Source organism: Anaerosinus sp., assembly GCF_965318445.1.
This window is the reverse complement of sequence record NZ_CBDNNH010000018.1, coordinates 1-57,671: the sequence shown is the minus strand read 5'-3', so window position 1 is coordinate 57,671 and position 57,671 is coordinate 1. Positions and strand designations below refer to the sequence as shown.

52 protein-coding genes, 4 tRNA genes, 1 rRNA gene, 1 pseudogene and 3 riboswitches are annotated in these 57,671 nt (G+C 35.3%); of the genes and pseudogenes, 47 read left to right on the top strand and 11 right to left on the bottom strand.

All coding sequences use genetic code 11. The features are described from left to right. The first annotated feature begins 209 nt into the window (after window positions 1-209). The 10 genes from ACWZFG_RS08510 (at window position 210) to ACWZFG_RS08465 (ending at window position 10,101) form a co-directional block, all read left to right on the top strand. Window positions 210-2,267: a methyl-accepting chemotaxis protein gene (locus ACWZFG_RS08510; protein ID WP_455577412.1), complete on the top strand. Its 2,058-nt coding sequence runs from the start codon at window positions 210-212 to the stop codon at window positions 2,265-2,267. A 173-nt stretch (window positions 2,268-2,440) separates the two neighbouring features. Next, complete coding sequence (gene ade, locus ACWZFG_RS08505; RefSeq protein WP_455577411.1) at window positions 2,441-4,156, top strand: adenine deaminase; 1,716 nt, start codon at window positions 2,441-2,443, stop codon at window positions 4,154-4,156. A 156-nt stretch (window positions 4,157-4,312) separates the two neighbouring features. Then, window positions 4,313-5,119: a magnesium transporter MgtE N-terminal domain-containing protein gene (locus tag ACWZFG_RS08500; protein ID WP_147666646.1), complete on the top strand. Its 807-nt coding sequence runs from the start codon at window positions 4,313-4,315 to the stop codon at window positions 5,117-5,119. A gap of 13 nt (window positions 5,120-5,132) precedes the next feature. Next, a complete protein-coding gene (locus ACWZFG_RS08495) occupies window positions 5,133-6,368 on the top strand; it encodes an Nramp family divalent metal transporter (protein ID WP_177505691.1) in 1,236 nt (411 codons plus the stop codon). A 43-nt stretch (window positions 6,369-6,411) separates the two neighbouring features. Further along, on the top strand, window positions 6,412-7,236 hold the full coding sequence (gene thiM, locus ACWZFG_RS08490) for a hydroxyethylthiazole kinase (protein ID WP_177505692.1): 825 nt from the start codon (window positions 6,412-6,414) through the stop codon (window positions 7,234-7,236). Window positions 7,237-7,254: 18 nt separating this feature from the next. Next, entirely contained in the window at window positions 7,255-7,752 is a 498-nt protein-coding gene (gene thiW / locus ACWZFG_RS08485; protein ID WP_177505693.1) for an energy coupling factor transporter S component ThiW, read from the top strand. A gap of 12 nt (window positions 7,753-7,764) precedes the next feature. After that, the gene (locus ACWZFG_RS08480) at window positions 7,765-8,499 is read left to right on the top strand and encodes an MBL fold metallo-hydrolase (protein ID WP_177505694.1); all 735 of its coding nucleotides are present in this window, start codon (window positions 7,765-7,767) and stop codon (window positions 8,497-8,499) included. After that, the gene (locus ACWZFG_RS08475; protein ID WP_177505695.1) at window positions 8,481-9,146 is read left to right on the top strand and encodes a peptidylprolyl isomerase; all 666 of its coding nucleotides are present in this window, start codon (window positions 8,481-8,483) and stop codon (window positions 9,144-9,146) included. Before ACWZFG_RS08480 ends, ACWZFG_RS08475 begins: the two co-directional genes overlap by 19 nt. Window position 9,147: 1 nt before the next feature. Then, entirely contained in the window at window positions 9,148-9,408 is a 261-nt protein-coding gene (locus ACWZFG_RS08470; protein ID WP_177505696.1) for a GIY-YIG nuclease family protein, read from the top strand. A gap of 33 nt (window positions 9,409-9,441) precedes the next feature. After that, entirely contained in the window at window positions 9,442-10,101 is a 660-nt protein-coding gene (locus tag ACWZFG_RS08465; RefSeq protein ID WP_455577410.1) for a 3D domain-containing protein, read from the top strand. A 208-nt stretch (window positions 10,102-10,309) separates the two neighbouring features. On the opposite strand, the gene ACWZFG_RS08460 is transcribed toward ACWZFG_RS08465, so the two are convergent. From ACWZFG_RS08460 to lysA, 6 genes are all read right to left on the bottom strand, one after another. Then, window positions 10,310-10,372 carry a histidine kinase dimerization/phospho-acceptor domain-containing protein gene (locus ACWZFG_RS08460; RefSeq protein WP_418627044.1) on the bottom strand — a complete coding sequence of 21 codons (63 nt, stop codon included), beginning with the start codon at window positions 10,370-10,372 and terminating at the stop codon, window positions 10,310-10,312. Window positions 10,373-10,847: 475 nt separating this feature from the next. After that, complete coding sequence (locus ACWZFG_RS08455; RefSeq protein WP_177505698.1) at window positions 10,848-11,621, bottom strand: ABC transporter permease; 774 nt, start codon at window positions 11,619-11,621, stop codon at window positions 10,848-10,850. Window positions 11,622-11,624: 3 nt separating this feature from the next. Continuing rightward, window positions 11,625-12,248 (bottom strand): ABC transporter ATP-binding protein, encoded by a 624-nt coding sequence (locus ACWZFG_RS08450; RefSeq protein ID WP_177505699.1) that lies wholly within the window; start codon window positions 12,246-12,248, stop codon window positions 11,625-11,627. A 75-nt stretch (window positions 12,249-12,323) separates the two neighbouring features. Then, on the bottom strand, window positions 12,324-12,707 hold the full coding sequence (crcB, locus tag ACWZFG_RS08445; RefSeq protein WP_177505700.1) for a fluoride efflux transporter CrcB: 384 nt from the start codon (window positions 12,705-12,707) through the stop codon (window positions 12,324-12,326). Between the two features lie 20 nt (window positions 12,708-12,727). Beyond that, a riboswitch (Fluoride riboswitch) is annotated at window positions 12,728-12,790 on the bottom strand. Between the two features lie 90 nt (window positions 12,791-12,880). Then, a complete protein-coding gene (locus ACWZFG_RS08440) occupies window positions 12,881-13,411 on the bottom strand; it encodes a ferritin family protein (RefSeq protein ID WP_177505701.1) in 531 nt (176 codons plus the stop codon). Window positions 13,412-13,477: 66 nt separating this feature from the next. Then, complete coding sequence (gene lysA, locus ACWZFG_RS08435) at window positions 13,478-14,722, bottom strand: diaminopimelate decarboxylase (protein WP_177505702.1); 1,245 nt, start codon at window positions 14,720-14,722, stop codon at window positions 13,478-13,480. 76 nt (window positions 14,723-14,798) lie between these two features. Beyond that, a riboswitch (Lysine riboswitch) is annotated at window positions 14,799-14,971 on the bottom strand. A 188-nt stretch (window positions 14,972-15,159) separates the two neighbouring features. Here lysA and ACWZFG_RS08430 point away from each other — a divergent pair. Together ACWZFG_RS08430 and ACWZFG_RS08425 are read left to right on the top strand one after the other, a co-directional pair. Then, window positions 15,160-15,834: a hypothetical protein gene (locus ACWZFG_RS08430; protein ID WP_177505703.1), complete on the top strand. Its 675-nt coding sequence runs from the start codon at window positions 15,160-15,162 to the stop codon at window positions 15,832-15,834. Window positions 15,835-16,016: 182 nt separating this feature from the next. Beyond that, a complete protein-coding gene (locus tag ACWZFG_RS08425; RefSeq protein WP_418627037.1) occupies window positions 16,017-16,598 on the top strand; it encodes a lipid-binding SYLF domain-containing protein in 582 nt (193 codons plus the stop codon). A gap of 128 nt (window positions 16,599-16,726) precedes the next feature. On the opposite strand, the gene ACWZFG_RS08420 is transcribed toward ACWZFG_RS08425, so the two are convergent. Both ACWZFG_RS08420 and ACWZFG_RS08415 read right to left on the bottom strand, forming a co-directional pair. After that, complete coding sequence (locus ACWZFG_RS08420; protein ID WP_455577409.1) at window positions 16,727-17,674, bottom strand: SufB/SufD family protein; 948 nt, start codon at window positions 17,672-17,674, stop codon at window positions 16,727-16,729. Continuing rightward, window positions 17,644-18,366, bottom strand: a complete 723-nt coding sequence (locus ACWZFG_RS08415) for an ABC transporter ATP-binding protein (RefSeq protein ID WP_177505704.1) — start codon at window positions 18,364-18,366, stop codon at window positions 17,644-17,646. The genes ACWZFG_RS08420 and ACWZFG_RS08415 overlap by 31 nt, the downstream gene beginning before the upstream one ends. A gap of 392 nt (window positions 18,367-18,758) precedes the next feature. Here ACWZFG_RS08415 and ACWZFG_RS08410 point away from each other — a divergent pair, with 392 nt between their 5' ends. From ACWZFG_RS08410 to ACWZFG_RS08380, 7 genes are all read left to right on the top strand, one after another. Continuing rightward, the gene (locus ACWZFG_RS08410; protein ID WP_418627036.1) at window positions 18,759-19,241 is read left to right on the top strand and encodes a hypothetical protein; all 483 of its coding nucleotides are present in this window, start codon (window positions 18,759-18,761) and stop codon (window positions 19,239-19,241) included. 31 nt (window positions 19,242-19,272) lie between these two features. Beyond that, window positions 19,273-20,571 (top strand): FAD-dependent oxidoreductase, encoded by a 1,299-nt coding sequence (locus ACWZFG_RS08405; RefSeq protein WP_455577408.1) that lies wholly within the window; start codon window positions 19,273-19,275, stop codon window positions 20,569-20,571. A gap of 83 nt (window positions 20,572-20,654) precedes the next feature. After that, on the top strand, window positions 20,655-22,313 hold the full coding sequence (gene hcp / locus ACWZFG_RS08400; RefSeq protein ID WP_455577407.1) for a hydroxylamine reductase: 1,659 nt from the start codon (window positions 20,655-20,657) through the stop codon (window positions 22,311-22,313). Between the two features lie 315 nt (window positions 22,314-22,628). Further along, window positions 22,629-23,015 carry a DUF1232 domain-containing protein gene (locus ACWZFG_RS08395; protein ID WP_177505707.1) on the top strand — a complete coding sequence of 129 codons (387 nt, stop codon included), beginning with the start codon at window positions 22,629-22,631 and terminating at the stop codon, window positions 23,013-23,015. An 18-nt stretch (window positions 23,016-23,033) separates the two neighbouring features. Next, the gene (locus tag ACWZFG_RS08390; RefSeq protein ID WP_177505708.1) at window positions 23,034-25,163 is read left to right on the top strand and encodes a DNA topoisomerase 3; all 2,130 of its coding nucleotides are present in this window, start codon (window positions 23,034-23,036) and stop codon (window positions 25,161-25,163) included. A 10-nt stretch (window positions 25,164-25,173) separates the two neighbouring features. Beyond that, on the top strand, window positions 25,174-26,370 hold the full coding sequence (locus ACWZFG_RS08385; protein WP_177505709.1) for a DEAD/DEAH box helicase: 1,197 nt from the start codon (window positions 25,174-25,176) through the stop codon (window positions 26,368-26,370). Between the two features lie 57 nt (window positions 26,371-26,427). Then, window positions 26,428-27,798 carry a hemolysin family protein gene (locus tag ACWZFG_RS08380; protein WP_177505710.1) on the top strand — a complete coding sequence of 457 codons (1,371 nt, stop codon included), beginning with the start codon at window positions 26,428-26,430 and terminating at the stop codon, window positions 27,796-27,798. 178 nt (window positions 27,799-27,976) lie between these two features. Here ACWZFG_RS08380 and ACWZFG_RS08375 read toward each other — a convergent pair whose 3' ends face one another. Then, window positions 27,977-28,186: a hypothetical protein gene (locus ACWZFG_RS08375; RefSeq protein ID WP_147666602.1), complete on the bottom strand. Its 210-nt coding sequence runs from the start codon at window positions 28,184-28,186 to the stop codon at window positions 27,977-27,979. A gap of 170 nt (window positions 28,187-28,356) precedes the next feature. Between ACWZFG_RS08375 and ACWZFG_RS08370 the strand changes: the two genes are divergently transcribed. The 18 genes from ACWZFG_RS08370 (at window position 28,357) to ACWZFG_RS08285 (ending at window position 51,271) form a co-directional block, all read left to right on the top strand. Next, entirely contained in the window at window positions 28,357-29,889 is a 1,533-nt protein-coding gene (locus tag ACWZFG_RS08370) for a [FeFe] hydrogenase, group A (RefSeq protein ID WP_177505711.1), read from the top strand. A 65-nt stretch (window positions 29,890-29,954) separates the two neighbouring features. Then, the gene (locus ACWZFG_RS08365) at window positions 29,955-30,746 is read left to right on the top strand and encodes a 4Fe-4S dicluster domain-containing protein (protein WP_177505712.1); all 792 of its coding nucleotides are present in this window, start codon (window positions 29,955-29,957) and stop codon (window positions 30,744-30,746) included. Next, entirely contained in the window at window positions 30,739-31,932 is a 1,194-nt protein-coding gene (nrfD, locus tag ACWZFG_RS08360; protein ID WP_418627031.1) for an NrfD/PsrC family molybdoenzyme membrane anchor subunit, read from the top strand. Before ACWZFG_RS08365 ends, nrfD (ACWZFG_RS08360) begins: the two co-directional genes overlap by 8 nt. A 349-nt stretch (window positions 31,933-32,281) precedes the next feature. Continuing rightward, window positions 32,282-33,499, top strand: a complete 1,218-nt coding sequence (nrfD, locus tag ACWZFG_RS08355; RefSeq protein WP_418627030.1) for an NrfD/PsrC family molybdoenzyme membrane anchor subunit — start codon at window positions 32,282-32,284, stop codon at window positions 33,497-33,499. Between the two features lie 362 nt (window positions 33,500-33,861). Then, on the top strand, window positions 33,862-35,385 hold the full coding sequence (locus ACWZFG_RS08350) for a [FeFe] hydrogenase, group A (protein WP_418627029.1): 1,524 nt from the start codon (window positions 33,862-33,864) through the stop codon (window positions 35,383-35,385). Between the two features lie 19 nt (window positions 35,386-35,404). Further along, entirely contained in the window at window positions 35,405-36,199 is a 795-nt protein-coding gene (locus ACWZFG_RS08345; RefSeq protein ID WP_177505715.1) for a 4Fe-4S dicluster domain-containing protein, read from the top strand. Window positions 36,200-36,211: 12 nt separating this feature from the next. Continuing rightward, on the top strand, window positions 36,212-37,465 hold the full coding sequence (gene nrfD / locus ACWZFG_RS08340) for an NrfD/PsrC family molybdoenzyme membrane anchor subunit (RefSeq protein ID WP_455577406.1): 1,254 nt from the start codon (window positions 36,212-36,214) through the stop codon (window positions 37,463-37,465). Between the two features lie 80 nt (window positions 37,466-37,545). Further along, entirely contained in the window at window positions 37,546-39,729 is a 2,184-nt protein-coding gene (locus tag ACWZFG_RS08335; RefSeq protein ID WP_455577405.1) for an EAL domain-containing protein, read from the top strand. A 346-nt stretch (window positions 39,730-40,075) separates the two neighbouring features. Next, window positions 40,076-40,158: riboswitch (cyclic di-GMP riboswitch) on the top strand. Between the two features lie 110 nt (window positions 40,159-40,268). Beyond that, window positions 40,269-40,820 (top strand): PH domain-containing protein, encoded by a 552-nt coding sequence (locus tag ACWZFG_RS08330; protein ID WP_455577404.1) that lies wholly within the window; start codon window positions 40,269-40,271, stop codon window positions 40,818-40,820. A 36-nt stretch (window positions 40,821-40,856) separates the two neighbouring features. Next, entirely contained in the window at window positions 40,857-41,417 is a 561-nt protein-coding gene (locus ACWZFG_RS08325; protein WP_455577403.1) for a PH domain-containing protein, read from the top strand. Between the two features lie 126 nt (window positions 41,418-41,543). After that, window positions 41,544-42,284, top strand: a complete 741-nt coding sequence (locus tag ACWZFG_RS08320; protein WP_177505720.1) for a transposase — start codon at window positions 41,544-41,546, stop codon at window positions 42,282-42,284. Between the two features lie 169 nt (window positions 42,285-42,453). Further along, on the top strand, window positions 42,454-44,349 hold the full coding sequence (locus ACWZFG_RS08315; RefSeq protein ID WP_455577402.1) for an ABC-F family ATP-binding cassette domain-containing protein: 1,896 nt from the start codon (window positions 42,454-42,456) through the stop codon (window positions 44,347-44,349). A 64-nt stretch (window positions 44,350-44,413) separates the two neighbouring features. Continuing rightward, complete coding sequence (locus ACWZFG_RS08310) at window positions 44,414-44,785, top strand: VOC family protein (RefSeq protein WP_147666580.1); 372 nt, start codon at window positions 44,414-44,416, stop codon at window positions 44,783-44,785. A 29-nt stretch (window positions 44,786-44,814) separates the two neighbouring features. Further along, the gene (locus tag ACWZFG_RS08305) at window positions 44,815-45,096 is read left to right on the top strand and encodes a hypothetical protein (protein ID WP_177505722.1); all 282 of its coding nucleotides are present in this window, start codon (window positions 44,815-44,817) and stop codon (window positions 45,094-45,096) included. A 308-nt stretch (window positions 45,097-45,404) separates the two neighbouring features. After that, the gene (locus ACWZFG_RS08300) at window positions 45,405-46,718 is read left to right on the top strand and encodes a hexokinase family protein (RefSeq protein ID WP_177505723.1); all 1,314 of its coding nucleotides are present in this window, start codon (window positions 45,405-45,407) and stop codon (window positions 46,716-46,718) included. Between the two features lie 40 nt (window positions 46,719-46,758). After that, on the top strand, window positions 46,759-48,117 hold the full coding sequence (rpoN, locus tag ACWZFG_RS08295; RefSeq protein WP_177505724.1) for an RNA polymerase factor sigma-54: 1,359 nt from the start codon (window positions 46,759-46,761) through the stop codon (window positions 48,115-48,117). Window positions 48,118-48,679: 562 nt separating this feature from the next. Continuing rightward, a complete protein-coding gene (locus ACWZFG_RS08290; RefSeq protein WP_177505725.1) occupies window positions 48,680-49,936 on the top strand; it encodes an NAD(P)/FAD-dependent oxidoreductase in 1,257 nt (418 codons plus the stop codon). A 78-nt stretch (window positions 49,937-50,014) separates the two neighbouring features. Then, window positions 50,015-51,271, top strand: coding sequence for an SGNH/GDSL hydrolase family protein (locus tag ACWZFG_RS08285; protein WP_455577401.1), 1,257 nt, complete (start codon window positions 50,015-50,017; stop codon window positions 51,269-51,271). A gap of 24 nt (window positions 51,272-51,295) precedes the next feature. Here ACWZFG_RS08285 and ACWZFG_RS08280 read toward each other — a convergent pair whose 3' ends face one another. Next, window positions 51,296-51,727: a C-GCAxxG-C-C family (seleno)protein gene (locus ACWZFG_RS08280; RefSeq protein ID WP_177505727.1), complete on the bottom strand. Its 432-nt coding sequence runs from the start codon at window positions 51,725-51,727 to the stop codon at window positions 51,296-51,298. Between the two features lie 159 nt (window positions 51,728-51,886). Here ACWZFG_RS08280 and ACWZFG_RS08275 point away from each other — a divergent pair, with 159 nt between their 5' ends. Further along, window positions 51,887-52,288, top strand: a complete 402-nt coding sequence (locus tag ACWZFG_RS08275; RefSeq protein WP_177505728.1) for a VOC family protein — start codon at window positions 51,887-51,889, stop codon at window positions 52,286-52,288. Window positions 52,289-52,350: 62 nt separating this feature from the next. On the opposite strand, the gene ACWZFG_RS08270 is transcribed toward ACWZFG_RS08275, so the two are convergent. After that, complete coding sequence (locus ACWZFG_RS08270) at window positions 52,351-53,001, bottom strand: YigZ family protein (protein WP_177505729.1); 651 nt, start codon at window positions 52,999-53,001, stop codon at window positions 52,351-52,353. 234 nt (window positions 53,002-53,235) lie between these two features. On the opposite strand from ACWZFG_RS08270, the gene ACWZFG_RS08265 reads away from it, so the two are divergent. The 9 genes and pseudogenes from ACWZFG_RS08265 to ACWZFG_RS08225 form a co-directional block, all read left to right on the top strand. Beyond that, window positions 53,236-54,609, top strand: coding sequence for an amino acid permease (locus ACWZFG_RS08265; protein ID WP_455577400.1), 1,374 nt, complete (start codon window positions 53,236-53,238; stop codon window positions 54,607-54,609). 61 nt (window positions 54,610-54,670) lie between these two features. Continuing rightward, window positions 54,671-55,054: a multidrug resistance efflux transporter family protein gene (locus ACWZFG_RS08260; RefSeq protein ID WP_455577399.1), complete on the top strand. Its 384-nt coding sequence runs from the start codon at window positions 54,671-54,673 to the stop codon at window positions 55,052-55,054. Window positions 55,055-55,068: 14 nt separating this feature from the next. After that, window positions 55,069-55,614, top strand: a pseudogene (locus tag ACWZFG_RS08255) (multidrug resistance efflux transporter family protein); the annotation flags it as partial. Between the two features lie 67 nt (window positions 55,615-55,681). After that, window positions 55,682-55,756, top strand: a tRNA-Gly gene (locus ACWZFG_RS08250). Between the two features lie 3 nt (window positions 55,757-55,759). Next, window positions 55,760-55,834: transfer RNA gene (locus tag ACWZFG_RS08245), tRNA-Ile, on the top strand. Between the two features lie 10 nt (window positions 55,835-55,844). Beyond that, window positions 55,845-55,922: transfer RNA gene (locus ACWZFG_RS08240), tRNA-Arg, on the top strand. A gap of 13 nt (window positions 55,923-55,935) precedes the next feature. Next, window positions 55,936-56,020, top strand: a tRNA-Tyr gene (locus ACWZFG_RS08235). Window positions 56,021-56,110: 90 nt separating this feature from the next. After that, the gene (locus ACWZFG_RS08230; RefSeq protein WP_177505094.1) at window positions 56,111-56,665 is read left to right on the top strand and encodes a biotin transporter BioY; all 555 of its coding nucleotides are present in this window, start codon (window positions 56,111-56,113) and stop codon (window positions 56,663-56,665) included. Window positions 56,666-57,176: 511 nt separating this feature from the next. After that, a 16S ribosomal RNA gene (locus ACWZFG_RS08225) occupies window positions 57,177-57,671 on the top strand; the annotation flags it as partial.

The following is a 57,671-nucleotide window of genomic DNA, read 5'->3' as shown; positions in this document are numbered from 1 at the left end:
AAACTGCACCTGAATCAAGCCTTGTTTTATCGTAACATAGACAGTAAAAAATGCAAAGCGTTAGATGAAGATGCTTTGAGATGAAAATCTTAATTTTTTGTTAATTAACATACGACTAAATAGTCTCTTGGTGGGTTTTGCTTAAAAGAATGATATAATAAGTATAATAAAATTTTGTTGAAAAATGTCTTATAAAAGAGGTGTTGGTAATGACTAGGTTAAGTAAGAGCATTAAATCAATTTTTGTTTTAAGTGTTATTGTGATTACTAGTGTATTGTTATGTATTCAGACCGGTTTTAATGTTCATTTTTTCAGAGAAGGAATGGAGCAAGAAGTCGAAGGAAAGTTACAAGCTAAATCTGGTGAAATCGTAAATGCGTTCAACTCTAGAATGTTACAGGTCGCTGAAAAAAATAAGGCTTTGACGGCAAATTTGGATGCAATGGAACAATATGATATGAACCTTGTATTTAAAACTATGGAAAAGCTAATTAAATCTGATAGTTTGGTTTATGGCAGTGGCTGTTGGTTTGAGCCGAATGCTTATCAGGCTGACTTAAAATATTATGGACCATATTTATATCGTGATACCGATGGATCGGTAAAGCTTACGATGGATTATAGTAATGAAGCGTATAACTATCCATCGTATGAATGGTATAAAAATGGTGTGCAAGGGAATGGTGAAGTGGCATGGAGTGAACCATTTTATGATGATGTAAGTAAGACGACGATGATAACGAGTGCTAGCGCAATCGAAAAAGATGGAAAGTTAGCGGGGGTACTTACAGTAGATATTGGATTAACGGAATTAGAAAATTATATTCGAGATATGAAAATTGGCGAAACTGGATACTCCTTCATCATTACAAAAGCAGGCTATTATGTTGCGTATCGTGATGCTGAGAAAAATATGCAAGAAAAGATTACGGAAGATAAAGATAGTAATATAAGCAATCTTGGTAAGCAAATTGTAGAGCAAAAGGGACAGGCGTTATTAGAAAGTAGTGCCTTTGGCAGTGATAGTTATATTATGGTTTCACCAATTGGAAATACTGGGTTGAAGTTAGTTTTAGTATATCCGAAGGCAGAGATTTATGCTGCAGTTAATCAATCTGTCTATGTAAGTGTTGCAATCTCTGTTATTGTCATTATTCTCCTCGTTTTAGCCTTGATCTACATCTTTAATCAAAAGGTGGATCGACCAATTCAAAAGTTAATTCTGGTAGCGGAAAAAATTGCAAAAGGTGATTTATCAGCGACGATTATTGTTGATAGTGAAGATGAGATGGGAAGGTTAGCGAATAGTTTAAAGATTATGTCTGATCAGTTAAAGACAATGATTACACAAGTGAATGGAATGGCTGAGCAGGTTGCAGCAGCGAGTGAAGAATTGTTTGCAAGTGCTGAACAATCTAGTTTTATGGCAGAAGAAGTTGCTGTGGCAATTGGAAAGGTAACAAAAGATAATGTAGAACAGGAGAGCCAAACTGGTTCAGCAGTGGGATTTGTAGAGAAAATCGCGCAGCGAATTGATAAAGTGGAAGGGAATACGCAGACGACATTAGAAAATGCACAAAATAGTGTAGCGGTAGCAAGAAAAGGGCGGGGCGCAATTGAAACAGCCGTTAATCAAATACAACAAGTTGATACGATGATAATGAAGACAAGCGATGTAATTACAAACTTGGGTGAGCGTTCGAAGGAAATTGGACAAATTGTACATACGATTTCAAGTATAGCTGCACAGACAAATCTTTTGGCATTAAATGCGGCAATCGAAGCTGCTAGAGCCGGTGAACAAGGCAGAGGTTTTGCGGTTGTAGCAGATGAAGTAAGAAAATTAGCAGAGCAATCACAAGAAGCAGCAAAACAAATAGATGCACTAATTAGTCATGTACAAGAAGAAACAAACGTTGCAGTAAGTGCAATGAATAATGGAACACAAGAAGTTAAAAAAGGGACGCAGATTGTTAATGAAGCAGGAGAGTCATTTAAAGAAATTGTTGATCATATTGAAAAAGTGAGAGAAAATGTTCAAGTAGTAGCAGATGAAGTTAAGCAAATTGTTACTGGAAATGCTGAGGTTGTAAATATTATGGCTCGCTTGCAGGATATTGGAGAAAATACGGTAGGCAATGTAAATAAGGTATCCTCTTCTACGCAGACGCAGTTGGCTTCACAGGAAGAAATTACTTCCGCAAGTAGAAATTTAGCAGAACTTGCACAAGATTTACAAAATACAATTAATAAGTTTAAGTTATAAATGAAAAAAGGCTCACTGGGATAAATTAAAGTCAGTGAGCCTTTTTTATTTATTGACAAGATTGAGAGTAAGTTGTTTTTGTAAATGGATATATATGTATTTGTTTTTTTTGTTTTATTTGATAAGATAAAGTATAATTCTTTTGATATTTTAAGTGATAGGTGGATATAGAGATGAAAAAAATGAAACGCTTGATTGCAGTTGCTAAGGGAGACGAGCAGGCGGATTTAGTATTAAAAAATGTAAGAGTATTTAATTCTTTTACTGGTGAGTTTATTGAAGGCGATATTGCGATTGTCGATGGAGTAATCGCCGGTGTCGGTGAATATATAGGACGAAGAGAATTAAATCTGGATGGGAAATATGTTACACCAGGATTTATTGATGGGCATGTGCATCTCGAAAGTTCGATGCTTAGCCCAATAGAATTTGCTAGAGCCGTTGTTCCCAGTGGTACGACAACTGTAATTGCGGATCCACATGAAATTGCGAATGTTTGCGGATTGAAGGGAATAAAGTATATTTTAGATAGTACGGAAGATTTACCTTTATCTGTCTATGTGATGTTGCCGTCTTGTGTTCCATCGAGTCACTTAGAAAATGCAGGGGCAACTTTATTAGCAGATGATTTAGCAAAATTTATTGATCATCCGCGTGTACTTGGTTTGGGTGAAATGATGAATTATCCAGGTGTTTTATTTGGGGATAAAACGGTTTTAGATAAATTAATGATTGCAAAGGACAAAAAAGTAGATGGACATGCACCGGGTTTGATGGGAAATGATATTATGGCGTATGCAGCTGCCGGTGTTAAATCTGATCATGAATGTGTAAATCCTGAAGAGGCAATGGATCGTTTACGAGCAGGTATGTATTTGATGATTCGTGAAGGTTCGGCTGCGCATAATTTGTTGCAGTTATTACCTGTTGTAAATCGCTTCACCTCACAATTTTGTTTCTTTGCCACAGATGATCGTCATCCAGCGGATTTGATTGGTACAGGACATATCAACAATATGGTACGGCTGGCGGTAGAAGCGGGATATGAGATTCCTGTAGTTTTACAAATGGCGACGATTAATGCAGCTACATATTTTGGGCTTGGCGATGTCGGTGCCATTGCTCCTGGATATAAAGCGGATTTGCTTGTATTTGATGAATTAATTACATGGAATCCAAGCCTTGTCTTTAAAAATGGAATAAAAGTTGCGGAGCATCACAAAGCTTTGTTTTGTGGAAGTGATTTTTCCGATGAGCATATTAAACAAACTGTGCATTTAACCTCTATTAATAGAGAAAAACTAAAGCTTTCGGCTAAATCTGATTTAGCGCGTGTAATTGAGCTTGTACCACATCAAATCGTAACAAAGGCACGAGAAATGAAAGTAAAAGTGGAAAATAGCGAATTTATAGCTGATGTAGAAGCTGATATTTTAAAATTAGTTGTATTCGAACGCCATCATGCTACGGGTAATGTTGGTGTTGGCTTGGCACACGGCTATGGATTGAAACGAGGGGCAATAGCATCGACGATTGCCCATGATTCACATAATCTCATTGTGATGGGAACAAATGATAGTGATATTTTATTGGCGGCAAAGGAAATTGAAAAGATGCAGGGTGGAATTGTTATTGTTGATAATGGTGAAGTTTTAAAAGCGTTACCATTGCCATTGGCTGGTCTTATGTCGAATGAAGGCGTGCACTATGTGGAAGCACAGCTAAATGCAATGAAAATTTTGGCTCATGATATGGGCGTCAAGTGCGAACATGATCCGTTTTTGACATTAGCATTCTTGAGTTTGCCAGTGATTCCTGAATTGAAATTAACTGATCTAGGATTAGTCGATGGAAGAACCTTTCAATTCGTAGATGTTGCTGTAGAGTAAAATAAAGGGTGCGGAAAATTAGCACTACAATTTAGAATTGCATATAGTAAGGTAAGAAGAATGTCTTTCTGTATAGAAAGTATGCTGTACTTACCTTTCGAAAAGACCTTCTATTAAGAAGGTCTTTTTTGATTATGATTGCAAGGAGGGATCATCATGGAAGGAAATGAAAAATTCTACTTTAGTCAATTTATGGGGAATAAAGTTTATAATAGCGGTGGAGATTTTATTGGTAAAGTGTTAGATGTTGCTTTTGAAATAAATAGCATCTACCCAAAGGTAGTAGGGCTTGTCTGTGGAAAACTGGATCATATTATTCCTATAGACTACATTGCTTTTTATAATAAGGGCATGATTGAGCTGAATTGCAAATTTTATCAAGTTATGCCAGAGGAAAATCAAGATAAAATGTTTTTGGTGGGCGATCGGATTTTAGATCGACAGATTATTGATTTAGAAGGTGCTAGGCTGGTCAGAGCGAATGATGTTATTTTGTCATTTGTAAGGAGACATAGTGAACCGCATTTGTTTATTACAGCGATCGATATTGGCATGAGAGGTTTTTTTCGAAGAATGAATCTCGAATTTCTCGTTAAGCGGATGCAAAATAAGTTTTTAGATTGGCAGTATATTAATTTAGTGGATGATTGTATTAAAGGATTGCAGGTCAATTATGAAAAGAACTTAAATCGATTAAAGCCAGAAGACCTTGCGCAGATTATTGAATCTTTGGATTATAAGCGACGATTTATCTTGATAAGACAATTAAATAAAAAGATTATGGGATTAACGATGACCATTTTAAAGCCGAATGTATGCATTGAATTGTTAAAGCAAATAGAACCTTTACATGCTATTTTCATCTTACGAGAAATGCCAAAAGAAAAAGTAGAATATATTCTGAGTGAATACACTGAGTTAAACCGATTTTTTTATGAAGTAAATCAAATTGGCGTAAAATGAAAGGACTTTCATCATGAGCGTAACGAAATATTATAAAAAAATGCTCCTATTTTTATCGGTAATGGGACCAGGCATCGTTACTGCTTTTGCTGATAACGATGCTGGAGGAATTGCAACTTATGCATCTGTAGGGGCACAGTATGGCTACCAACTACTATTTGTATTATTTATAAGCACAATTTCTTTGGGAATCTTTCAAGAGATATCAGCACGTACGGGAGCGGTAACGGGACGTGGTCTTGCTGCATTAATCAGGGAATATTATGGTGTACGCTGGACTTTTCTGGCGATTGTTATTTTGCTATTTGCCAATATTGCAACGACAGTCTCTGAATTCTCTGGAATTGCCAGCAGTTTTGAAGTATTTTCAATTAGTAAATATGTGATTGTACCATTCAGCGCTGTTTTAATTTGGTGGATTGTACTAAAGTACAATTATCGCAGTGTTGAAAAAGTATTTTTTTGTTTATGTTTCATGTTTATAAGCTATGTAATAACTGGTGTTATCGTTGAACCAGATTGGCAAGCGGCAGGCAGTGCACTTGTTATACCAGACTTTTCGAATAACTACGAATATATTTTATTAGCAGTTGGATTGGTTGGAACGACGATTACCCCCTGGGGACAATTTTATATTCAATCTTCAGTAGTAGATAAAGGAATTCGAGCAGAAAAATATCGGTATCTTCTAGTGGATGTATTGGTCGGAACTTTACTCACCGGGGTTATTGCTTTTTTTATTATTATTGTAACGGCGGCAGCACTGTATGGACAGCATTTTGTCATTGCGAATGTACATGATGTTGCAATTGCTCTTGAGCCTTTGGCAGGAAGTTATGCAAAGACTTTATTTGCGTTTGGTTTATTAGGCGCATCTATGTTAGCAGCTGTTGTTCTACCTTTAAGTACAGCGTATGCCATTTGTGAGGCTATGGGATTTGAACATGGTATTGATAAAACCTATCGTGAAGCACCGGCGTTTTTTATTTTATATACCTTCTTAATTGTGATTGGTGCAGGTCTTGTTTTGATGCCGGGAATATCTTTATATAAAGTCATGCTGGCTGCACAAGTCATCAACGGAGTGTTATTGCCACCAATTTTAATTTTTATGTTGCTATTAGTAAATAATAAAGAACTGATGGGCAAGTACAAAAATGGGCGAATTTATAACTATATTGCCTGGATGTTTACCGTGTTTTTGGTTTTATTAAATTTAATTCTTCTCATTGCAGGATTTATTGAATAATAAAGGGAAAATTTACGTTTGGAAAGGTTTTTGATATAATAAAATGAAATTTACTTTTGAGGTGGTTGAGTTGTTAGAAGAGATTAGTCAAAAATTATTGTGGATACGTCAAAACCGCCCGTTAATTCATCAGATTACCAACTATGTCAGTGCAAATGATTGTGCAAATGCAACTCTTGCTTTGGGAGCATCACCAGTTATGGCGCACGATATAAATGAAGTGGAAGAAATGACGAGTAAAGCGAGCGCGCTTGTTTTAAATATAGGGACATTGAGCGTAGCAAATATTCCCGCGTATTTAAAGGCAGGAATAACGGCAAAAGAAAGAGGGATTCCTGTTGTTTTTGATCCGGTTGGCGTTGGTGCGACAAAGCAAAGAACTGAAGTTGCTAAAGCGATTTTAGCCGATGTTCAACCGGATATCATTCGCTGTAATATGACGGAATTAAATGTGCTTTGTCATAGAAAGGTAGCAGTGAAAGGTGTTGATTCCGTTGCAAGTGAAGCTGGTTGTGGAGAGTTTGCGAGGGAATTTGCTGAAAAAACTAATGCAGTTGTTGCGGTAACCGGTAAAACAGATTTGGTTGTCGATAAGAAAAATATGATTACGATTGAAAATGGTGATGAATGGCTGACGAGAGTAACCGGGACAGGCTGTATGACCTCCGCGCTTGTTGCAAGTTTCGCGGCGGCGGGAAATGCTTTTATCGGAGCTGTGGCGGGAGTACTTGCCATGGGAATTTGTGGTGAACTTGCGAAGTTGCGTCTAACAGAGAATGAGGGGATTGGAACGTTTCGCATGCGATTAATTGATGAAATTTTTCAACTGAATCGTGATATAATAAAAAAATATGGGAAGATTTCTTAAATTTATGGGGAGGAGAAAATGCAACTGAAAAAATTAACGATTACCGCTTTATTTATTACAATCGGTGTCTTATCTGCCCATTTAGTTTATATACCTGTTGTTGTGGCGAAATGCTTTCCCATGCAGCATGCAATCAACATTTTGCTTGCGGTTTTATTGGGTACACGTTATAGTGTCAGCGGAGCTTTTAGTATTTCGCTGTTGCGCAATTTATTAGGAACAGGATCCTTATTAGCTTTTCCAGGTAGCATGATTGGGGCGGCGTTATCAGGATACCTTTATGAGAAGACAGGGAGTATTTATGGCGCGATTTTAGGGGAGGTTTTTGGTACAGGTATACTTGGTGCTTTTGTTGCTTATCCTGTAGCGAAATATATTTTAGCGTCTGATGCAGGGGCGTTTGTCTTTGTTGTTCCATTTTTAATCAGTACGCTAGGTGGCAGTATCATTGCATTTGCCATTTATCAAACACCGATTCGTAATCTTTTCGTGAAATATGCAAATCATAGAAGGTAAGGGGGGATACGAATGGATTCTATGGAAATTACTTATTTAGATAATAGTGGTTTTGCTGTAAAAATCGGCAATACCGCACTGCTGTTTGATTATTATCGTGATGAAAATCATTGTTTATCAAGTGTACTGGCAGATTGTAATAAAGTATATATCTTTAGTTCACATGTGCATCATGATCATTTTAATCCTAAGATTGTAGAAATGGCGGATCGTGTGGCAAAATATTTTTTAAGCTTTGATATTAAGCCGGCTGCCAAATCTCTTTTATCGTCAGAAAAGGTAATTTACCTTAATCCTTATGAAACGGTAAGGGAAATGGATATTAAAGTTTCTTCTTATGGTTCAACGGATGAAGGCATTTCGTTTTATGTTGAATTTGAAGGTTGGCGTATCTTTCACGCAGGTGATTTAAACTGGTGGCATTGGGATGGCGATACAGAGACCAATAATAAATTTGCTCGCAATCGCTTTGCAAAAGAGCTGAAGCATTTGACTGGTTTAGTTTCGGATGTTGCTTTTTTCCCAATTGACAGTCGATTAGGCGAGTATTGTGCATTGGGTGTGAAGGAATTTTGTGATCATACGCTGGTAAGACAATTAATTGCAATGCATACACAAGGTATTGCTTGGCACCCGCCAGAAGGGTTTTTCGCTAAAGAGAAAGAAATGAAATATTGGTGTCCAACGAAAAATGGTAGCAAGTTATCAATTGAAAAAGGAGAATTATCATGCAAAGAAAATGGATAGTTTTTATGTTAGTAACGTTTATGATGTTTATTGCTGTGGGATGTTTCGGTAGTAGCAGCCAGCAAAAATCTTCTGGATTGCAAAGTGGAATGAAATATAGTGATATCGCGAAAGAGGAAACGAAACCAACACCTAAAAACGTTGAACCTGCACAGCCTTCAGTACCATACAATGGAACGAATCGTATTGCTGTATTTGATACAAATATGGGAATATTTAAAATTGAGTTGTTTGAGGATAAAGCACCAACTACAACGAGAAATTTTATTGGTTTAGCAGAAAAGGGATTTTATAATAAATTAACGTTCCATCGTGTAATTGATGGTTTTATGATTCAAGGTGGGGATCCAAGCGGCAACGGAACAGGGGGACCTGGTTATACGATTCCTGATGAATTTCATAAAGATTTAAAACATTCATCTGCAGGAATTATAAGCATGGCAAATGCTGGACCTGACACAGGTGGGTCACAATTCTTTATTACTTTGGACAAGACTTCTTGGCTTGATGGAAAACATGCTGTTTTTGGTAAAGTAATTGAAGGTATGGATGTCGTGTATAAAATTGGCAAAGTAAAAACGGGAGCAAATGATAAACCAGTAGAGCCTGTCGTTATCAATGAAATTAAAATAATTAAAGCAGAGTAAAATGGCCTTTACTTATATTTTAGAATGCGCCGATGGGACACTTTATACCGGATGGACGACCGATATTGAAAAGCGTTTATTAGTGCATAATGAAGGACGAGGGGCGAAATATACGCGCGCCAGACTTCCGGTTAAGCTTGCCTATATGGAAAAGTTGCAGACAAATCAACTCGCTCGCCAAAGAGAATATGCAATAAAAAAACTAACGCGTAATGAAAAATTGAATTTGATTGAAATTGCAAAAAATGACAGAGAAACGTAAGTTTCCCTGTCATTTTTTTGCATAGAATCTGTTTTGAACGGAAAAAATAAAATGAAATTTGAAGATGTAGGTGATGCTATGAGAAAACGTGCGAAGGAACGTAAAGGGAAAAAACGTTATCGTCGTGTTATGGCAGGTTTAACTGGTGCGGCATTGTTATCTTCCGTAATGACTGTTGGTATTCCTACGAGTAAGGCGCAGCCAATTACGGATAAATCTCATGAAGCACAAAATAGTGAAAGTTTAGCAGATAGATACAAAGATTATTTAACTAGTAAATTACGTGAATTGTATGATGAAAAAATTGCGGAAAAGAAGCAAGAAATTATCGAAGGTATTTTAAAATTAAATAAACCTGAACCAAAACATGCAACTGCAAATAAGGTTTTAGATATCGTTGCAACAGCGTATACATCAGGACCTGAGGATAATGGTATATGGAATGATAAAACGCATATTGGAACGAAGGTACGTCCTGGAATTATTGCAGTTGACCCAAATGTGATTCCATTGGGGACTAAAGTTTATATTGAATTTAGTAATGGTGAAGGAATGTATGCAGTTGCAGAAGACACAGGTGGTGCAATTAAGGGGAACAGAATTGATATTGCCATGAGTACAAGGGACAAAGCAAAACAATTTGGTATTCAGGATGTAAAAGTGCATGTATTAGAAAAAGTTTTAGATGTATAGCAAAAGCTGCCTTAATCAAATTTTTGTTTAAGGCAGCTTTTCTCATACATCCAAATTAGCGTTTATTTAATTGCTTAGGATTTAAGGTTAGTGTAGTGTTTTTCGCAAGGGTAAGCTCTCCAATAATTGTATTGGCACGATCAAGCCCTTCAATCATTAAATGAAAGTAAGGTTCATTCTTAAGGCAACTCTTTTTTGTGCTGAGTAGTTACAAAAAGCCTCGGATTCTTGTTAAAGGGTTGCGAATTTCATGATTAATACTTGCTGCAATTTCACCAACGATATGAAAGCGATTTAATCGTTCTAATTCTTCTTGTAATAGAATTTCATTTTCTTTTGATGAATTGATATCAACTGCCCAAAGAACAACGTAATATTTTTATAGTTTTTAAGTTCGTTTATATCAGTAAACAAGAAATTCACTGCTTAACAGAATTAATTTTTAATTTTCTAAGGCTATTTATGCTTTATATTCATAGTATATGATATGCAGATTGCTTTGTATAGATAAAGATACATAGGTTAGTTAGGAGGTTATTTATATGTGGTGGGGTGGAAATAATTGCGGCTGTGATTGCAATGAGAATTTCTTTTGTGGATTTGGGTTGGGGCGCTCGATCTTAGTACTATTTGTTATATTATTATTTTTTACAAGTAATGAATGTTGTAATGATTCGTCATCGGCTAGCTGCTTTTAACTAAAAATAGCCTATGGAGTTTCTTCCATAGGCTATTTTTCATGACTATTAAAAGGTAAACTGATTTTTCTTATTGTATAGTGTTTGGTACCCAAGATAAAGTGAACTAAATACAGATAGGCAAACAACAGTACAAATCGCAATCATAATTGAAATTTGATAGAGAATCGCAGTTGTAGGCAGTGTTCCAGATAAGATTTGTCCGGTCATCATGCCGGGAAGAGATACGATTCCCATCCCCAGCATCGAATTCATCGTTGGTAGCAATGCGGTTTCTAAAGATTGATTGACGAAAGGCAATAAAATCTTCTGTGGGATTATGCCGAGATTGATTAAAGTATTGATTCTATTTCGCTGTTGGTCTAGGGTTTCGCGAAAGGATTTAATTGCCAAGTTTACTCCAGTCATTGCATTTCCCATAATCATTCCACTTAAAGGAATGATGTATTGTGGATTAAACATATTTTCATTGACAATAATGGTAACAAAAAAGAATAGTATGGACAAACCTGAGACAGACAAGGAAGCTGCAATAGCAATTTTAAAGGATTTATTTAAAGTAGGATTTTTTGAAATGACACGGTGAATTGCAAAGCCTGTCATACAAATTAAATAAAAAACTGTAAAGAGAGGATTTGGATTTTCAAAAATATAAGTAAGTATAAAACCTGCAAGTACAAGCTGTAATGTCATACGGATACTTGCAAGAATAAGTAATTTTGTCTGATTGATTTTTGCTTTCTTCATAATAAATAGTACAATGAATAAAAGCAAATAGACAATACTAAAATTAAGAATATTGATTTCGGCGATTCCTTTCACTCATTACACCTTCTTTTCTAACGTGATGATATGATCTGCGTAATGTTGGGTTAAATTTGCATCATGGCTAATAACGATTAACGTAATTTCATTTTCCTGGCAGAACGATTTTATGTTTTCTAAAACACGTGTGGCGGTTTCGTAGTCTAAGGCGGAAGTGGGTTCGTCCAACATAAAAACTTTGGGCATAAGTGACAAACATATAGCAAGATAGATACGTTGCCTTTCGCCGCCAGACATATTCATGCAATTGCTTGTTAAGTCGAAATCAGCAGAGCAGATATGGAGAAAATCCTTTTTTTGTTCATTTGATAGAGGTGCCAGATTGCGATAACGATAATATTCATCAAAATTTTCGCTAATGGAAGTATCAAATAAATAGACAGATTGACTCACCAACAAAACTTCTTGTCGTAATGTAATAGTATTTAAAGTAGAAATATCATGCCCTTTATAGGAAATAACGCCTTGATCAGGGGATAAAGTAGCATTAAATAATTTAAGCAATGTACTTTTACCACATCCGCTAGGTCCTTGCAAAAAGGTTGTATGGTTTTCAAAAATATCAATAGAGGGATAATGAAGATTTTGATTAAAAATAACATCTTTTACAGTTAAAATTTCCATTTCAGTATTACCTTTCAATTATTTTTACTTTTATTGTATAAGATTGTAGCTAAAAATAAAAGAGAGATTATAACCTTAAAAGAATATTATTCTGGCGATATAAGTCCCAAGTCGAGTAGCTATCAGGCCGATGAATGTGTTTAGGGCAATGTTTCCTAAGGCGAAATTTATGTTACCAGCCTGAAACAATCCGATAGTTTCATAACAAAATGAAGAGAATGTGGTTAATCCCCCTAAAAATCCAGCTAAAACAAAGAGACGGATTTGTGGAGAAAAATTGAAACGATCAAAAGCAACGGCAGTAAATAGCCCAATAATAAAACAACCTAATAAATTTACGATTAAAGTTCCATAAGGAAAGGTAATGCCTAGCTTATGTATTGCAAGAGTTGAAATTAAATATCTAGCAGCACCGCCAAGGGCTGCGCCGCCCATAACAATAGTCAAGTGATAAAGCATAAAAAAACCTCCTACCATAATTTATGGTAGGAGTCATTACTGAAAAGTCAGGTTTAATGGCGAACTCCATCGCCAACTTATTTGATTTCTTATAAGATATCATAAAAATATAAAAAATACAAGAGTAAAAAAACTATTGCGAATGAGTAACGTATTCATTCGCAATAGTTTTTTTAAGGTTTACATGTGTTTTCGTTTGTGTATGCCATTAAACATTTCCAAAGTTTTGCAGCATGAACTTTTTCATCATTGCCATTATTACAAAAGAGTATTTTTACATCTTTATGCTGGGCGGCGCAATAACTTTCTTGATAATTATTTGCATCACATAATTCATCTACAATTGCTCTTGTTAATAAGTCTATCGCTTCTAAATTGGAACAACTTTTACTTTTACGAAAACTGTCTATAGATGGAAGTGTAATACAAACATCATTAAAAGCACAACATTGTACGGGATCATACTTTGCTAAAAGTGTCATTATATTGCGAAAATGAACCATTTCATCTTCGGCAATTTCAGTGAATAATTTACATAATGAACCACTTGTTTTTTCAGCAGCACAAAGATAAAAATAAATTCCTTTACGTTCGCTGATTGCCATTCTTCTTAGTAACAATAAATCTGGGTCAGTCGGGCACATGCAGTTTTGATCAGGCGTTGACGAAAAAAATTTTGGCGGCATAGGATTCCTGTCGTCCATAAGAAAAAGCCCCCCTTATTCCATTTTTATATAATCTATGAATAAGAGAGGCAAAATGTGCTAATTTTAAAATTTTAATGTGGCAAAATAATCTTCTATTGTTTCGCCGCGGCGAATCATTTCTACGTCGCCATTAGGTTTTAACAATAATTCAGCAGAACGTAATTTACCATTATAATTAAAGCCCATTGCATGGCCATGCGCACCAGCATCGTGAATGACGATAATATCACCGATATCGATTTTTGGTAAAGCGCGGTCGATTGCAAATTTATCATTGTTTTCACAGAGTGAACCAGTGATATCATACACATGGTCACAAGGTTCATTTTCCTTACCGATTATCGTAATGTGGTGATATGCTCCGTAAAGTGCAGGACGCATTAAGTTTGCCATACAGCTGTCTAGTCCAATGTAATTTTTATATGTGTTCTTGCGATGAAGTGCAGTGGAAACAAGATAGCCATAAGGTCCAGTAATAGAACGACCTAACTCCATTGCAATTGTAAGTGGCGCAATATTGTTTTTTATAACGATTCTTTCATAAGCTTTTCTAATTCCTTCACCTACATATTCTAAATCAACAGCTGTTTCTTCAGGGCGATAAGGGATGCCAACGCCGCCGCCAAGGTTAACAAATTCTAATCGAATACCAAGTTTTTTATTGATTTCAACAGCAAGATTAAACATTAATTCCGCTGTTGCGATAAATGAATCAGGATCTAATTCATTGGAGATTACCATGGTATGAAGTCCAAAGCGTTTTACACCTTTTTCTTTAGCGATACGATATGCTTCAAAGAGTTGCTCTTTTGTCAGACCGTATTTTGCTTCTTCAGGTTTTCCGATAATTGTATTGCTATGTGCAAGCGATGGACCTGGGTTGTAACGGAAAGAAAGAATCTCTGGGAAGCTGGCGTGTTTTTCAAGATAATCAATGTGTGTAATATCATCTAGATTGATAACGGCACCTAATTCTCGCGCTTTTTGAAATTCTTCTGCTGGCGTATCGTTTGATGTAAGCATGATATTTTCGCCTTTGATTCCGGCCATTTCAGATAATAATAATTCAGCTAAAGAACTGCAATCGGCACCTGCGCCTTCTTCGCTTAGAATTTTAAGTAAAGTAGGGTTTGGAGCAGCTTTTACTGCGAAATATTCTTTAAATGCTGGGGCCCAGCTAAAAGCTTTAAACAAACGGCGCATATTATTGCGGATTGCCTGTTCGTCGTAAATATGAAACGGAGTTGGGTACTTTGCAATAATCTCTTGCAATTTATCTTTGCTGATTGGAAATGTTTTTTCTGCCATAGATATTACCTCCAAAATTTGTATTTGCATATAAAAAGCGATTTGGAGTCAGCCTCGCAAATCGCTTCAAAAAAGCATGCAAGATAGCTCTCCATACGAATTACGTATGACAGTCTTGTGCATATTCAACCCAAGACCAACAAATTATCTTTGCCATGACAATTTATTTCGGCGATGGTTCCTTTCGTTATTCCTCAAAGCTGGCAGCTCAGAATAATTACTATTAAGCATCGCACCTCTATCACTTATTCTATTTATTTTGCATCATTATATCAATTTTTATAGGTATGTGTCAATTGAAAATAACTATCATTATAAAATGGTTTTGTAACATTGTAAATTTTATAAACCGATAAAAATTTTCCCACATATTATAAGTATAGGCTTTCTTTTTTAGGAAATAGTAAGAAAAATAAGTTTTATAAGGGGAATAAATAATGAAGATTTACGAAGATATTATAAATAAAGCGAGTAAAAAAAATAAAAGTAAAAAGACTTTTAATGTGATTAGTACAGTACAAGAGTTTTGGCAGAGCTTACAAGAAAGTTTTGCGAATGCTAAAATCATTGAAGCGACCGAAATGATGTCGTGCTTTACGAAAACAGACAATTTTCATTGTAATTATCAAAGAAATTTATCATATGAGAATCTTATGCCGCTCAGCCATGATATGTGGGTTGAATTTAGTGATGAGGAATCTGGGACTAATCTAGGTGTTTTACTCACCTATCATGAAATAGAAGAAGATGACAGCTTGTTTAGAGATGCTATGGAATATGGTATTCAGAGTCCATTTAAGTGGTGTTGCAAAAGTTATAGCTTTATTAAGCAGCCACTTAGTAAAACCGTTCCGCTCAACTGGTCTTTAATGGAATATATTAGAGAAGACGGTTCATCAGCAGGGAGTTTGTTAAAGCCAATTCAACTCCCAGATAGCGTTGTAAAAAACGTAGAGATAGAAATGGAGAATATGCAGCTATTAAATCATGGAATTGCATCGCTAATTAGTGATTTGGCATTATATTTAGTAGAGTCAGTACATCAGGAGAAAGCAATATTAAAAGAACATAAAGAAGAAAAAAATGATTACTATATCGCTTTACCTGTATAATTAGCATAAACATCAAAACGCCTCTTTTTCATAGCATATGCCATGAAAAAGAGGCGTTTTCTTATAAAGATAGTTAAGCCGTCGGATAAAAGGAAGGGTAAATAGACAAAAATTTACTGCTAGGCAACTTTATTTTTGTGTGCTATAGTTAATTTAGTACAAGATATAGAGGAGGGATAGTATTGGCTCAATCTAAATTTTTGCGGCTCGTTTGTATGCTGGTGCTTTGCGCTTTTGTTACGTCAATTTCAGTTGTGCAGGCTGCCAGTGTAGAAGATAAACGGCAAAAAGTTCGTAATATGTCTGATGCAACTTTAGAAAAGCTTTATGAAGTTCACCCAAGTGCAAGGAGAGCTATTCAAAATGCAGCGGGCTATGCTGTATTTAAAAATACAGGGGTAAAGATTTTTGTCTTAGGTAGTGGAATGGGAAAAGGTATTGCAGTGAATCAAGTTACCGGTGAAGAAACCTTTATGAAAATGGCGGAAGCACAGGTTGGACTTGGTTTAGGGGTAAAAGAATTTAATGTAATTTTTGTTTTTGCAACAGAGGACGCACTAAACAAATTTATCAATACAGGCTGGGAGTTTGGCGGACAGGCAACTGCTGCGATAACAGATGGTGTTTCTGGTGACTCTATGCAAGGCGCTGTTACTGTATCTAGGGATACTTGGATGTATCAAATGACGGAAAAAGGATTGGCGCTTGAATTAACAGGTAAAGGAACTCGCTATTATAAAGATAGTGAGTTAAACAAAAAGTAAAAATAAAAATGCTGCCGGATTAGTGATTTTCACTCACGGCAGCATTTCTGCTTTTACGGACTTCATTTATCCGATGATTTCTAAGATTCAGATGGAGTTAAAACTCCATCTGAATTTTAAAAATCTGTTTATTTTAAGAATCCTTCGATGATTTTGGCTTCGCCTTCAGCCTCTGAGAGTCCCAATGTCATCAATTTTGTTAATTGTTCACCAGCGATTTTACCAATCGCTGCTTCATGAATTAAAGCTGCATCTACATGATTGGCTGTAAGTTCTGGAATCGCACTTACTACACCATTGTCCATAATAATTGCATCACATTCCGTATGCCCGCTGCAGTCAGCATTTCCATTAATTGTCGAACGAAAGATTTGTTTTGAAGAATCTCTGGCAACGGAACGGGAAATTACATCTGCACCAGACTTATTGCCGTTTAAATCCACTTTAAAAATTGTTTCTGCAGTTTGGTTACCGTGGGTCATGATTTTTTCGCGAATAATAAGCTTGGCATTTGCAGCTAATGTTCCTTCGGTGACTCTTTTACTAGAATCAACGCCTTTGATTTGTAGGGTATCCATTTCCATATAACTATTTTCTCCTAACTCCATATAGGTTTCAGGATTAATTATCCGTTCACCCGTACCTTCGCCAGTGCCAATATGTTTTTCTAAATAAAGTACTCGGGAATTTTTTCTCAGAAAGAAACGATGGATGCCGTTATGTTGTGAATTACCGGTACCATCCGTATGAACGCCGCAACCTGCAACAATGGTTATATCAGCATCTTCGCCAATATAAAAGTCGTTATAGACGAGGTCGTCAACATCGCTTTCAGTAACGATCGCCGGAATGTAAACGGTTTCGTATTTTGTACCAGGCTTAACGATAATATCAATACCAGGTTTGTCTGTTTTTGAAACGATATTAATTTTTTCTGTACAGTTTCGAGAAGCACAATGCCCGTTTTCACGGATATTATAAGCACCCTTAGGTAGACCGTCTAGTTCAGAAACTGTTCTAAGCAGTTCTTTTGTCACGTCATTCATTATTGGATACCTCCTGTACAAAACGAACATTTATCTTCGCTCGTAAATAGTTTTGGTAGAACATCCTCTTTTTTACCTTGCATATTGATTTGTCCGTCTGCTAAAACAATAATTTCATCGGCAATTTCAAAAATGCGTTCCTGATGGGAAATAATGATGATAGAACCATCATTCTCCTGACGCATTTTTTCAAATACACCGGTTAAATTGTTAAAACTCCAAATATCAATGCCTGCTTCCGGTTCGTCGAAAATTGAAAGCTGCGTTTTTCTTGCAATTGCAGTTGCAATTTCAATACGCTTGATTTCACCACCGGATAAACTTGCATTGATTTCACGATCAATATAATTTTTTGCACAGAGACCTACGTCGTAAAGGTATGCGCATAATTTTTTTTCGTCCATATTAGTATCGCCGGCTGCAATACTAATTAAATCGCGAACAGTAATGCCTTTAAAGCGAACTGGCTGTTGAAATGCAAAAGTAACACCGAGCTTTGCTCTTTCCGTAATATTAAGATTAGTTATATCTTTTCCGTTAAAAAAGATTTTGCCGGAAGAAGGTTTGATAATTCCTGCAACAAGTTTTGCCAAAGTGGACTTTCCGCCGCCGTTTGGACCGGTAATTACAACAAATTTACCTGCTTCAATTTTTAAACTGAGATTTTTTAAAATCTCTTTGCCATCTTCGACTTTAACGGTAATTTCTTTCAATTCTAACATAAATACACCCCAAATTTGTATTTTATTCCTTAAAATATCTAGTATTCTTAAAGTATACCATCAAAAGAAAATCTCGTAAAATACTCCAATGGATTTTTTATTTAATAGTAATTGTAATGGTTTTGCTGTTGTCTTTTATGATTGGGCGATGTCGTTTTTAAAGTCATAAAATCTAGATAAAAAGATTATTAGTATGGTAGGAAAAAAGCTTGCGCTGCATAATGTCAGTACAAGCTTTTTAATTTTTACATAAATAATATAAAAATTTGAAATAGTATAAAATAAATTGCTGGATATATGGGGGGTTTATAATAAAAAAGAGAGATGTAAATACAATTTGTTTTCTGCTTATACAAATTATAATAATGATAATACTCATCTATAGAGGGCGAATGGATTTCTCATGGAGTGTTATGATTACGACGAGCAGCTGGATTTTATATTCTTTTCTTGAAACTAGATATCAGATTCAAATGAGCAGGTATATTCGATTATTGATGATGCTCACCCTTTTTTGTGATGCTTTTTTTGGCTATATTTTAAATCTTTATGAACAATCTTTTCTGTTTGATAAAATACTGCATATGTTTGGCACGTATTCATTTTCATTATTCGCCTATGCTTTAGTGATGCAATTGCAAAAAAATCATCCTGTGAATAGGTCAGTTAAATTTATATTGGCGATGTGTATTGGGATAACCCTGGGTACAATGTATGAAATTTCAGAATTCATTGGTGATAATATATCTCATCCGAATCCTCCTAATCAACCTAGTTTATTAGATACAGATGTCGATTTAATTGGAGATTTAATTGGCGCGGTTATTGCTGGAATTCATGTTTCTATTAAAAATCTTGTTGGTGAAAAATTTTGAATAAGTAATGAAATTGGGAGTTGAAAATAACATGCAATCGATTTGGACAGAAAGTAGTCAAAGGTTAAACTTTAAAAGTCTAAAAGGCGATGTGAAAACTGATGTTTTAATTATTGGCGGAGGAATGGCGGGCATATTAATTGCTTACTTTCTTGAGCAAGCTGGTGTTGATTATATGCTTGTCGAGGGGAAAACGATAGGGGATGGAATTACAAAAAAGACAACAGCAAAAATCACATCACAACACGGTTTGATTTATGATAAATTAATCCATGATAATGGAGTCGAGAAAGCAAAACAATATCTTGATGCTAATCAATTAGCATTAAAAAGATATAAAGAAATTTGTGAAAATATCGATTGTGATTTTGAAGAAAAAAGTGCATATACGTATTCATTAAGTGATCGTATAAAAATTGAACGAGAGATAAAGGCTGTTTATCGACTTGGACTGGTGGCGGAATTTATCGAAGACCTTCCACTACCCTTTAAAACATGTGGTGCAATTGAATTTAAGAATCAAGCGCAATTTCATCCTTTAAAATTTATAAATGCTATAGCAAAAAATTTAAATATTTATGAAAATACGTTTATAAAGGAACTTGGCGAAAACGCTGTTATTACAAATGCGGGGAAAATAATTCCGCAAAAAATAATCGTTGCAACACACTTCCCTGTGATCAATAAACACGGGATGTTCTTTTTAAAGATGTATCAGCATCGTTCCTATGTCATTGCCTTAGAAAATGCGCAAAATGTTCATGGAATGTACGTGGATGAAGCGCAAAAAGGAATGTCATTTCGTAATTACAAAAATTTATTGTTCATTGGAGGCGGAGATCACCGAACGGGCGAAGAAGGCGGGAACTGGAAAGAGATTCGAGGTTTTGCTAAAAAATATTACCCTAATGCGATAGAAAGGTATGCATGGGCAACACAAGATTGTATAACGCTGGATGGAATCCCCTATATTGGTCAGTATGCAACAAATACGCCTAATTTATATGTTGCTACAGGCTTTAATAAATGGGGCATGACTTCTTCGATGATATCAGCAATCCTTTTATCTGATATGATCATCGGAAGGGATAACCCCTTTGAAAAATTATTTTCCCCAAATAGAAGTATGTTAAAATCACAACTGCTACTTAATGGGGTAGCAGCTGTAGCTAATCTCCTAAAACCAAAAACAAAGCGGTGTCCTCACCTTGGCTGTGCACTGACCTGGAATGAAGTTGAACAAACCTGGGATTGTCCATGTCATGGTTCTAGATTTGAGAAAAATGGAGATTTGATAGACAATCCTGCAACAGGGTCATTAAAAAAATAATTATCCTTTCATTTTTTCGTATAAAAACATTTGATTTGATAAGACTAATCGTTGATTTTTAACTATTAGGAGGGAAGCTTCGCATGAGTTATGATATGTTTTGTTACCAGTGTGAACAGACTGCTGGCGGAAAAGGTTGTACAAAAATTGGTGTGTGCGGGAAAACGCCAGAAATCGCAGGACTACAGGATTTACTTATTTATCAGTTAAAAGGCATTAGTTTTTATGTGAAAAAGCTAATCGAAAGGGGAGAAAAGATTGACAAAGCTATTGTTAGCTTTGTGGAAAATTCTTTATTTACCACTTTGACCAATGTAAATTTTGATGCTGATGTGCATGTTCATCTGCTTAAACATTCGCAAGAAATTAAGGAAAAAGTACGAAATATGGTGGGAAGCTGCACTGATATCCCTCAAGCGGCCAGTTATAATCTAAGTGATACAAAAGAAGATATGTTAAAGGATGCTAAACAGGCGGGGATAATGTTTGATCAAGGGTTAGATCCCGATATACGGTCGTTGAGGCAGACGATTCTTTATGGATTAAAGGGTATTAGTGCATATGGGCATCAGGCGCGGGAGTTAGGGTATTATAGTGATCAAATAGATGAATTTTATTTTCGAGGATTAGAAGCTACGACGAATGACAAATTAACAGTTCAAGATTTAATCACGATGACAATGCGCACTGGAGAAATGAGTGTTGCTGTGATACAGAAATTAGACGAAGCAAATACGACGACATATAAAAATCCTGTACCGCAAAAAGTAAATGTAAATGTAAAAAAAGGACCGTTTATTATTGTTTCAGGTCATGATTTAAAAGACTTGGAAATGATTTTGGAACAAACTGAAGGGAAAGAAATTAATATCTATACACATGGGGAAATGTTGCCGTGTCATGGGTATCCAGAGTTAAAAAAGTACAAGCATCTGGTTGGAAATTTTGGCGGTGCATGGCAAGATCAGCAAAAGGAGTTTGATAGTATTCCTGGATGTATCGTCATGACGACCAACTGTTTAATGAAACCTAGAGAATCATACAAAGATCGTATATTTAGCACTAATGTGGTAGGTTGGGATGGCGTAAAATATATCAAGAAAAATATTGATGGTAAAAAAGATTTTAGTGAGGTTATAAATAAAGCACTAGAACTTGGTGGTTTTGCTGAAGATCAAACACCAAAAGAAATTTTAGTGGGGTTTGGCCATCATGCGACGTTAAGTTACGCGGGGAAAATTGTTGATGCTGTAAAAAGTGGAAAAATAAGACATTTCTTTCTTATTGGGGGCTGCGATGGGGCAAGACCTGGGAGAAATTATTATACAGAGTTTGCAAAAAGAGTTCCTAAAGATTGCGTAATTCTCACTTTGGCCTGTGGTAAATATCGCTTTAATAAACTAGATTTTGGTGAGCTGGATGGACTGCCTAGGTTATTAGATATTGGACAATGTAATGACGCCTATTCGGCAGTTAAAATCGCTTTAGCACTTGCAGATGCGTTTGATACGGATATAAACAGCTTACCACTATCGATTATTCTTTCCTGGTATGAGCAAAAAGCCGTTGCAGATTTATTAGCTTTATTATCATTAAATGTTAAGGGGATATATCTTGGTCCTATTTTGCCTGCATTTTTAAGTCCTACTGTCCTTCAATATCTAGTAGATAATTTTTGCTTAACTCCGATAAGTACACCGGAAAAAGATTTAGAGTCTTGCTTAGAACAAGATGTAAAGTAAGTGTGTCAATTCTAAAGATGCAAGTGAAATCTTAGTAACTATAGATTTATAAAAATTTATAGTAAGAAAAGAATATCATATGAGGTTGATTAAATTATAGGGCTTGCAATAAAGAATTTTTAATGCAAGTCTTAATTTTTTTATTGTTAATGTCATTCAGATGCTACCATATCAAAATAAACGTCATAAATTTCTCGTAAAAATAGGAAATAATAAAATATATTGTTTATTAATGCACTAAAAAGAGAAATAATATGATATTATTATTACTACTAAAATATAATGTCGATAGTATACTTTAGGTAGGTGGATTTAATGGTTAAGAATGGAATTTGGGTTAAGATTGTCCAGATTTTTGATTTTTTGCGTAAGTATATGTTGATTTTATTTTTTGCCTGGCGTCATCCACAAACACCAAAGCAAATAAAAACTATATTGTTTATTTTGGCGGGCTACTTGATTAGTCCGATAGATATTATTCCTGATTATATTCCGTTTGTAGGCTTGATTGATGATATGGCAATTATTCCTGCGGCGATGATGCTGGTGTCAAATTTTTTGCCAGCGTCGGTTATGGCGGATTGCCAGCGTGACTGCGCTAGATGGCAGCGTAGATTTCCTTATATTCTATGGGGAGTTGCACTACTTTCAATTCTATGGATTGGGGCTTTAATTTACGGATTATATCATTTATTTACTTAAAATTTTGGGGTGTCTGATTTGAGATTATATATTGCCGAAAAACCGAGCATGGGGGCTGAAATAGCAAAATGTTTGACTGGTCCAGTGATTCGGAAAGATGGCTATTTGGAAACAAAGGATGGAATTGTAACCTGGGGGTTCGGGCATATTTTAAGGCAGGCTGAGCCAGAGGAATATGATGAAAAATATAAACGATGGCGAATGGAAGATTTGCCGATTATTCCAGAAAAGTGGAGGCTTCTTGTTTCAGAGTCATGTGTAAAACAATTTGAGATAGTTAAGGGATTAATTGCGAGAGCTGATGAAATTGTTCATGCAGGTGACCCTGATAGAGAAGGACAACTACTCATTGATGAAGTACTTGATTATGTAGAAAACACAAAGCCTGTGATGCGTATTTTACTTAATGCACTTGATGAAAAGAGCATAAAAAAGGCAATTCATAGTTTGCGGGAGAATAGTGAGTTTTTAAATTTAAAACAATCGGCGTTGGCTAGAGCGAGAGCAGATTGGCTCATTGGCATGAATCTGTCCCGGGCCTATACTTTAGCGGCACAACGTGCGGGACACAGAATTGTATTGCCGATTGGCAGGGTAAAAACACCTACATTGGCATTGGTAGTAAGGCGTGAACGTGAATTGGAAAACTTTGTTCCGGTAGACTATTTCGTAATTAAAGCAAAGTTTGCTCATGAAAATGGCGAGTTTATGACGAACTGGAAAGCAATGGATGAGCAAATTGGGCTTGATAGTGAGGGCCATTTAATTGATGAAGTAACGGCAAAAGCACTGGTTGATAAATTTCAGCGGGCAAACAATGAACCAGGTGTTGTTACTTTATATGAAACGACTGAAAAAAAGGAATCACAAAGACTGCCGTTTTCATTGTCAGCATTACAGGTCTTAGCGGGAAAAAGATTTGGCTTTGAGCCACAGCTTGTTTTGGATACGGCGCAAAAGTTGTATGAGAAAAAGCTTACGACCTATCCGCGTTCTGATTGTGACTATTTACCGGAAAACCAATTTGAAGATGCAAAAGTGATTTTATCAAATTTGGCGAATTTAGATCAAAATCAAATATCTTCTTGGGCGAATAAAGCAGATGCCGGGATAAAAAGCCGTGCCTGGAATGATAAGAAAATTTCTGCCCATCACGCGATTATTCCAACGCAAGAGAGGTGCAATTTTAGCACGCTCACGGAAGCAGAACAAAAATTATATGGACTTATTGCACAAGCTTATATCGCACAATTTTATCCACAGCATGTGTATTTGCAGACAAAAGTGGAAGTACATTATCTTAAAGAACGATTTACCGCGAGTGGTAAAGTCATTAAAGTATTAGGCTGGAAAGAACTTTATGGTGCAGCAGATACGGAGGAAAAGAAAGAGGACGAGGATGCATTATTGCCGGAAATGAAGAAAAAGGATGAAGTCTTCTGTAAAGAAGCGTTCTTTGATAAAAAGGCGACGCGTCCGCCGGCAAGATTTACGGCAGCAACTTTGCTGGCAGGAATGAAAGAGATACATAAATATGTAAAGAATCCCGAAGCAAAAAAGAAACTAAAAGATGTATATGGAATTGGTACGGAGGCTACGCGGGCAACGATTATCAAGGAATTGATTTCACGAGGTTTCTTGCAAAATGAGGGAAAAAAGAAGACCTTAATCCCAACTAAGGCGGCGTATTTATTGGTAGATGCTTTACCGGATGAAATGACTTATCCAGACTCTACAGCTGTTTGGGAAGATCATTTGCATCGTATGGCGGCGGGAGATACTGAGTTAAAGCTTTTTCTTGCTGAGCAGGAGTCTTTTACAAAAGCACTATGTGAAAAGGCAAAGCAAATGGTAATGCCGATTCATGAGGGGCAAAAGAAATGCCCGCGCTGTAAACAAGGAGTATTGCAGCTTCGAAACGGGAAAAATGGTGCGTTTTGGGGGTGTAGCAACTATCCATCATGTCGGGCAACTTATGAAGACGATCATGGGAGTATAAAAAAACCGGATCATCTTTGTCCACGGTGTAAACAAGGGGATTTACGGCTTCGGAATGGGAAAAATGGTGCGTTTTGGGGTTGTAGTAATTATCCGTCATGTCGGGCAACCTATAATGATGATAAAGGAAAACCGGATTTTAATAGATGAGGAGAAAAAGATGAAGGAAAATTTTTTAAAGTTTGGACTGGATGAACAACTTGCATTGGGTCTTGAAAAAATGGGATTTGAAGCGTTTACGCAAATTCAAGCGGAGGTATTGCCTGTTGCTTTAACTAGGAAAAACATTATTGGTAAATCTGCTACTGGAACAGGAAAGACTTTGGCATACTTATTGCCGATTGTACAAAAAATTGAAATGGAAAATCGCGCTTTACAAGCGGTTGTATTGGCGCCTACTTATGAATTGGCTATGCAAATTTATCGCCAATTAGAATTGCTCATGCAAAAAGCAGAGAAGAAAATTACAATAGCATCTTTGATTGGTGGTGCGAATATTTCTCGCCAAATTGATAAACTTAAAAATAAACCGCAGATTGTCGTTGGGTCAGTTGGCAGGATTCTTGAATTACAGAAAAAAGGCAAATTACAGTTCAAAAATGTAAAAATGGTTGTCCTGGATGAAGCAGATCGCATGGTGGATGATCAAAATTTTGCTATGGTTCGTCAATTTGTAAAACAAGTTCCAGCTGATGTGCAATATATGTTATTTTCGGCGACGATTTCAAGAAAAACCTTTAGTAAAGCAGATGAATTTGCTAAAGAGCCAGTAGAGATTTTATTAAAGGATGAAACTACGCTTAGTGAAAATATCCTGCATAGCTATTTTCTTGCGGATTTTCGTGATAAAATAGATGTGTTACGAAAAATTACTCGTGGGTTAGAAATAAAACGAGGTTTAGTTTTTGTCAATAAAACGCATGATATAAAAATAGTAACAGAAAAACTTCTTTATCATGGATTAAAGGTTGGTAGCTTAGCAGGCGATGCAAATAAAATAGAACGTAAAAAAGCGATTGATGATTTTACCAAGGGGAAAGTAACATTAATGATTGCATCGGATGTCGCAGCACGTGGGCTGGATATCCCTGATATTGATTTTGTCATTCATCATGATGTTGGTGATAATGAAAGCGTTTATACTCATCGTGCCGGACGTACGGGTAGAGCTGGCAAGAAGGGGCAAAGTATTTCGCTTGTGGCGCCAAAAGAAATAAAAAAGATTTCTGATTTTGCAGAGCGCTTACAGATTGAAATAAAACCAAAACAATTGTTACAAGGGAAAATCGTAGATTTTAGACGAAGGCCAACCAATCGAAATCATGTGAAAAAAGAAAATAGAAATAATAAAGAATAGAAGATTTTTAGGAGGTGAACCCTATTGCTCATGTGATGATGAGTAGATAGGAAATTTTTGGATTATACGTCCGCAATACTTAATTTACTTTTAGTTGCTTTTTTAGTTGCACTTAACGGCTTTTTTGTCGCTGCGGAATTTGCCATTGTTAAAGTTCGTTCGTCAAGAATTGATACGTTAGTACATGATGGGAATACAAGAGCAAAATATGCAAAAAATTTAGTAGAGCACTTAGATGCGTATTTATCGGTTACGCAATTGGGAATTACTTTAGCGTCCCTTGGTTTAGGCTGGATTGGGGAGCCAGCGGTAGCTAGGCTTATTGATCCAATTACCAATAGTTTAGGTCTTTCACCTGAACTTAGTCATACGGTATCCTTTGCAGTTGCATTTTCTTTTATTACTGCGCTTCATATTGTCTTAGGCGAGTTAGCTCCTAAATCATTGGCAATTCAGAAGGCTGAAGGTGTAGTTTTATGGGTAGCTATTCCGATGATTATGTTTTATAAATTGATGTATCCTGCTGTGTGGTTTTTAAATCACGTTGCGAATTGGATTTTAAGATTAGTCGGTATTCAGGTTTCTAATGAGGGGGAAGCTGCACATACAGAAGAAGAGATTCGGATTTTGATGGAGGAAAGTCATAAGCAGGGCTATATCGATCAGACGGAGTTAACGTTTGTTGATAATATTTTCGATTTTGCCGAGCGCAATGTTAGAGAAGTGATGATTCCTCGTACGGATATGATTTGTATGTATGCCGAGGACCCTTTTGAAGAAAATATGAAAATTGCGCTGGAAGAGCATTTAACAAGATATCCGGTTTGTGATCCTGACAAAGATAATATTATTGGCTTTTTGCATATAAAAGATTTGCTTAGAGCGCTATCAACGGGCGAAAAGGATATGGATATTCGGAGTTTGACACGAAAAGTTACTGCTGTTCCGGAATCTATGCCACTTAGTAATTTGCTAAAATTGCTCCAAAAACATCGGGCACAGATTGCGATTGTCGTCGATGAATATGGTGGCACAGCTGGCATGGTAACAGTTGAAGATATATTAGAAGAAATCGTCGGAGAAATTCAAGATGAATTTGATGAAGAGCGACCATTTATCGAGCAGCGTGATGATAATACGTATTCAGTAGATGCAAGATTATTGTTAGAAGAAATTAATGATGAATTAGAAATAAATTTAGATTCAGAAAGCTTCGATACGATTGGTGGATGGTTATATTCAAGAATTGAAATGCCTCCAGTAATTGATGATAAAATCATTTACGAGGGCGATGAGTTTATTGTTGAGGAAGTAGACAATGTTCGCATAACGAGAATTTTGATTAAAGTCAATCATCCGCTTACCAAGAATTTCGAAGAAGAAGCGGACTTTGCAGATCGCAAAGAAGATAATTCTAAGAATGAGTAACCTTAAAAATAAAAGGGCATAATCAACTAATATTCAAAGTTGATTATGCCCTTTTTCTGTAGATTTTTTGAGCGTTTTTCTATGGATTTCCTCTTTGCTTATGTACTAAGATAAGTTTTTCACATAGGGGTTTATCTATAGACAAACAGAATTATGGTATGATAAAATTGATTTATCATTATAGTGAAGTTTTAGTATTGTTTTTTAAATGTATTTGTAGTTCAGCGAGAAAATCTAACTCATTTGTTTTTTGTGTTAGATCTTTTTGAGTAAAGATATTCTTGCTGATTAAAAGTTCGATTAGACTAGCTAAAATAAGTGAATTCTTATATTCCGTTTCTTTCAAATCGGCAATTTGACCGACTAAGTTAATATCATTTAATTTCATATATAACCTCCATGCGAGATAAAATGTGGCTGGTTGAGATAATTATTCCCTTTAATAGAACGAATAATACAATTATTTTGAAAATTTGTAGAGATTTTCTATTGGTTAGTTTTAGGGATAATTGCCGAAACGGTGTGTATTTTATCTAGAATGGAGGATTTTCTTTTATCATGGGTAGCAATAGACTTTCAAGACGTAATTTTTTAAAGTTGGTTGGAGGAGCGGGATTATTTGGCACAGGGATATTAGCTGCTGGGTGTAGCGGTAAAACAGCTGGTGGTAAAGGCTGGATTCCATCTCAGTATGAAGGAACAGGAAATTGGCAAGCTCAGGTAAAAGGGCGCATTGCCATTGCTTCAAGCAATGTATCTATTGAGCGAAATGATTCAAAATGCATACTTTGTGGACAATGTATCGAAGTTTGTAAAAAGGTAATGAGTGTTTATGGCAGTTATGAATTACCATTAAAAAAAGATATTCCTTGTGTGAATTGTGGACAATGCAGTTTATGGTGTCCAACTGGCGCAATTACTGAAAAAAATAATATTACAGATGTGGTAAAAGTATTAGAAGATCAGAATAAATATGTGATTGTCCAAACTGCACCAGCAACGAAAGTTGCTCTTGGTGAAGAATTTGGCATGGAGCCTGGCAGTATTGTTGAAGGAAAACAAGTTGCAGCTTTAAGAGCGCTTGGGTTTGATGCTGTGCTTGATACTTGTTTTTCGGCTGATTTGACAATTATGGAAGAAGCGGCAGAAGTGCTGTATCGTTTAAAAAATGTTCAGAATACTCTGCCACAGTTTACATCCTGCTGTCCTGGGTGGGTGAAATTCTGTGAGTATTACTATCCTGATTTACTAGAGCATATGTCAAGCTGCAAATCGCCACAACAAATGCTTGGTGCTGTGGCAAAGACCTATTATGCAACTAAAATGGGAATTAATCCAGCAAATATTGTTTCTGTAGCAATTATGCCGTGTACAGCGAAAAAGGCTGAAGCAAAACGCTCAGAAATGAATGCGAGTGGTAAAGAGATTGGCAATGAGCATATGATGGATGTTGATCTCGTATTGACGACTCGTGAATTGGCAAGATTGATAAAATTGAAGCAAATTGATATGACAAATTTAGATAATCAGGAATATGATTCTATTCTTGGCGAGAGTACTGGAGCAGGTAAAATTTTTGGCGTAACTGGCGGTGTAACTGAAGCGGCGGTAAGAACACTTTATTACTATGCAACGAAGAAAACCCCACCGGCATCATTACTAAATTGGCAGGAAGTTCGTGGGTTAAAAGGTGTAAAAGAAGCTACAGTCGATGTACCGGGCTTTGGAACCGTAAAGGTTGCTGTTTGTCATGGATTAAAAAATGCACGTGTAATTTTAAAGCAGGTTAGAGAAAAGAAATCGCCTTGGCAATTTATCGAATTTATGGCTTGTCCTGGGGGTTGTATCGGCGGCGGCGGGCAGCCGAAAAGTGCAGTTCCACCAACGGATGATGTTCGAACTGCTAGAATTGCAAGCCTTTATAAAATGGATGCGCAGCAATCGAAGAAGCGATTGAGCTATCAAAATGATGAAATCAATACTTTATATAAAGAATTTTTTCAAGAACCGCTGAGTGAAAAAGCGGAGCATTTACTGCATACGCACTATCAGGACAAAAGTAATCTGTTTACAGCGAAAAAAGATCTGTAAAAATGTAGATTATCATCTAGAAATGATTTTGTTATCGGATGACTTTATTTTTAGGAGTGAGATGAATGGCACAGGATAAAGGCGTATTAGTAGATTTGACGAAATGCATTGGCTGTGGAAGTTGCACAGTTGCTTGCAAGCTTTGGAATAAACTTGATTTTAATGAAGAAAAACCAGCGCTTGGACATCAGGTAAAGTTAAACGATAAAAACTGGACGATTGTAAATAAAAAAGATGTCGTAACGAAAAATGGTGAGCCAGTTTGGCGGTTTATTAAGCAACAATGTATGCATTGTAGTGAGCCGGCTTGTGCATCTGCTTGTTTTTCAAAAGCACTGCAAAAGGATGAAAATGGGGCAGTTGTTTATTATCCTGATTTGTGTGTAGGGTGTCGTTATTGTATGATAGCCTGCCCATTTGATGTACCAAAATACGAATGGGAAAAACCGATGCCGCTCGTAACGAAATGCCAGATGTGTTCAACGCGTATTGCCAAGGGTGAATCACCAGCTTGCGTAGATGTATGTCCAACCTCGGTAATGAAATTTGGAAATCGTAATGATCTGCTTGCAGAAGCGGAACGAATTGTTCGTTCAGATAATAAATATGTAAGAAAGATATATGGTGCAACTGAAGTTGGCGGGACAAATTGGCTCTATATTTCCGATGTTGATTTTGCACAGCTTGGGTTTAAAATGAATTTAGAAACGACACCTCCTTCTGATTATACGAAAGGCTATTTGTCTAAAGTTCCATTTTTGGCAGTTGGCTGGGGTATGTTGTTAACGGCAATGGCAGTTTATACAAAACGCCGGAACAAATTAGAAAAGGAAAGAGATGCTAACGACCATGAGTAAACCAAACATTATAAAATTTCACGGACTCATTTTTACAATTACAGCTTTTAGAGCTTTATTGACAGCATTTGTTTTAATTGGTGCGGGGATTATTGTTACCAGACTTTTAACAGGATTCAGCATTGTTACTAATTTAAGTGATGCATGGCCATGGGGATTATGGATAGCCTTTGATGTATTTACTGGAGTTGCTTTAGCCGGTGGAGGTTATTCTACAGCTTTTTTAGCACACATTTTGCATTGTGAAAAGTATCAATCTGTAGCTAGATGTTCCTTATTGGTTTCCCTAGTAGGGTATATTTGGGTAATGACAGCTGAGATTTTAGATATTGGACAGTGGCTCAATTTTTGGCGTCCTTTTGTATCCTGGGGACATGATTCTGTACTATTTGAAATTTTTTGGTGTATTATGATTTATACGAGCATTCAAGTGTTAGAATTTGGTGAAATTTTCACGGAAAAATTCGGGAAATGTTTTCATCAATATTTTAAAAAAGCTTTACCGTTCTTATTAATTTTAGGGGTATTGTTTCCAACGTTTCATCAGGCTTCCTTGGGTGGGCTATTTTTATTAGCAAAATCAAGAATGTATGCTTTATGGTGGAGTGAATATTTACCCATTTTTTTCTTGATGTCATCCTTCTTTGTCGGACCGGCAACTGTATGTGTGGTAAACTGGCTGACACGTAAATTCTTCAAAAATGATGTTCCGGTAGAGGTCTTAACAAGCATAGCAAGGCTAGGCGGAAAAGTGATGCTTGCTTATTTAGGACTAAAAGTTTTTGATTTATTTATGCGTGGACAGCTTGGCTTAGTTTTTTATGGTAATCTAGAAAGTGATTTTTTCCTTACTGAAATGCTAGTCGGGCTTATTTTACCGATTATGATTGTGTTTAGTAAATATGGTGAAACGCGTAATGGTTTGATGCTTTATGGAGTATTGACATGTCTTGGTCTAGTGATCAACCGTATGAATACGGTATTTACTTCGATGTATGGACATTTACAGAGTGTTTATATTCCATCGATATGGGAGTTTGCTGTGACTTTGGCGATTGTATCCATGGCAACTTTAGTTTATTGTTTTCTTGTTGATAATTTCAATGTGCTCAATAGAAATAATAAATTGCAATCTGATACTGAGGCGGAAGAAAAAGTTCTTGAGGAGTCGCATGGCAATATATAAATGTTCTAATTTTCACTGGCGTCAAAGCAGCAGCATGAAGGCACGATAAGAACTAAGGGCTTTGTTTGCTATAAAGTAAACTTGGTTCAGATGGAGTTGTTACTCCATCTGAACCTTAGTGGTTTTTATCATGATAGCGAATAGTGGTTTTAGGAAGAGGAGAAAGACACTATTTGTTTGCTTAATGCATTAGCTGTATGAAAAGCAGAGAATTTTTCGCTTATAGTGTTACTTTGGGGGATTATATTTTGATGAAAATGTAGAAATAGCAGTCATATGATAATTAGTATTGTTGATGTATTACGATATGTATTTTTTGTTATTGCTTGCTATGGAAAGGATGCTATTTATGGAGAAGAAGTACAGACAGCTTGAGCTTTTAGGATGGACTTTTACAATTACCCCTATGCGTTTTTTTTTAACGGGATTAGCACTTATTTGTTTGGGGACAATCATAGTAAGACTTGTTACGGGATATCAGTATGTTACAAATTTGACTGATGAAACACCTTGGGGACTTTGGATTGCATTTGATGTCATGACAGGAGTTGCACTTGCCGGCGGTGGTTATTCTACAGCGTTATTAGTACATAGTTTTGATTACAAAAAATACAGAGTAGTTGCCAGAGGTGCTCTTTTAACATCTCTCTTTGGCTATATCTTAGTTATGGTTGGTTTATTTTTAGATATTGGACAATGGTATAATTTCTGGCGTCCATTCGTTTCATGGGGGTATAGCTCCGTTTTATTTGAAGTTTTCTGGTGTGTTTCTATTTATACAACGATACTTAGTTTAGAGTTTTGCGAAGTTTTAACAGAGCGTATTGCTAAGAGTTATCATTTGAAAGTATTAAAGATTTTACCGATTTTGATTATTATCGGGCTTATTTTCCCAATGATGCATCAATCCTCACTAGGTGGTTTGTTTTTGCTGTTTAAAGCGAAAATGTATCCACTTTGGTGGAGTGAGTTTTTACCGCTGTATTTCTTACTTTCATCCTTCTTCGTTGGCTCAGCAATGGTCTGTGTGGAAACTGATTTAGCGAGAAGAGGATATGCACATGAAGTTCCTCATAATGTGCTAAAACGTTTAACACGTGTTGGTGGAAGAGTTATGGTGGCATATCTTTTACTAAAACTTTATGATCTTACAGTTCAAAATCAATGGGGATTATTATTGGAAAACAGCTTGCAAAGTAATTTATATATTGTGGAAATGGTGTTTGGTATTATTATACCGATTTGTCTAATTTTTAGTTCAATTGTGAATACTAGACGTGGTCTGATGCTTTACTCATGGCTAACGGTTGGTGGAGTTGTCTTAAATCGGATGAATAACGTATTTACTTCAATGTATACTAACGGAAACTATTTCCCATCGGTTTGGGAGTTTATCGTGAGTATTGGCTTAATTTCTATAGGATGTTTAATCTACTGCTTTATTGTGGAAAACTTTAAAGTTATTGGCGATGAATATGCCGTACAAGTTCGTGTGCAAAATGCTAATAATAGTGGATTGCAAGTTTGGTCTTCTAGTGCTCAGCAAGTATTTGAGGATAAAAAATAGTTTTACAATGATGTAGTAAAAGTACAGAGGAATTTTTCCTCTGTACTTTTTTGTTTTCTAGAGTTATAATGTAAGCGATAGCGAAAGAAAAATTTTTTTCGGCTAATATATAAATTGTATTTATATATTAGCTAATAAAATATAATCAAATGAAATATAATTATAACTAGAGTTTATAAGAGAAAAGTTATGATGATTAATTTTTTTTAATAATTAAGATAAGTAAAAGTTATTTTAGTATTATTTGGTTATTAATAATATTAATGACACCATAACTATACGTAGTTACTATCAGTAATATACGAGGATGTTATGGTTTTTTATTTTAAGATATTTATCTTAAAGAAATGGAGGGGAATGAAATGAAAAATAAAATTTCGCGAAGAAATTTTTTAAAGTTGGTAAGCAGTACAGGTGTTTTAGGAACTAGTGTATTAGCAGCAGGATGTAGCGGCAAACCTTCTGGAGGTACTGGTTGGATGCCGAATCAATACGAAGGATCAAAAAACTATCCGATAAAAGTAAAAGGCAGAATTGCAATTGATAGCAAGAATCCATCAATTATGCGCGATGATGCGAAATGCATTTTATGCGGTCAATGTTTGGAAGTTTGCCAAAATGTAATGAGTGTATATGGAAGCTATGAACTACCGATAAAGGATGATACCCCTTGTGTGCATTGCGGACAATGTACTTTGTGGTGTCCAACGGGAGCAATCACGGAAAAATCAAACATTAACGAGGTAGTAAAAGCATTAAATGACCCGACTAAATTTGTCATCGTGCAAACCGCACCAGCAACACGGGTTGGATTAGGGGAGGAATTTGGACTTGAAGCGGGTACAATCGTTGAGGGAAAACAAGTAGCTGCACTAAAAAAGATAGGATTTGATGCGGTTGTTGACACAACGTATTCGGCAGATTTAACAATTATGGAAGAAGCATCGGAAGTTGTTCATCGAGTGCTGAAAGAACCGAATAAGCTGCCTCAATTTACTTCGTGTTGTCCGGGATGGGTAAAATTTTGTGAATACTTTGGATCCGATATTATGGAACATTTATCAAGCTGTAAATCACCACAACAAATGCTTGGTCCATTAACAAAAACTTATTATGCGAAGCATAAAAACATTCATCCGAAAGATATTGTTTCTGTTTCTATCATGCCTTGTACGGCAAAAAAATACGAATGTAATCGTCCCGAAATGAATGCAGCAGGAATAATGTTGGGGGATAAAAATATTCGTGATGTGGATTATGTCCTAACTACACGCGAATTAGCGAGATTGATAAAAATGAATAATATTGATCTAACTACACTCGAAGATACTGAATACGACTCAATTCTAGGAGAAGGTACAGGGGCAGGAAAAATTTTTGGTACTACAGGTGGAGTAATGGAAGCTGCAGTTCGTACTTTATATTGGTTGGTAACAAAGCAAGATCCGCCGGAAGTGTTATTAGATTGGCAGGCAGTTCGCGGATTAGCAGGGGTAAAAGAAGCCTCGGCAAATGTACCGGGTGTTGGTGAAGTAAAAGTTGCAGTATGCAGCGGTTTAAAAAATGCGCGTATTATTATGGAGAGAATTCGTAATCATACGGCACCTTGGCAATTTGTTGAATTTATGGCTTGCCCAGGCGGTTGTATTGCTGGTGGTGGACAGCCAAGAACTTCCCTGCCACCAAGTGATGAAGTAAGAACTTTAAGAATGCAAAATTTATATAAACTGGATAGTAAGAGAAGCATAAAGCGTTTAAGTCATAAAAATAAAGAAGTGCAAGATTTATATGATCAATTTTTAGAAAAACCACTGAGTGAAAAAGCTGAGCAATTATTGCATACGCATTATACGGATAGAAGTCATCAATTGACAATAAAAAAATAAGTGATGTGAGGTGAAAAAGATGTCTACGACGAAAGGGGTATTAGTAGATTTAACAAAATGTATTGGTTGTGGCAGCTGCACTGTAGCATGCAAATTGTGGAATGGAACTGATTTTAATAAAGAAAAACCGGCGACAAATGAGACTGGAAAAGAAGCGGTTTTAAATGATAAAAACTGGACGATTGTAACAAAACACGAAATAAAAGACAATCAGGGGAATCCTATATGGCGTTTTGTTAAACAACAATGTATGCACTGCCTTGAGCCAGCTTGTGCATCTGCTTGTTTTTCGAAAGCCTTGCAAAAGGATGAAAATGGTGCGGTGGTTTATTATCCGGATTTATGTGTCGGTTGTCGATATTGTATGGTAGCATGTCCTTTTGATGTTCCTAAATATGAATGGGAAAAAGCGCTGCCTTTTGTAACGAAGTGTCAAATGTGTTCGTCGAGGATTGCGCATGGAGAGGCGCCGGCTTGTGTTGGTGTTTGCCCAACGAATGTGATGACATTTGGTAATCGTGATGATTTATTAGAAGAAGCTGAGCGTAGAATTCATAGTGATGCAAAGTATATACAAAAAATTTATGGAGCGACTGAAGTTGGTGGGACAAACTGGCTGTATATTTCAGATGTTGACTTTGAAAAGCTTGGTTTTAAAACGCATTTAGAATCGATACCACCATCTACGTATACAGAGCGTTATTTATCAAAAGTACCGTTTTTAGCAGTTGGTTGGGGAGCTTTTTTGGCTGGTCTTGCTTACTATAGTAATAGAAGAAGTAAATTGGAAAAAGAAAAACAACAAGAAGAGTAGGAGGGGATAGATATGGGGCGCACATATAAACAACTAGATTTTTTAGGTTGGAAGTTTACAATTACGCCGATTCGATTTATATTAACTGGATTTGTAGCGATATGCGCGGCAATTATTGTAGTTCGTCTCTTAACAGGATTCGGTCTGGTAACAAACTTAAATGATCAATGGCCGTGGGGCTTATGGATTGCTTTTGATGATATGGTAGGGGTAGCACTTGCCGGTGGTGGATATGGTTCTGCGTTATTGGTTTATAGCTTTCGCTATCAAAAGTATGAAGAAGTTGCACGCGGTGCGTTGTTAACTTCTTTGTTTGGTTATATCTTAGTTATGGTTGGATTACTCCTTGATATTGGTCAATGGCATAACTTTTGGCGTCCAATGGTATCAATGGGATATACTTCAGTTTTATTTGCGGTATTAGTTTGTGTATCTATTTATATAACAGTAGCTGGATTACAATTCTTTTGTGAAATTGTTACAGAGAGAATTAGTGAAAGAGTAAATAAAATCGCCATGAAAATTGTTCCCTTTTTAATTTTCATTGGGCTAATTTTTCCGGTAATTCATCAAGCGACTTTGGGCGGATTATTTTTAATCATGAAATCAAAAATGGATCCGATTTGGTGGAGTGAATTGATGCCGCTTTACTTTTTACTTTCTTCATTTTTCGTTGGCTCAGCGATGTTATGCTTGGAAACAGAATTAGCAAGAAGAGCATATTCGCATACGATTCCAGTAGATGTGTTGAAAATGTTGTCTCGTGTAGGTGGCAGAGTTATGATTGCTTATGTACTGATTCGATTTGGTGATCTATACTGGAATGACAAAATTGCATTTTTATTTGATGGATCATTTTCTAGTAATATGTTTTGGTTAGAAATGGTGGCAGGAATATTTATTCCGATAGCAATCATTTTTAGTTCGCTGGCAAATCAACGGGCATGGTTAGTCATTTACGGGACTTTAACAGTAGGTGGCGTAATTTTAAATCGTATGAATTATACATTTACTTCTATGCTGAGTTATCATGGCACAGGATACTTCCCTTCGATATGGGAGATTTTAATTAGCATTGGGTTAGTAAGCCTAGGATGCTTAATTTATTGCTTTATTGTAGAAAATTTCAATATTCTTGGCGGAGCACATGCGATTCAAACTAAAATATTAAATTCGTTTGCCAATAGTGAAAATTCATGGGCAAAATGGATTGCTATGGGGAAACAGTATCAAGATGAAGTGCATGCACAAAGTAAAAAAATATAAAAAAATGATAGTTGGGCAAATCATTTCTCGCCTCAACTATCATTTTTTTATTTATCTATTAAGTAATATATGGTAAGATAATGTCGAGAAAAGAAGAAGGAATATATTGGACGATGGTGGGTGAATTGATGTATCAGAAGATTTTGAATTTATTTGAGACTATTGAAAAATTTCCTGTAATAAGCTCCATACGAAATGGACTAGTAATGACAATACCAATTGTATTGATTGGCTCATTCATTCTAATCTGCAAAAATATTCCTGTTCAAGAATATCAAAGTTTTTTATCTTCATTTGGCAATGGTGTTGTTTTAAACATTATGAATTATATCTATGATGCTACTTTTGGGATGTTGGCACTTTACATTATGTTAGCAATTAGCAGTGTATATGCGAGAGATAATATAGAATTATACGGTTCTAAGTATGGAATCCCATTAACAGCAGTTGCTTGCTTTTTTATTTTTACAGGCGCTTCAGGAAATAATTTTAATTTGACTTCATTTGGTGCTTTAGGGGTGTTTACTGGCATCGTATCTGCAATCATTCCAGTTCTTTTCTATCAATATGGAAAAAATATTTCTCAAAAGTGTTATTATAAATTTTCTTCAGTTGGTGTAGACAGTAATATAAATAAAGCAATTTCGGAAATCTTTCCGATCTTGTTCATTATTTTTCCTTGTGCGAGCATAAACGCAGTTGTTGTACAAGGATTAGGATATTCTTCATTTCAAGATTTTTTTTTACAGATAGCTAACTTGTTATTTTCTCAAGAAGGCAGGTCCTTTTTGGGCGGAATTTGCTGGGTTTTTTCTACTACTTTTTTATGGTTTTTGGGTGTTCATGGAAGTAATGTTTTGGAAGGAGTTGCACAGCATTTATTTCCTTCAACGGTAGTCCTTAATGTTCCTGTAACTAGCATGGGGGGGATCCCTCATGAAATTTTGACGAAAGAATTTTTTAATATTTATATTCTTATGGGCGGGTGTGGAACTTCGACATGTTTATTGTTGGCGGTTTTTTTCTTTAGCAAACGGAAGAGCAGCCGTGGAATAGCAAAAATTGCGGCAGTACCGATACTTTTTAATGTAAGTGAAATTTTAGTATTTGGGTTACCTACTGTATTTAATCCTATTTTATTTATTCCGTTTATTGGTGTCCCGATTATTGGCTATTGTATTGCCTATTTTTCCGTAAGTATAGGACTTGTTCCTGTGATAACACATGATATTCATTGGACGATGCCAATATTTTTTTCAGGTTATTTTGCAACGGAGTCGTACATGGGAGCAGTGTTACAAGGCATCATTTTGCTTGTAGGTACATTCATTTATCGTCCGTTCATTCGGGTATATGACGCAGAAAAAATTCGTATATCTAAAAATTATTTGCAAGATTTAATTGATACTTTACAAAAAAATGAGCAAATAAATAAAAATATTATTTTAACACAATTACAAGATCAGCGTGGGAGGTTAGCAAAAGCACTGCTTGTTGAGTTAAATGAAGCGTTAAAAGAAAAAAAATTAAAGCTTTTTTATCAACCTCAGTATAATCATTCACAGCAATGTGTAGGAGCAGAGGCTTTATTGCGCTGGGAACATGAATTTTTAGGGATGATTTATCCGCCATTAATGATAAAATTAGCGGAAGAAGCAGGTTTTTTAAAAGATTTAGAAAAATTCGTTGTTGTGCGAGCAGTGCATGATATGGAATTTATTAATTTCAACCGAAAAGAGCCATTAAAAATTTGTATCAATGTATCGGCTATTACAATACAAGATACAACTTTTGAAAAGTTTTTAGATGAGGTTTCTAAGAAAAAGTCGGTTCAAAAAGGAAGTATCTGTTTAGAAATTACTGAACAAACTGCTTTATGTTGTGATGAGGATACAGAAGCGATGTTTGCACGAATTCGCAAACGAGGTTTTCAGCTAGCCATTGATGATTTTTCTATGGGACATACTTCATTAAAGTATTTGCAAGTGAATCAATTTGATATGGTGAAGCTAGATGGAACACTGGTAAAAAAAATCATGGAGAATCCAAGATCGAAAGAAATTGTTTCTTCTATCATTGCGTTGTCGCATACACTTGGGTTTACTGTTTTAGCTGAATATGTAGAGACTGAAAATCAGCGAGTTGAATTAGAAAAATTAGGATGTTTAAACTATCAAGGCTATCTTTACAGTCCCGCGATAGAGTTTGAGGAGTTTATCCGATATATTGAAAAGAGACCAGAAGAAGCTGGCTCAATAAAATAAATAGGCAAGTTAGTTGGAGAGGCTTAGCAATATAATTCATAAGATAAATTTTCAGCTAATTTGCTAAAAATAGTGATTATTTTTTAATAAATTTATACAACAGAATAACTGCTTCAAAGTAGATTAGAAAAAGTGGCTCTATAATAAAGGGATGGTCGTGATGAATTTCAAAATCACTACATTGATTATAGAGTCATTTTTTATTGCAAAATACATAAATTTTTACATTGAATAAAAATATTTACAAATAAAAGTGGAAAATATATAATAAAAGCATAACTTGTAAAATTTATGTAGATTATTACAGATAAAGTATCTTTGTGGGGAAACAGTAAGATTATAGCGAAAAAATAATGAAGTGATGAAGAGCAGTCTGTACATGGACACTTGGACTGTCTGGAGCTAATAGTGTAACCGCTCATTTTCTATTGGAGAAAGTGGGTGGTTTTTTATATAGAAGGAGGGTGTAATTTTAGGATAAACTTTAAATAGTATTTAAGTAGTTATCTATTTAGGATGATTTTAGAAGGGGTGATTTTGTGCAATATAAACTCAATTGGTGTGATTCAGTAAAAGCAATATTTATTTCAAATAACAAAGCATTTTCGGTACTTAGTATTCTCTTATTTATTATGCCGATTATTATTTGCCGTTTTTATGTACCAGAGGATGATTTTATAATATGGCTTATTGTAATTTTTGGAGTTATTATGCCGTTGGTACTTTTTGCAATTCAGAATTTTCAAAGTGGATGGAGGATTGAGGAGGACATTTTAGAGATAAAAGCTTTTACAATAAAAAGAAAAATCAAAATATCTTTGACTCAAATTGCTCTTATCGGAAAAGAGAGTGAATGGAGTCCACAGTTTCGTATATGCGGTGTCGGTATTCCAGGTCTATTGGCAGGAAAATGTAGATTAAGAAACAAAAAGCAGGCGGTAGTATTTCAACATTTAGAACAATCAGAGCAATTACTCATTGAAACAAATGGAGAGTATTATCTTATCGGTCATATAGGGATAGAAAATCTTTATAATCAATTGATCGAATTGGGTGCAAAGGTAAAAGACTTTGAAATTTTATCTGAGTAAAGATAAACAAAGAATACTAAATCTGGGAGGGATACTATGGAGTATCAGATTGGATTTTTAGAAGCATTAAATGTAATGTATATTACGGGAAATTTTTTCGCAACAGCATTGTTAATTTTTTTTGAGATTATCCCTTTTATTTTTTCTGTTTTTTTGTATAGGATAGTAGCAAGCCGTATAGCAAAGATTTTCTCTATTTTTTTATTCTTTCTTTTTATATGCCTCTTTTTGTTTATTGGTTTAATTCCAGTGTGTAATAGTGGATGGCAGATAGATGGAAATACATATCATATAAACGCATATCTTTCATCTGATGATGTTCAAATAAGTGGTATGGAAATAGGATTTGTAGATTTTGAAAGTGAGTGGGAACCGGTATGGCGTGAATCAGGTGCAGGTGTTCCCGGATTGGGAACAGGACGTTATCGCTTGAAAAATGATAAAAAAGCACTTGTTTTTAATCATTATTACCAAAGAAAACTACTGCTGATTTCCGCTAATGATAAGTATTACTTAATTGGGCATCCGGGGATAAAGCAGCTTTATGATGAATTGATTCGGCTTGGTGCACATAAAAAGAAGTTTTGCAAACAATGAGGTGGTTAAATGATTCCGTCAACGCTTGTACTAAGAACAAGGGGGACGTTCCTAAGAACAAGGGGGACGTTCCTTTTTTGTCACTAATAATACACTTGAATATAATTGGGACGGAGAGGTGATAAAATGTCGCGCGAAGCAAGAAGGTTAAGTAAGAGTGGATTTTATCATGTAGTATTTAGGGGAATTAATCATCAAAATATCTTTGAGGAAGAGCAAGATTTTGAATATATGCTGGAAATCATCAAAAAATTAAAACAAGAAATGCAGTTTGAGATTCATGCATATTGTTTAATGGCAAATCATGTACATATTCTATTGAAAGAAGCCCATCTAGGGGATATATCAGCAATAATAAAGAGATTATTAACAAAATACGTAATGAAATTTAATAAAAAATATCAAAGAAGCGGAGCTTTAATAGGAAGTAGATACAAAAGTAAAGTAGTAGAAATTGATGAATACTTCATTCCTTTGATTGTATATATACATCAAAACCCATTGAAAGCGGGAATTGTAAAAAGATTAGAAAACTACAAATATAGTAGTTTTAATGAATATAGAGGTAAACAAGAATTTGTGGATGTAAAATTATCATTAGAAATGTTAGGAATAAAAGAATGGGAAAAAGCTCATGAAAAGATAGTAGAAAATGAATTTGAAGTAAGCGGACGAAAAAAACTAAGTGAACAAGAAATTCGCCAGATAATCATAAAGACTACGAATAATATGGAGCCGCATAGGATAGGAAGTTTTGAAATAATAGAACGAAATAAAATTTTGAGAAAGTTGAAAAAATTAGGATTATCAATAAGAGAGATAGAACGAGCAACAGGAATATCAAGAGGTATTATAGCGAGATGTTGACAAAAAAGGAACGTCCCCAATTGTTCTCAATTGTTACTATTTATCGAATGAAATATATAGAATATTATTTTATTGTCCCATATTAAAGGTGTTATTTAAAGCATTCAACGAAGTAAGCGGGATTATGTTATAATAATTAAAGAATTTTAGTTTGCAAAGAGGTTATTAGATGATTTTATCAATTGAAAATTTAACGAAAACGTATGGTGATAAAACTTTATTTGAAAATATTAGTTTTGGTATTGATGAAGGGGACAAAATTGGAATTGTTGGTGTAAATGGAACGGGAAAGTCCACTTTTATCAAGACGATTGCCGGGCTACTTCCGGCGGATTCGGGAAACTTGATAAAAGCGAAGACGATGCGGGTTGGGTATTTAGCGCAAGATAGTGAGTTGGATGCAGAAAATACAATTTTGATGGAAGTTTTTAAAGGCACTGATCCATTAATGCAAGTGTTGCGTGAGTATGAAATGTTGCTGTCGATTAGCGAAAAAGCGGCTGAAGATAAAAAAATACAACAACAATTGCTCAATTTAAGTCAAAAGATTGATGAGTTGGATGGATGGCAAATTGAAAGTGATGCGAAGACTGTTCTAACGAAACTTGGAATACGTGATTATAATCTAAAGGCGGGGCAGCTTTCTGGTGGAATGGCGAAACGGGTAGCACTTGCGAGTGCCTTGATTCAGCCTTGTGAATTATTGATTTTAGATGAACCTACGAATCATTTGGATAGTGAAACAATTTGTTGGCTAGAAGAATATTTGAAAAAAGCAAAAGGTGCACTTTTGATGATTACGCATGATCGTTACTTTTTAGATAAAGTTTCGACAAAGATTCTTGAGCTTGATAAAGGAAAAGCTTATACATATACGGGAAATTACACAAATTTTCTTGAGTTAAAAATGATGCGGGAAGAACAAGAAGAGGCAAGTGAAAGAAAACGTCAGAATTTATTGCGTACAGAATTAGCATGGATGCGTCGTGGTGCACAAGCTCGTTCGACAAAACAAAAAGCGAGAATTGAACGGTTTGAAGAATTAAGTAATAGAAAAGTTGACATTCAAAACGCTAAAATGGAAATGAGTTTGGGTTCTACGCGTCTCGGTAAAACGGTAATTGAGCTTGAAAATGTCAGCTATGAAGTAAATGGTGAGAAAATTATCGATGATTTTTCCTATATTGTCCTGAGAAATGACCGGGTAGCGATTATTGGGAAAAATGGTTCGGGAAAAACAACGTTACTTAATTTAATTGCTGGAAAAATTGAACCGACAAATGGCATTATAAAAATTGGGCAAACCGTTAAAATCGGATACTTTTGTCAAAGTAATGTGGATATGGATGAAAGATTGCGTGCGATTGAGTATATTCGCGAAGCGGCGCATTTTATGACGATGGCTGATGGAACAAAGCTTAGCGCAAGTCAATTGATGGAACTGTTTTTATTTCCGGGGAATTTGCAATGGACGCCAATTGCAAAATTATCCGGTGGGGAGAAAAGACGTTTATTTTTGCTTAGAATTTTGATGAGCGAACCAAATGTATTATTGCTTGATGAGCCAACAAATGATTTGGATATTCAAACATTAGCGATATTGGAAGATTTTATTGACAATTTTAATGGGGCAATTTTATTTGTTTCGCATGACAGATATTTTATTGATCGTTTAGCAGATAAGGTTTTTGCTTATGAGGAAAATGGTAAATTAACGCAATATATTGGTGGATATTTAGATTACAAAGCGATTTTAGATAAGCGGGCAGAAGATAATAAAACAGTGGTAAATGAGATTAAAACTGCGCCGAAAGAAAAACCTCGTATGATAGCAACTAAGCGTAAACTTTCATTTAAAGAGCAAAAAGAGTATGACGAAATTGAAGCTGTGATTGCTAGTGCTGAAGGTGAACTAAAAGCCGTACGTTCACAAATCAATATGGCTGGTGCAGATTTTGAACTTCTTGCACAGTTGACTAAAGATGAAGAGCAGTTAGTAAAAAGGCTAGAGAATTTAATGGAACGATGGGCATATCTTGAAGAAATTGTTGAAGGTCAATCGTAGGAGGATATCTTATTGTTTGTGTAGAAAATTACGTACAAGATGAATATAAAGGGGGAGTCTAATTATGCAATTTAAGTTTTTCCATAATAACTTAAACGTTTTTGACTTAGAAAAAAGTTTGGCTTTTTATCATGAAGCTTTAGGATTAAAAGAAGTACGCCGTAAGGAAGGAAAGAATTTCACTTTAGTATTTTTGGGCGATGGTACTACTTCCCATCAATTAGAGCTGACTTATTTACATGAAAGAAAAGAGCCATATAATTTAGGCGAAAATGAATTCCATTTGGCTTTTTTAGTGGAAGATTATGAAGCAGCACATGCATTGCATGAAAAAATGGGTTGTATTTGTTATGAGAATAAAGAAATGGGCATTTATTTTATTAGCGATCCAGATGGATATTGGTTAGAAATATTGCCAGCATCTAGATATCAATAATAGGGATAATAGAAAGATGGTGTGATGATTTGGCAAAACGTAAAAGTTCGATGCAAAAAAATTTTAAATTGAATCGTCCTAAAATTGAGAAGAAAGTAAAACCGGAAGAGTTTCAGGAAGTACCCAAAATTGCAAATATCCATCAAAATCCATGGTTTATCATGCTCGTAACCTTTATTTTCTTTCCAGCGGGATTGTTTTTGTTTTATCGTTATGGTAAATATTCTAAAACAACGAAAATTTTTGGAATTATTGCATTTTTGTTGTTGATGGGAACGGGCTTATATTTGGCAACAAAACCAAATCAATAATGGATATTTAGTATTTTAAGAATTTTAGCAATTTATTTAAATTACTGAAATGTCCTTGTGTATCATATAAATAAGAAATGCCGAGAGAAAAAAGTTTCTTTTTCGGCATTTCTTATTATCCATAGGAATAAAGTAGATTATGATATAACTCGGAACAAGATTTCTCCCACCTCTAAATAGGTGCGAGCGTAACTGTAAATAACAGGTGTGGCATATATCTTCTGCCTCGTTGAAACGTCGAGTGGAAGGCTTTCTTGAGGAAAACATTTATAATGCAATTAGAAGATTTAAAATAGGCTGGTGGTTGTATGGGAGCTATAGAGTCAAAGATAAATGAATTTTTACAGGAGTTTGAGATTGATTCTAGCCAATTAAAGAGGATTGCCGATGCTTTTTGCCAGGAAATTGAACGGGGATTAAAAAAAGAAAAATCTTCTTTTAAAATGTTAAAATCCTATTTGCAATTACCAAATGGTGAAGAAAAAGGACATTATTTAGCTTTGGATTTTGGAGGAACTAATCTGCGTATATTGCTAATTGCATTGCTTGGACAAGGGCGTTTTAAAGTGATAAAAAAAGTGACTGCGCCGTTAATTACGGAATCGTATAATTATATAACTAACAATGTTTGTGCGGAAGAGTTATTTGATTTTATTGCGGAATTAATTAGAAAAGTTACGGATGATGAATATAGATATTTTTTAGGCCATACATTTTCTTTTCCATCAGAGCAGTCTGCATTAAATCATGCGCGACTCATAGTATGGACGAAAGAGTTTGCTGTACAAGGAGTGGAAGGAAAGGATGTTAATGCATTGCTAAGTGATGCATTAATAAGGAAAGGTCGTAGTAATATTATTCCAGTAGCTGTTATCAATGATACGGTTGCAACGATATTAGCGGCTGCATATAAGGATGATTGTGTTCATATTGGTTCAATTTGTGGAACTGGGCATAATACAGCTTATCTAGAATCTTATGACGGAAAGCGATGTCCAATGATTATCAACTTGGAATCCGGTAATTTTAGTCATTTACGATTAAATACGTTTGACAAGATTTTAGATCAACAAAGTGAAAAGAAGGGTGAACAATTATTTGAAAAAATGGTTGCTGGAAAATATTTAGGACGGTTGCTTGTATTGGTTTTGAAGGAGTTAGGTATGATAAAACAGGAGATAGTGCTTACAAGCAAAGATTTATCAGAGATTATACAAGATTCTAGTCCTAATTATCGGAAAATAAAAGAAATTTTTTTCGCTCAAATTGAAGATACTTTTACAGAGATAGAATATTCATATATTGTAGAGATTGCGAAACGGATTATCAGGCGTTCGGCAAGACTTGTAACGGCTGGGTATATTGGAATTATACAACATATGGATTTTAATTTTAATAACAAGCATCATATCGCGATTGATGGTTCTTTATATGAGAAAATGCCTGGCTATGCACAATTAATTCAGAAGACTTTTGTTGAACTTTTAGGAGATGAAAAAGCAAAAAATATTAAGGTTATTTTAGAAAATCAAGGTTCTGGTATTGGCGGCGCTATTGCAGCGGCTATTTTCAATGAAGGAAGACTTGATTCGGATAGAATTGTAACGCCATCTGAATCCTAGTCATCAGATAAAAATACTTGCTGAAAATGAGGTAAAGCTTATGGAACAGAGATTAAATTTAAAATTGCAGCAGAAATTAGCTATGACTCAACAATTGAGGCAGGCAATTGAGATTTTACAGCTATCTGCGCAGGAATTATCAGATTTGGTTGAAAGTGAATTTTTGGAGAATCCAGCAGTGGAATTTGAAGAAGAGTATGATGATAATTCAGAAAATGAAACTACGTATTCGTTCGAAGAAATTAAAGCTTTAGCTAAATATTTAGATGATGATACCAGTTATTCGAATGCTATGATAAATCCTGATCGAGAAGAAGTTAATTTTGAATCAAAGTCATCTTTAAAGCCGAGCTTGCTTGAAACTTTAGAACTTCAAGTAGAGTTAAGTTTTGTTGATCCTTTGCAGAGAAAAATTGCCCAATATATGATTGGGTGTATAGATGATAATGGATACTTAAAGAATTCTGTAGAAGAATTTGCAGCAATTTTTCATCAGAAAAGGAATTATATAGAAGAGGTACTAGAGGTTATTCAAACTTTTGAGCCGGATGGCGTAGGGGCAAGATCATTGAAAGAGTGTTTGACGATTCAAGCAAAGCAACAGGATGTTTATCATGGAATTGTTCAGCTTCTAATTGATTCTTATTTGAATGAACTGGGGCAGCAAAACTATAAGGCAATTGCAAAACAAATTCATTTTTCACCTAGTGAAGTACAGCAGGCTGCTAAAATTATTCAAAAGTTTAATCCAAAACCTGGTTTGCAGTTTGGTAGTGATCAGGCTGAATATATTACTCCTGATGTAATTGTAAGAAAAATTAACAATGAATACGTTGTGATTATTAATGATTATGGGTTAGCAAAACTTAGAATTAGTAAAAGTTATGAGAATATAGCAGATTTAGATAGCGAAACGAAGAAATATATTGAAGGAAGAGTTAATGCAGCTACTTGGTTGATGCGAAGTATTGAGCAACGTCGGAATACTTTATATAGAGTAATGACTGCAATTGTTGAGCAGCAAAAAGAATTTTTTGATAAAGGTCAGAAGTTTATGAGACCTTTGTTGATGAAAACAATAGCTGAAGAATTAGACATTCATGAATCAACGGTAAGTCGTACTGTTGCTAACAAATATGCACAAACCCCATATGGATTAATTCGTTTAAAAAATTTCTTTCAGGCAAATTTAGGCATACATCAAGAAGAGCTAATTGCTGGTCAGATAAAAGATGTGATGAGAGATTTTATTGAACTTGAAGATAAAAAAAATCCATTAAGTGATCAGCAGATATGTGAATTACTGAAAGAAAAAGATATGAAAATATCGCGACGGACAGTGATGAAGTATCGCGAACAGATGGGATATCCTTCATCAATGAAAAGGAAAAAATATTAAAAAATTAGGCGGTTTCTGAGATAAGAAATCGCCTAATTTTTTAATGTTTTGAAATATATTTGTCGGATTTCAAAAAAGTTTGTTAAAAAAGTGTGAATTTTATAAAAAGTGATTGTTATTTTTTTTACTATCGAATATAATGTACTGCATGGGATAAAAATATTACAATTTAACAAAGGTTTTTGATAAGGATTGCAAGAGAGTTTTTAGCTGTTTGAATAAAACAGTTTTTTCTATGCGAGAGTAAGTTAATTTTTGAACTTAATCATTTATCTTTATGAAAATTTTTGCATGGTAAATAGGTTTGCTGTGATTTGAATATAATATCATTGATTAAATAAAGTAATACTTGATTTAATCAGTAATTTAACAAACTGTTATTACTAACGGTTTTTTATATAGAGAAGATTGTTAAAAAAATAACTTTCTTTTTTGAGAACATATAAATTCAACTTTAAGTATAATATAGTTAGGTTAAAATTTGTTTTTATGGCAGATGACATAGTTCTCAATCGTTTAGAAATCCTATTAAATAAAGACAGCTTTAGGAGTTGAATAAAAAATGATGAATGAAGATATGAAAAAGCCTCATGTTGTTGTTGTTGGGGCAGGTTTTGGTGGAATTCGAGCAGCACAAAAACTAGCGAAGGCTGATTCCAATATAAATATAACAGTAATTGATAGAAATAATTACCATTTGTTTCAACCTTTATTATATCAAGTATCCACAGCATGTTTATCCATTGATGATATTGCTTATCCAGTAAGAGCTACATTTAAAAAATATAATAATGCAAATTTTCGTTTAGCTACAGTCGAAAATGTTGATTTGAAAAATAAAAAATTAGTGACGGATAATGGTGAAGTAGGCTATGATTATTTATTAATGGCTGCTGGTGCTACAACAAATTTTTTTGGGATGGAAAATCTTGCAAAAAATGCTTTAGGTATGAAAACTTTGGAAGAAGCAGTGCAGATTCGCAGCCATGTATTACGTCAATTTGAGTTAGCGGCGCATGAGACCGATCCGATTAAAAGAAAGGCAATGCTTACTTTCGTTGTAGTTGGCGGAGGACCGACAGGTGTTGAAGAAGCTGGGGCACTTTCAGAACTTATTTATCTAGTAATGGCAAAAGAATATCATACACTTAATTTTAAAGAGGTTCGTATTGTACTAGTTGAAGCTACGGATAAATTACTACCGATGATGCCTGAAAGATTGCGCGATGTTACGGTTGAAACACTCATCCGTAAACATGTAGAAGTTCGACTTTGCGTACAGGTATTAGGCTATGATGGAAAGAACTTAGAAATTAAAGGTGGAGAAATTATTCCAACCAATACAGTGATCTGGGCAGCTGGTGTGCGTGCAGAAAGTATTGCAGATACAATGGGATGTGAGCAGGATCGCGGTGGTCGTGTTATGGTAAATGAATTTTTACAAGTTGCAGATCATCCAGAAGTTTTTGTCATTGGCGATATGGCGCATTTTATTCAAGATGGACGACCACTAGCAACCGTTGCGCCTGTAGCAATGCAACAGGCAGATGTAGCAGCTCATAATATTGTAAATTCCATTCGGGAGAAAGAGCTAAAAGAATTTAAGTTTAAACCAGTTGGAAATATGGCGACGATTGGGCGTAATGAAGCAGTTGTTAGTATGGGCAGTTATAAATCAAGCGGCTTTAGTGCGTGGATGATTTGGCTTGTTGTTCATATTTGGAGATTAATTGATTTTAGAAGTAAAGTGGTTGTTTTCGTAAAATGGATGTGGGACTATTTACTATACGATCGTTTGGTAAGAATTATTACACGTTAAGAGAATTTTGTAGTATAATGATAGCTGGGTTGCTTGCCCGGCTATTTTTATTGGATTTGGAGTGGATTTATAAATAAGATGTTAAAAAAATTTTTTATTCTGTTTTTAAGTGGAATCTTTTGTATGAGTCTTTTTTCATCAAATGATGTTTTTGCAAAAAAGAAAGAAATGAATGATGTAAAAAAGATTCGGATAGTTTGGGATACTGTTCCTGATGCCGCGGGATATGAATTGATCGTTACAAAAGGAAAAACAAATAAACCGAGTCAAGCTGTTTGGAAAAATGAATGGATTTCTACACCAGGGTATGAGCTTGATGCATCTTTACTTAATTTAGAGAATGGTGACTTATATTGGTCAGTAAGAGGAATTGATATTAATAAGAAGCCTTTGAATAAATTTTCTCAGCCTCATAAAATAAGCGAAGCTCAGCTAGACCCAGTTAGTCCATTGCCTACAACGAAGTTTGATGAGTTGCCATATGCAAAAATGTATCCAGTTTATTCATGGATACCTGTCTTGAAAGCATCTGGATATGATTTGCAAGTTTATTATGATGAAGATCATAATTTAACAACTCCGGATAAGCTAATTGTAGCAAAAGAAATACAAGGGGAATCTGCGTTTGATTATTATGATGAACAGGCCTATAGACAGGCTGGTCGTTATTGGTGGCGTGTTCGTGCAAAAAATAACTCGGATATTCCGCTTGGAAAGTGGTCAGAACCAGTAATTTTTAACGTTGAAAGCGGTGGGAAGATTGCATCCTTAGGCGATAGTATTACGCATGGCGGCGGTGCTGTGTCGGTACCTCCAAGTGAGCCGTTATATGATTGGCAGTATTATTCAGGATTGAAAATTCGTAATTTAGGTTATAGTGGCAATACTGTTTCTGATATGCTTGCTAGGTTTAATGACGATGTCTTGGCATTTAAACCAGAGATACTTGTGATTATGGGTGGAATTAACGATTTGCGTGCAGGGACAAAAGGCGTTGAGGTGATACAAGGATTAAATCGTATCAAATATAAATGTTCATTTTATAATATTACCCCTGTATTTGTTACTGTAGCGCCAATTAATCCTTATGAGATGAAGACAGTATCTAATATTGTGGCGACGAGTGGATGGCTAAGAGAAGAACGAATTGTAAATGAATGGATAAAAAGACAAACACATTATGTAGATATTACACACGAGTTATCTGATTTTAATGGCTGGCTCCGTCCTGAATTATCAAGTGATGGATTACATCCAGATGTTGAAGGTAAAAAAATTATTGGCGAAAAAATTGGTGAATACCTAAAAGATAATTTTATTGGAATTGAATCATAAAAGAAAAAGTTGCTATATGAAAATTCATATAGCAACTTTTTCTTTTATGATTTCATTTTTATGTTCTAAAATAATCTTGTCTAAAAGTTGTGCGGCCTTAAAAATTACGCTATAACATTTTTTTTCGGGATGGCAATGTTTTGCTTTGAGTGGAGTACAGTTTATATCTCCCATTTCATCGCGATAGTTTGAAAATAATTTTTGTGTTAATTCCTTAATTTTTGAACTTTCATGGGCACGCTCTTTGACAAAGAGCAGGCTTAATACCATAACACTTGCTGTTAAAGCACCACATGTATCTCCTATACCCATGCCACCGCCAAATCCGGCTGATAACTTTAAAGCATCTTTATTTAGTCCCAATTGATAAGCTTGATTTGCGCCATAAAGAATTTTCTCAGCACAATTAAAGTCTTCACTATTTCCAAATCCAGATTCAATTAACTCAGCTAGCATAACTATATCTTCACTCCATTTTTTAAATTATCTTTGTATATATTCAACATCGAAGAGTATTCACCTACTTTATATAAGGATTAGTTTTAATTTGTAGCAGGTTTTTATAAAATAAAACAGAAATAATTAATATTAGTTTAAATGGAAGGAGTTTCTTATATGAAGATAAAGCGTATTGATGTGACTTTTAGCACAGAAAAATTACAAGAGTCAAAAGACTTTTATATGAAACACTTTGGCTTTGAATTGGCTTTTGAAAGCAATTGGTATATTGAATTAGTTACACCTAAACGTGATGCGGGGATTAGTTTTACGTTGCCAGAACGCGAAGAAGGTGAATTTTTTAATGGACGAGGTTGTATTTTATCGTTAGAAGTAGATGATGTAGATGCTGAATATAAGAGATTGCAAAAAGAAGGCTTATTAATTTATCAAGAGATTCAAGAGAAACCTTGGGGGGAAAGAAGCTTTGTCATTGATGACCCTAATGGTGTACACGTATATATTTACAAACTCATTGAAAAAACCGAGGAATATAAAGCTTTGTATTCTAAATTTTAAAAGCACAGAGGAAATATTATTTTCCTCTGTGCTTTTAATTAGTAATTTGTTTTAATTAGGCTTTAACTCTTTTCTTCATTAGAAACTGAAATCTCATAAAAAAATTCATTTAATTGAGTAATAGAGCAATGTGAGGATGTCCAATTGATGATTGCTTCTTTAACAGAAGAAACTGTAGTTTTAGGAACGAGAATATTTAATGTGACTTTATCCGTAAATTCTTTACTTTCGATAATATACTTGCTCAAATGCAAGTTGTTTTCTAAAGTACCTAATAAAGTGTAATCGATTGTAACTGCTAAACGGCTAAATAATACTTTTTCAACAATTTGTGTAGCGGAAATTGCATTTGTTACGGAGGTTCCATATGCGCGGATTAGGCCGCCAGCCCCCAATTTTATGCCGCCAAAATAACGAGTAACAACAACTACTACATCAGTTAGACCGTTTTTTTTCAAAACTTCTAACATTGGTTTTCCAGCAGTTCCGCTTGGCTCACCATCATCATCGGCCTTTTGAAAATTTGCTTTTTCGCCAATAATATAGGCAGAACAATTATGGCGTGCATCCCAGTGTTTCTTTTTTATTTTTCCAATAAATTCAATTGCTTCATTTTCTGTTGCTATACGTTCTAAATAAGCAATAAATCTAGATTTGTTTATTTCGTATTCAGCTACTGTTGACTGCTGAATAGTAAGGTATTTGTTATTCATTCTAGGCTCCTTGATTTTACTAAAAATAGAATGATTTAAATTTTATATTAATGATAGAAATTTTATCATATTACCGATAAGATGTACAACAAAAGATAGTATTTTTAGTGATGAAATAAAAAATAAGAAAATAAAAAATAAATGCAATTTTTTTATAGCAATCTAGAACTATTTGTAGTATTCTTAGATTACTCAAAAAGAGAATTAAATGAAAAAGGGTGTGTTAAAAAGGTCATGAAAGAACCGTCAATGAACAGAGGGTTGAAAAACAGGCATTTGCAACTTATTTCACTAGGTGGAATTATTGGAAGCGGATATTTTTTAGGAACTGGTTATGTTTTAGAGCAAGCTGGTCCAGCAGCTGTTTTAGCGTATTTATTAGGTGGGATTATTGTTTTATGTGTTATGCTGTGTTTGGCTGAGCTGGCAGTTGCAAAACCTGTATCAGGCTCATTTGTATTGTATGCGAGAGAACATATATCTCCGACCTGGGCATGTGGAGTGGGTTGGGCGTATTGGTTAAATTGGATTGCGTATGTTCCTTCGGAGATGATAGCGGCTGGAATTATAATGAATAAGTTTGTTCCAGAAGTTAGTCAAGTTTGGTGGGCTGTTCTCTTTGGACTAATTGTGACGGTCATCAACCTTTTTCACGTTGAAAAATTTGGCGAAAGTGAATTTTGGCTTGCTATTGTGAAAATAGCAGCATTAGTCATGTTTGTAGGTGTAAGTAGTTTAATTTGCTTCGGTGTTATCGGTGACCAAGGATTTATTGGTACAGATATCTTATTAGGAAACGGTGGTTTTGCACCGAGTGGATATTGGACAGTATTTTTAACGATGGTTATTATATTGGTTAACTTTCAAGGATCTGAAATTATCGGATTAGCTGCTGGAGAATGTAAAAATCCAGAAAAGAGCATTCCAATTGCAGTTCGCAATGTTACATGGAGAATTATTGCGCTCTATATTATCCCAATTTCGTTATTGATTAGTATCTTCCCCTGGAATCAAGCTTCCTTAGAAGAAAGTGTGTTTGCAGCAGCTTTAGGCTCCTATGGTTTTGGCTGGGCTGGCAATTTATTTGCTTTTGTTGTATTAACTGCGGCAATTTCCTGCTCTAATTCTGGTTTATATGGCAGTGGAAGAGCTTTACATGCATTAGCAAAAGAAAATATGGCGCCTAAATGGTTAGGGTCATTAAATAAAAATGGTATGCCGCAAAACTCTATTCTCGCATCTGTTATTGGTTGTTGGTTGATTATTTTACTTTATACAATTGATGCAAGTGAAACAGCATATACGTATTTATTGGCTGTTTCTGGATTTACGGGAGCGATGGCATGGATATCGATTTGCTGGAGTCAATACAATTTTCGTAAAAAGATAATAGCAGAAGGATTAGAACATACTTTAAAATATAAAACTCCATTTTTCCCATATGTAACTTTGTTTGGTATTTGGATGCAAGTCATTTGCTTAGTGGTAATTGCATTTACAGAAGATTTACGTTCCACTTTATATGTAGGTATACCGATGTTGGTAGTTCCAATGATTTGGTATAAATTGAAAAAGTGGCGTTATCATCTTATTGTGACACAAAAATAGTTCGGAAAAGAGTGAGAAGAATACTTTTCACTCTTTTTATTTTTACGTGTGAGGGGATTTAGTGAAACCAATTATATTAGGTATAATAAGTGCTTTTTTATTTTCATTTACTTATGTATTAAATCGTTCTATGGCATTGGAGGGCGGGAGCTGGATATGGGCAGCATCCTTGCGATATATTTTTTTACTTCCAATGTTACTTCCCATTGTCTATTGGCGAAAGAACTTAGCCGCTGTATTTTGTGAAATTAAGCGAAAGCCATTAGGGTGGTTTTGGTGGAGTTTTATAGGGTTTGTTGTTTTTTATATTCCACTGACAATCGCTGCAAAGCATGCGCCAGCATGGCTTGTTGCAGTGAATTGGGAGATTACTTTGGTTGCAGGAATTTGTATGACACCTTTTTTCTATCGAACTGTTAAGACGAAAGCAGGAGAAAAAAAGTAAGGCAGAAGTTTCCGTGGCGCAGTTTATTTTTATCGAGTTTTATTATTTTAGGCGTGTGTGTTATTCAATTTGAAAATGTTGAAGCTATTGGATTAGAGGATTTGACGATTAGCTTTATTCTAATTACAATTGGAGCAATTGCATATCCATTGGGAAACAGAAAAATGATGGAGGTCTGCGGAGGAAGGTTAGACGCATTTCAACGCGTTCTGGGAATGACGATTGTGACCTTGCCTTGGTGGATAGTTTTGGCAGGCTATGGGTTTGTTAGTGTTGGGTTACCTAGCATTAGTCAGACGATTCAAGTTTTAATTGTAGCTTTTGTTGTATCACTACTTGCAACAGTACTCTTTTTCTGGGCAACTGACTTAGTAAAAGACGATATGACAAAATTAGCTGGGGTCGAAGCTACGCAGTCTGTAGAAATTATATTTGCAACGATAACAGAAGTCTTATTTTTAAATGGAATTTTCCCATCGCCGGTTAGTTGGATCGGAATTAGTATGATTTGCATTGGTATGATTATCTATAGTAATTTAATTAATCAAGTTTCAGAATAAAATATATTGACATATTGAAAAAAATAAGATAAAATTTATCAATGTCGCTAGGATTTCTAGTGCAATTGCGGAAATAGCTCAGTGGTAGAGCATCGCCTTGCCAAGGCGAGGGTCGCGAGTTCGAATCTCGTTTTCCGCTCCACTTGGGCCTATAGCTCAGCGGTAGAGCAATCGGCTCATAACCGATTGGTCCCTGGTTCGATCCCAGGTGGGCCCACCATTTTTGTTATGACTCTGTAGCTCAGTTGGATTAGAGTATTTGACTACGAATCAAAGGGTCGCAGGTTCGAGTCCTGCCAGGGTCACCATAACTTTATATGCGGATGGGTTCCCGAGTGGCTAAAGGGAGCAGACTGTAAATCTGCCGGCTCTGCCTTCGTTGGTTCGAATCCAACCCCATCCACCATTTTATTTTGTACGGCAACTATGTTGTACATTTTATTTTAAAAGTACGGTAAACTCTTAAAAAAATAAAGTTAACAAAGAGGCGATTTATATGAATTTATCCGTTCGAGATATGATTTTAATTTCCTTGTTTGCGGCGTTAACGGGAATTGGTGCGTTTATTAAAGTCCCAACGCCAATAGTGCCATTTACGTTACAATTTTTGTTTTGTACATATGCGGGAATGTTCCTTGGGGCGAAGAAAGCTTTATATTCGCAGTTTTTATATTTGTTTATAGGTTTGATTGGTATCCCTATATTTGCAAATGGGGGTGGTCCAGCGTATGTTTTACAACCTACGTTTGGTTATCTAATTGGCTTTGCAACTTGCGCCTATATTGTAGGTAAATCTGTTGATAAAAATAAGGAAATTAAATTTTGGTCAACTTTTGGTATCATACTATTAGGCTTAGGTGCGGTTTATATTTTTGGCGTAGCATATTTATATATGGTTGTTAAGTTCTATTTAAATAAAGAAATGACAATCATGACAGCTTTAGCAGTTGGTTTTCTTCCATATATAACGGTTGATGTTATTCAAAGTGTTATTATCGCGCTGAGTGCAATAAAAATTATTCCGATTTTACGCAGAAATAGTTATATTTAATCGAAAAGGATGCATAATACAAACGAAAGATGTTCTGTATTATGCATCCTTTTTTAATGTAATGCAGAAATAGCTTGGTGATTTAATAAGAAAAATAAGACATTAAATGCAGTGAAAAATAATTGTAGTTTTTTATCAAAAAAGCTATTGACATTTAATTTGAGTAGCTCTATAATAATAAAAGTCGTCAGGCGGCGATAAAACAAATATGGAGAACATTTCTTAAAATACTTTAAAAAAGTTGAAATGAAATTTTTAAAAAGTGTTGACAAAAGAAAGACGTTCTGGTATCATATTTAAATGTCGCTAGGGTGCGTAAGCAGCTGAGACAAATGTGTTCCTTGAAAACTAAACAATGTAGATATTAAGTAATGTATTACTTGATTCAATTATGCCAGATGTGCGGGTTTCGTTTTAAACGAAACACAAAACAAATGTTACAATAAAGTAACAACAATTTCTTTTAAAGAAAAGATAATTATTGAGCCATTTAGGCTTTCTAATAATAAATTTATTGGAGAGTTTGATCCTGGCTCAGGACGAACGCTGGCGGCGTGCTTAACACATGCAAGTCGAACGGAATTACGCTTAACACCGATTCTTTTATAGAAGGTGCAATGCGAAGACGCGATGCGGTGAATGAACGAAGTGAATTCACCACGCATTAAAAAAGTGCAAACACCAAGAGGAATGGGTGTTGAGCGTAATTTAGTGGCGAACGGGTGAGTAACGCGTAGACAACCTACCTTTTAGATGGGGACAACATCGCGAAAGCGGTGCTAATACCGAATGTTGATAATGAAATGCATGTTTCGTTATTTAAAGATGGCCTCTATATATAAGCTATCGCTAAAAGATGGGTCTGCGTCTGATTAGCTAGTTGGTGAGATAACAGCCCACCAAGGCAACGATCAGTAGCCGGTCTGAGAGGATGAACGGCCACATTGGGACTGAGACACGGCCCAAACTCCTACGGGAGGCAGCAGTGGGGAATCTTCCGCAATGG

Coding starts and splice junctions, on each gene's coding strand:
- ade (WP_455577411.1), top strand. CDS start 2,441: ATGAAAAAAATGAAACGCTTGATTGCAGTTGCTAAGGGAGACGAGCAG.
- ACWZFG_RS08440 (WP_177505701.1), bottom strand. CDS start 13,411: ATGGACGACAGGAATCCTATGCCGCCAAAATTTTTTTCGTCAACGCCT.
- ACWZFG_RS08280 (WP_177505727.1), bottom strand. CDS start 51,727: ATGCTAGCTGAGTTAATTGAATCTGGATTTGGAAATAGTGAAGACTTT.
- ACWZFG_RS08265 (WP_455577400.1), top strand. CDS start 53,236: ATGAAAGAACCGTCAATGAACAGAGGGTTGAAAAACAGGCATTTGCAA.
- ACWZFG_RS08345 (WP_177505715.1), top strand. CDS start 35,405: ATGTCTACGACGAAAGGGGTATTAGTAGATTTAACAAAATGTATTGGT.
- ACWZFG_RS08285 (WP_455577401.1), top strand. CDS start 50,015: ATGTTAAAAAAATTTTTTATTCTGTTTTTAAGTGGAATCTTTTGTATG.
- ACWZFG_RS08270 (WP_177505729.1), bottom strand. CDS start 53,001: ATGAATAACAAATACCTTACTATTCAGCAGTCAACAGTAGCTGAATAC.
- ACWZFG_RS08385 (WP_177505709.1), top strand. CDS start 25,174: ATGAAGGAAAATTTTTTAAAGTTTGGACTGGATGAACAACTTGCATTG.
- thiW (WP_177505693.1), top strand. CDS start 7,255: ATGCAACTGAAAAAATTAACGATTACCGCTTTATTTATTACAATCGGT.
- thiM (WP_177505692.1), top strand. CDS start 6,412: ATGAAATTTACTTTTGAGGTGGTTGAGTTGTTAGAAGAGATTAGTCAA.
- nrfD (WP_418627031.1), top strand. CDS start 30,739: ATGAGTAAACCAAACATTATAAAATTTCACGGACTCATTTTTACAATT.
- ACWZFG_RS08480 (WP_177505694.1), top strand. CDS start 7,765: ATGGATTCTATGGAAATTACTTATTTAGATAATAGTGGTTTTGCTGTA.
- ACWZFG_RS08420 (WP_455577409.1), bottom strand. CDS start 17,674: ATGTTCGTTTTGTACAGGAGGTATCCAATAATGAATGACGTGACAAAA.
- ACWZFG_RS08370 (WP_177505711.1), top strand. CDS start 28,357: ATGGGTAGCAATAGACTTTCAAGACGTAATTTTTTAAAGTTGGTTGGA.
- ACWZFG_RS08510 (WP_455577412.1), top strand. CDS start 210: ATGACTAGGTTAAGTAAGAGCATTAAATCAATTTTTGTTTTAAGTGTT.
- ACWZFG_RS08470 (WP_177505696.1), top strand. CDS start 9,148: ATGGCCTTTACTTATATTTTAGAATGCGCCGATGGGACACTTTATACC.
- ACWZFG_RS08290 (WP_177505725.1), top strand. CDS start 48,680: ATGATGAATGAAGATATGAAAAAGCCTCATGTTGTTGTTGTTGGGGCA.
- ACWZFG_RS08410 (WP_418627036.1), top strand. CDS start 18,759: ATGGATTTCTCATGGAGTGTTATGATTACGACGAGCAGCTGGATTTTA.
- ACWZFG_RS08415 (WP_177505704.1), bottom strand. CDS start 18,366: ATGTTAGAATTGAAAGAAATTACCGTTAAAGTCGAAGATGGCAAAGAG.
- ACWZFG_RS08375 (WP_147666602.1), bottom strand. CDS start 28,186: ATGAAATTAAATGATATTAACTTAGTCGGTCAAATTGCCGATTTGAAA.
- ACWZFG_RS08430 (WP_177505703.1), top strand. CDS start 15,160: ATGAAGATTTACGAAGATATTATAAATAAAGCGAGTAAAAAAAATAAA.
- crcB (WP_177505700.1), bottom strand. CDS start 12,707: ATGCTTTATCACTTGACTATTGTTATGGGCGGCGCAGCCCTTGGCGGT.
- ACWZFG_RS08395 (WP_177505707.1), top strand. CDS start 22,629: ATGGTTAAGAATGGAATTTGGGTTAAGATTGTCCAGATTTTTGATTTT.
- ACWZFG_RS08315 (WP_455577402.1), top strand. CDS start 42,454: ATGATTTTATCAATTGAAAATTTAACGAAAACGTATGGTGATAAAACT.
- ACWZFG_RS08320 (WP_177505720.1), top strand. CDS start 41,544: ATGTCGCGCGAAGCAAGAAGGTTAAGTAAGAGTGGATTTTATCATGTA.
- ACWZFG_RS08475 (WP_177505695.1), top strand. CDS start 8,481: ATGCAAAGAAAATGGATAGTTTTTATGTTAGTAACGTTTATGATGTTT.
- ACWZFG_RS08300 (WP_177505723.1), top strand. CDS start 45,405: ATGGGAGCTATAGAGTCAAAGATAAATGAATTTTTACAGGAGTTTGAG.
- ACWZFG_RS08500 (WP_147666646.1), top strand. CDS start 4,313: ATGGAAGGAAATGAAAAATTCTACTTTAGTCAATTTATGGGGAATAAA.
- ACWZFG_RS08450 (WP_177505699.1), bottom strand. CDS start 12,248: ATGGAAATTTTAACTGTAAAAGATGTTATTTTTAATCAAAATCTTCAT.
- ACWZFG_RS08325 (WP_455577403.1), top strand. CDS start 40,857: ATGGAGTATCAGATTGGATTTTTAGAAGCATTAAATGTAATGTATATT.
- ACWZFG_RS08230 (WP_177505094.1), top strand. CDS start 56,111: ATGAATTTATCCGTTCGAGATATGATTTTAATTTCCTTGTTTGCGGCG.
- ACWZFG_RS08495 (WP_177505691.1), top strand. CDS start 5,133: ATGAGCGTAACGAAATATTATAAAAAAATGCTCCTATTTTTATCGGTA.
- lysA (WP_177505702.1), bottom strand. CDS start 14,722: ATGGCAGAAAAAACATTTCCAATCAGCAAAGATAAATTGCAAGAGATT.
- ACWZFG_RS08365 (WP_177505712.1), top strand. CDS start 29,955: ATGGCACAGGATAAAGGCGTATTAGTAGATTTGACGAAATGCATTGGC.
- nrfD (WP_418627030.1), top strand. CDS start 32,282: ATGGAGAAGAAGTACAGACAGCTTGAGCTTTTAGGATGGACTTTTACA.
- ACWZFG_RS08335 (WP_455577405.1), top strand. CDS start 37,546: ATGTCGAGAAAAGAAGAAGGAATATATTGGACGATGGTGGGTGAATTG.
- ACWZFG_RS08350 (WP_418627029.1), top strand. CDS start 33,862: ATGAAAAATAAAATTTCGCGAAGAAATTTTTTAAAGTTGGTAAGCAGT.
- hcp (WP_455577407.1), top strand. CDS start 20,655: ATGAGTTATGATATGTTTTGTTACCAGTGTGAACAGACTGCTGGCGGA.
- rpoN (WP_177505724.1), top strand. CDS start 46,759: ATGGAACAGAGATTAAATTTAAAATTGCAGCAGAAATTAGCTATGACT.
- ACWZFG_RS08310 (WP_147666580.1), top strand. CDS start 44,414: ATGCAATTTAAGTTTTTCCATAATAACTTAAACGTTTTTGACTTAGAA.
- ACWZFG_RS08275 (WP_177505728.1), top strand. CDS start 51,887: ATGAAGATAAAGCGTATTGATGTGACTTTTAGCACAGAAAAATTACAA.
- ACWZFG_RS08405 (WP_455577408.1), top strand. CDS start 19,273: ATGCAATCGATTTGGACAGAAAGTAGTCAAAGGTTAAACTTTAAAAGT.
- nrfD (WP_455577406.1), top strand. CDS start 36,212: ATGGGGCGCACATATAAACAACTAGATTTTTTAGGTTGGAAGTTTACA.